At 67.9% G+C, this 57671-nt stretch carries 45 protein-coding genes, 3 tRNA genes and 1 other RNA gene (1 of these 49 running past the window's edge); 38 read left to right on the forward strand and 11 right to left on the reverse strand.

Translation table 11 applies throughout. The annotated features are described in order from the left end of the window. Positions 1 to 165: 165 nt before the first annotated feature. Complete coding sequence (locus HTY53_RS21190; RefSeq protein ID WP_174108533.1) at positions 166 to 1104, reverse strand: patatin-like phospholipase family protein; 939 nt, start codon at positions 1102 to 1104, stop codon at positions 166 to 168. Between the two features lie 295 nt (positions 1105 to 1399). On the opposite strand from HTY53_RS21190, the gene gltX reads away from it, so the two are divergent. The 4 genes from gltX (at position 1400) to HTY53_RS21210 (ending at position 3527) form a co-directional block, all read left to right on the forward strand. Beyond that, on the forward strand, positions 1400 to 2806 hold the full coding sequence (gene gltX / locus HTY53_RS21195; protein ID WP_174108534.1) for a glutamate--tRNA ligase: 1407 nt from the start codon (positions 1400 to 1402) through the stop codon (positions 2804 to 2806). A 313-nt stretch (positions 2807 to 3119) separates the two neighbouring features. Further along, positions 3120 to 3195, forward strand: a tRNA-Ala gene (locus tag HTY53_RS21200). 102 nt (positions 3196 to 3297) lie between these two features. After that, positions 3298 to 3373, forward strand: a tRNA-Glu gene (locus HTY53_RS21205). Between the two features lie 77 nt (positions 3374 to 3450). Next, positions 3451 to 3527: transfer RNA gene (locus tag HTY53_RS21210), tRNA-Asp, on the forward strand. A 119-nt stretch (positions 3528 to 3646) separates the two neighbouring features. Here the strand turns inward: HTY53_RS21210 and HTY53_RS21215 are convergent. From HTY53_RS21215 to trxA, 6 genes are all read right to left on the reverse strand, one after another. Further along, positions 3647 to 4996: an MATE family efflux transporter gene (locus HTY53_RS21215; protein ID WP_174108535.1), complete on the reverse strand. Its 1350-nt coding sequence runs from the start codon at positions 4994 to 4996 to the stop codon at positions 3647 to 3649. A gap of 91 nt (positions 4997 to 5087) precedes the next feature. Beyond that, on the reverse strand, positions 5088 to 6866 hold the full coding sequence (locus tag HTY53_RS21220) for an ArnT family glycosyltransferase (RefSeq protein WP_174108536.1): 1779 nt from the start codon (positions 6864 to 6866) through the stop codon (positions 5088 to 5090). Positions 6867 to 7112: 246 nt separating this feature from the next. Next, positions 7113 to 7379 (reverse strand): type B 50S ribosomal protein L31, encoded by a 267-nt coding sequence (locus HTY53_RS21225; protein WP_174108537.1) that lies wholly within the window; start codon positions 7377 to 7379, stop codon positions 7113 to 7115. 207 nt (positions 7380 to 7586) lie between these two features. Continuing rightward, positions 7587 to 8438, reverse strand: coding sequence for a M90 family metallopeptidase (locus HTY53_RS21230; protein WP_174108538.1), 852 nt, complete (start codon positions 8436 to 8438; stop codon positions 7587 to 7589). 107 nt (positions 8439 to 8545) lie between these two features. Then, entirely contained in the window at positions 8546 to 9808 is a 1263-nt protein-coding gene (gene rho / locus HTY53_RS21235) for a transcription termination factor Rho (protein ID WP_006578219.1), read from the reverse strand. Positions 9809 to 10009: 201 nt separating this feature from the next. Beyond that, positions 10010 to 10336: a thioredoxin TrxA gene (gene trxA / locus HTY53_RS21240; protein ID WP_006578220.1), complete on the reverse strand. Its 327-nt coding sequence runs from the start codon at positions 10334 to 10336 to the stop codon at positions 10010 to 10012. Positions 10337 to 10816: 480 nt separating this feature from the next. Between trxA and HTY53_RS21245 the strand changes: the two genes are divergently transcribed. The 3 genes from HTY53_RS21245 to HTY53_RS21255 all read left to right on the forward strand — a co-directional run bounded on the left by HTY53_RS21245 (position 10817) and on the right by HTY53_RS21255 (position 18156). Further along, positions 10817 to 11125 carry a hypothetical protein gene (locus tag HTY53_RS21245; RefSeq protein WP_254600060.1) on the forward strand — a complete coding sequence of 103 codons (309 nt, stop codon included), beginning with the start codon at positions 10817 to 10819 and terminating at the stop codon, positions 11123 to 11125. Positions 11126 to 11305: 180 nt separating this feature from the next. Further along, entirely contained in the window at positions 11306 to 14467 is a 3162-nt protein-coding gene (locus HTY53_RS21250; RefSeq protein ID WP_174108539.1) for a PD-(D/E)XK nuclease family protein, read from the forward strand. Next, positions 14464 to 18156 (forward strand): UvrD-helicase domain-containing protein, encoded by a 3693-nt coding sequence (locus HTY53_RS21255; RefSeq protein WP_174108540.1) that lies wholly within the window; start codon positions 14464 to 14466, stop codon positions 18154 to 18156. Before HTY53_RS21250 ends, HTY53_RS21255 begins: the two co-directional genes overlap by 4 nt. Before the next feature lie 303 nt (positions 18157 to 18459). Here the strand turns inward: HTY53_RS21255 and ffs are convergent. After that, an RNA gene (ffs, locus tag HTY53_RS21260) (signal recognition particle sRNA small type) lies at positions 18460 to 18558 on the reverse strand. A 57-nt stretch (positions 18559 to 18615) separates the two neighbouring features. On the opposite strand from ffs, the gene HTY53_RS21265 reads away from it, so the two are divergent. The 11 genes from HTY53_RS21265 to HTY53_RS21315 all read left to right on the forward strand — a co-directional run bounded on the left by HTY53_RS21265 (position 18616) and on the right by HTY53_RS21315 (position 32583). Continuing rightward, on the forward strand, positions 18616 to 21129 hold the full coding sequence (locus tag HTY53_RS21265) for an adenosylcobalamin-dependent ribonucleoside-diphosphate reductase (protein WP_174108541.1): 2514 nt from the start codon (positions 18616 to 18618) through the stop codon (positions 21127 to 21129). Between the two features lie 147 nt (positions 21130 to 21276). Further along, on the forward strand, positions 21277 to 23709 hold the full coding sequence (locus HTY53_RS21270) for a DNA polymerase III subunit gamma/tau (protein ID WP_174108542.1): 2433 nt from the start codon (positions 21277 to 21279) through the stop codon (positions 23707 to 23709). Between the two features lie 96 nt (positions 23710 to 23805). Continuing rightward, the gene (locus tag HTY53_RS21275) at positions 23806 to 24138 is read left to right on the forward strand and encodes a YbaB/EbfC family nucleoid-associated protein (protein WP_023263605.1); all 333 of its coding nucleotides are present in this window, start codon (positions 23806 to 23808) and stop codon (positions 24136 to 24138) included. Between the two features lie 28 nt (positions 24139 to 24166). Then, positions 24167 to 24781 carry a recombination mediator RecR gene (gene recR / locus HTY53_RS21280; RefSeq protein WP_149319859.1) on the forward strand — a complete coding sequence of 205 codons (615 nt, stop codon included), beginning with the start codon at positions 24167 to 24169 and terminating at the stop codon, positions 24779 to 24781. Positions 24782 to 24830: 49 nt separating this feature from the next. After that, on the forward strand, positions 24831 to 25736 hold the full coding sequence (locus tag HTY53_RS21285) for a LysR family transcriptional regulator (RefSeq protein ID WP_053822073.1): 906 nt from the start codon (positions 24831 to 24833) through the stop codon (positions 25734 to 25736). A gap of 327 nt (positions 25737 to 26063) precedes the next feature. Next, the gene (locus HTY53_RS21290) at positions 26064 to 27260 is read left to right on the forward strand and encodes a CaiB/BaiF CoA transferase family protein (protein WP_174108543.1); all 1197 of its coding nucleotides are present in this window, start codon (positions 26064 to 26066) and stop codon (positions 27258 to 27260) included. Continuing rightward, a complete protein-coding gene (locus tag HTY53_RS21295; RefSeq protein ID WP_174108544.1) occupies positions 27257 to 28243 on the forward strand; it encodes a hydroxymethylglutaryl-CoA lyase in 987 nt (328 codons plus the stop codon). The genes HTY53_RS21290 and HTY53_RS21295 overlap by 4 nt, the downstream gene beginning before the upstream one ends. A 182-nt stretch (positions 28244 to 28425) precedes the next feature. Further along, on the forward strand, positions 28426 to 29409 hold the full coding sequence (locus tag HTY53_RS21300) for a Bug family tripartite tricarboxylate transporter substrate binding protein (protein WP_174108577.1): 984 nt from the start codon (positions 28426 to 28428) through the stop codon (positions 29407 to 29409). Positions 29410 to 29654: 245 nt separating this feature from the next. After that, positions 29655 to 30701: an ABC transporter substrate-binding protein gene (locus HTY53_RS21305; RefSeq protein ID WP_174108545.1), complete on the forward strand. Its 1047-nt coding sequence runs from the start codon at positions 29655 to 29657 to the stop codon at positions 30699 to 30701. A 213-nt stretch (positions 30702 to 30914) separates the two neighbouring features. Continuing rightward, positions 30915 to 31727 (forward strand): ABC transporter ATP-binding protein, encoded by an 813-nt coding sequence (locus HTY53_RS21310; protein ID WP_174108546.1) that lies wholly within the window; start codon positions 30915 to 30917, stop codon positions 31725 to 31727. A 64-nt stretch (positions 31728 to 31791) separates the two neighbouring features. Then, on the forward strand, positions 31792 to 32583 hold the full coding sequence (locus tag HTY53_RS21315; RefSeq protein ID WP_174108547.1) for an ABC transporter permease: 792 nt from the start codon (positions 31792 to 31794) through the stop codon (positions 32581 to 32583). Between the two features lie 81 nt (positions 32584 to 32664). On the opposite strand, the gene HTY53_RS21320 is transcribed toward HTY53_RS21315, so the two are convergent. After that, positions 32665 to 33639: an NADPH:quinone oxidoreductase family protein gene (locus tag HTY53_RS21320; RefSeq protein WP_174108548.1), complete on the reverse strand. Its 975-nt coding sequence runs from the start codon at positions 33637 to 33639 to the stop codon at positions 32665 to 32667. Positions 33640 to 33847: 208 nt separating this feature from the next. Between HTY53_RS21320 and surE the strand changes: the two genes are divergently transcribed. Genes surE through HTY53_RS21345 form a run of 5 tightly spaced genes read left to right on the forward strand, consistent with a single transcriptional unit; the run spans position 33848 to position 38456 of the window. Next, positions 33848 to 34600, forward strand: coding sequence for a 5'/3'-nucleotidase SurE (surE, locus tag HTY53_RS21325; RefSeq protein WP_174108549.1), 753 nt, complete (start codon positions 33848 to 33850; stop codon positions 34598 to 34600). Positions 34601 to 34645: 45 nt separating this feature from the next. Beyond that, on the forward strand, positions 34646 to 35566 hold the full coding sequence (locus HTY53_RS21330) for a protein-L-isoaspartate(D-aspartate) O-methyltransferase (RefSeq protein ID WP_174108550.1): 921 nt from the start codon (positions 34646 to 34648) through the stop codon (positions 35564 to 35566). 8 nt (positions 35567 to 35574) lie between these two features. Continuing rightward, positions 35575 to 36441: a peptidoglycan DD-metalloendopeptidase family protein gene (locus HTY53_RS21335; protein WP_174108551.1), complete on the forward strand. Its 867-nt coding sequence runs from the start codon at positions 35575 to 35577 to the stop codon at positions 36439 to 36441. 6 nt (positions 36442 to 36447) lie between these two features. Continuing rightward, positions 36448 to 37617, forward strand: a complete 1170-nt coding sequence (gene rpoS, locus HTY53_RS21340) for an RNA polymerase sigma factor RpoS (RefSeq protein ID WP_174108552.1) — start codon at positions 36448 to 36450, stop codon at positions 37615 to 37617. After that, positions 37614 to 38456, forward strand: a complete 843-nt coding sequence (locus tag HTY53_RS21345) for a 3'-5' exonuclease (protein WP_174108553.1) — start codon at positions 37614 to 37616, stop codon at positions 38454 to 38456. The genes rpoS and HTY53_RS21345 overlap by 4 nt, the downstream gene beginning before the upstream one ends. Positions 38457 to 38576: 120 nt before the next feature. On the opposite strand, the gene HTY53_RS21350 is transcribed toward HTY53_RS21345, so the two are convergent. Further along, positions 38577 to 39437 (reverse strand): endonuclease/exonuclease/phosphatase family protein, encoded by an 861-nt coding sequence (locus HTY53_RS21350; RefSeq protein WP_174108554.1) that lies wholly within the window; start codon positions 39435 to 39437, stop codon positions 38577 to 38579. A gap of 118 nt (positions 39438 to 39555) precedes the next feature. Between HTY53_RS21350 and rlmD the strand changes: the two genes are divergently transcribed. Beyond that, positions 39556 to 41016, forward strand: coding sequence for a 23S rRNA (uracil(1939)-C(5))-methyltransferase RlmD (rlmD, locus tag HTY53_RS21355; RefSeq protein ID WP_174108555.1), 1461 nt, complete (start codon positions 39556 to 39558; stop codon positions 41014 to 41016). 91 nt (positions 41017 to 41107) lie between these two features. On the opposite strand, the gene HTY53_RS21360 is transcribed toward rlmD, so the two are convergent. Continuing rightward, positions 41108 to 41812, reverse strand: a complete 705-nt coding sequence (locus tag HTY53_RS21360) for a Bax inhibitor-1/YccA family protein (protein ID WP_174108556.1) — start codon at positions 41810 to 41812, stop codon at positions 41108 to 41110. Positions 41813 to 42147: 335 nt separating this feature from the next. Between HTY53_RS21360 and ndk the strand changes: the two genes are divergently transcribed. The 14 genes from ndk to HTY53_RS21430 all read left to right on the forward strand — a co-directional run. After that, positions 42148 to 42573, forward strand: a complete 426-nt coding sequence (gene ndk, locus HTY53_RS21365) for a nucleoside-diphosphate kinase (protein ID WP_174108557.1) — start codon at positions 42148 to 42150, stop codon at positions 42571 to 42573. 54 nt (positions 42574 to 42627) lie between these two features. Next, entirely contained in the window at positions 42628 to 43776 is a 1149-nt protein-coding gene (gene rlmN / locus HTY53_RS21370) for a 23S rRNA (adenine(2503)-C(2))-methyltransferase RlmN (protein ID WP_174108558.1), read from the forward strand. Beyond that, on the forward strand, positions 43773 to 44627 hold the full coding sequence (gene pilW, locus HTY53_RS21375; RefSeq protein ID WP_254600061.1) for a type IV pilus biogenesis/stability protein PilW: 855 nt from the start codon (positions 43773 to 43775) through the stop codon (positions 44625 to 44627). Before rlmN ends, pilW begins: the two co-directional genes overlap by 4 nt. Next, complete coding sequence (locus HTY53_RS21380) at positions 44620 to 45636, forward strand: RodZ domain-containing protein (RefSeq protein ID WP_174108559.1); 1017 nt, start codon at positions 44620 to 44622, stop codon at positions 45634 to 45636. Before pilW ends, HTY53_RS21380 begins: the two co-directional genes overlap by 8 nt. Positions 45637 to 45700: 64 nt before the next feature. Beyond that, positions 45701 to 46993, forward strand: coding sequence for a flavodoxin-dependent (E)-4-hydroxy-3-methylbut-2-enyl-diphosphate synthase (gene ispG, locus HTY53_RS21385; RefSeq protein ID WP_174108560.1), 1293 nt, complete (start codon positions 45701 to 45703; stop codon positions 46991 to 46993). A 58-nt stretch (positions 46994 to 47051) separates the two neighbouring features. Further along, on the forward strand, positions 47052 to 48443 hold the full coding sequence (gene hisS / locus HTY53_RS21390; RefSeq protein ID WP_174108561.1) for a histidine--tRNA ligase: 1392 nt from the start codon (positions 47052 to 47054) through the stop codon (positions 48441 to 48443). Between the two features lie 64 nt (positions 48444 to 48507). Beyond that, complete coding sequence (locus HTY53_RS21395; RefSeq protein WP_174108562.1) at positions 48508 to 49140, forward strand: YfgM family protein; 633 nt, start codon at positions 48508 to 48510, stop codon at positions 49138 to 49140. Between the two features lie 142 nt (positions 49141 to 49282). Next, the gene (bamB, locus tag HTY53_RS21400) at positions 49283 to 50452 is read left to right on the forward strand and encodes an outer membrane protein assembly factor BamB (RefSeq protein ID WP_371557392.1); all 1170 of its coding nucleotides are present in this window, start codon (positions 49283 to 49285) and stop codon (positions 50450 to 50452) included. A 273-nt stretch (positions 50453 to 50725) separates the two neighbouring features. Further along, complete coding sequence (der, locus tag HTY53_RS21405) at positions 50726 to 52069, forward strand: ribosome biogenesis GTPase Der (RefSeq protein ID WP_174108564.1); 1344 nt, start codon at positions 50726 to 50728, stop codon at positions 52067 to 52069. A 230-nt stretch (positions 52070 to 52299) separates the two neighbouring features. Continuing rightward, positions 52300 to 52539 (forward strand): RNA chaperone Hfq, encoded by a 240-nt coding sequence (gene hfq / locus HTY53_RS21410; RefSeq protein ID WP_006577126.1) that lies wholly within the window; start codon positions 52300 to 52302, stop codon positions 52537 to 52539. A gap of 245 nt (positions 52540 to 52784) precedes the next feature. Further along, the gene (gene hflX, locus HTY53_RS21415) at positions 52785 to 54215 is read left to right on the forward strand and encodes a GTPase HflX (protein ID WP_217435702.1); all 1431 of its coding nucleotides are present in this window, start codon (positions 52785 to 52787) and stop codon (positions 54213 to 54215) included. A gap of 102 nt (positions 54216 to 54317) precedes the next feature. Then, positions 54318 to 55679, forward strand: a complete 1362-nt coding sequence (gene hflK / locus HTY53_RS21420) for an FtsH protease activity modulator HflK (protein ID WP_174108565.1) — start codon at positions 54318 to 54320, stop codon at positions 55677 to 55679. 13 nt (positions 55680 to 55692) lie between these two features. Beyond that, positions 55693 to 56583: a protease modulator HflC gene (gene hflC / locus HTY53_RS21425; RefSeq protein WP_174108566.1), complete on the forward strand. Its 891-nt coding sequence runs from the start codon at positions 55693 to 55695 to the stop codon at positions 56581 to 56583. A 223-nt stretch (positions 56584 to 56806) separates the two neighbouring features. Next, a protein-coding gene (locus HTY53_RS21430) for an ATP phosphoribosyltransferase regulatory subunit (RefSeq protein ID WP_174108567.1) crosses the window boundary here: on the forward strand, positions 56807 to 57671 show its 5' portion. Its footprint extends 287 nt past the window's final position; the window shows 865 of its 1152 coding nt (coding positions 1–865); the start codon lies at positions 56807 to 56809; the stop codon falls past the right edge of the window.

Consider the following 57671-nt stretch of genomic DNA (forward strand, 5'->3'; position numbering starts at 1 on the left):
GTTCGCTTCCGTTCCCTCTCCACAGCACTCTCCCAATCTCGGCAGGAAAAGTGTCAACCGTATTCAGGACGGGTCACATGCAACAAAAAGGACTGCCTCGGCAGTCCTTTCTGTTTTTGCGGACGTCGTTGCCCTCGCTTGTACGTCTGCCATCCGGTCCGCCGTCTACTTCCCTGCGATCGGGACGGCCGGCTGCAGGCGCGCCTGCGCCAGCTTCTCCCGCAGCGCGGGCAGCGCAGCGACGGCGGCCTTCTCGCCGGCCAGGATCGCGCGATTGCGCGCGCCGAAGTCGCTGCCGCTCATGTCGGGCAGGTCAGGGCGGATCACCACGTCGGCGCGGGCCAGCGCCAGCCGGTTGATCGACTGTCCCATGATCGCCGTGGTCTGCAGCAGCACGCCGCTCTGGCCGACGTTGTTCTGGCTGGCCGGATCGGCCGAGATGTTGACCGCGATGACGAAGTCCGCGCCCATGCTGCGCGCCGAGTCGACCGGCACCGGCTCGACCAGGCCGCCGTCGACATAGTCGTGCCCCTGGATCGATACCGGCTGGAACACGCCGGGCACGCTGCTGGACGCGCGTACCGCCTGCCCGGTGTTGCCGCGCCGGAACAGGATGCCGCGCCCCGTCTTCAGGTCGGTGGCGACGATGCCCAGCGGGATCTTCATCGCCTCGATCGGCCGGTTGTCGACCAGCCGGTTGACGTAGTTCTGCAGCGCCTCGCCCTTGAGCCAGCCGCCGAAGCGCGTGCCGAAGGGCAGGGCCCAATCCGCGATGGTGGCCTCGTCCATCTTCAACGCGTGCTTGTTCAGCTCGAAGCCGTCCATGCCGGACGCGTACAGCGCCGCCACCACCGCGCCCGCGCTGGTGCCGGTGACCAGGTCCGGGCGGATGCCATGCGCCTCCAGCGTCTTGATCACGCCGATATGAGCGAAGCCGCGCGCGGCGCCGCCGCCCAGCGCCAGGCCGATGCGCACCGGACGCGGCGGCGGCGTGACCGCCGTGGGCTCGGCGGGAGTGTCGCGTTTTGGGCCCAGGCTGCAGGCGGCCAGCAGGGACGCCGCGGTGGCGCCCGCGGCCGCGCTGAGGAAGGTACGTCGTTGCATGCGGACAATGAAAGGGTCGGGCGGGAGGTCGGGGTGCCCGCCGGTTCGCCGGCGAGTCCAATGCGCTGCCGGGGCAGGCTCCCGCGGGGCAGCGGTTCAGACCGGGCGATAGCATAAACGATTCCGCCGCGCGGCCTGCGGAGCGGGCAGGGGTGACAGATTTACCCTGCCGGGGGTGACAGGGGCCTTTGCTACAATAACCCGCTCCGAATCGTCGGCCCCGCCCCTTGTTGCGCGGGCCTTTTTGTTTGCCGAGTTTCCGCTGTATTCCGCGGTATCCCCTGTCTTCCCGTCTATGACCACACGCGTCCGCACCCGCTTCGCCCCAAGCCCGACCGGCTTCATCCACCTGGGCAATATCCGTTCCGCGCTGTATCCGTGGGCCTTCGCCCGCCGCATGAAGGGCGACTTCATCCTGCGCATCGAGGACACCGACGTCGAGCGCTCCTCGCAGGAAGCGGTCGACGTGATCCTCGAAAGCATGGAATGGCTGGGCCTGGACATCGACGAGGGGCCGTTCTACCAGATGCAGCGGATGGACCGCTATCGCGAGGTGGTCAAGCAGATGCTGGACGCGGGCCTGGCGTACCGCTGCTATATGAGCACCGAGGAACTTGACGCGCTGCGCGAAGAGCAGCGCGCGCGCGGCGAGAAGCCGCGCTACAACGGCTTCTGGCGTCCCGAGCCGGGCAAGGACCTGCCGACGCCGCCGGCCGGCGTCGATCCGGTGATCCGCTTCAAGAATCCGATCGGCGGCAGCGTGGTGTGGGACGACGCGGTCAAGGGCCGCATCGAGATCTCGAACGACGAGCTCGACGACCTGGTGATCGCGCGGCCGGACGGCACGCCGACCTACAACTTCTGCGTGGTGATCGACGACCTCGACATGAAGATCACGCATGTGATCCGCGGCGATGACCACGTCAACAACACGCCCCGCCAGATCAACATCATCCGCGCGCTGGGCGGCACGCCGCCGGTCTACGCGCACCTGCCGACCGTGCTGAACGAGCACGGCGAGAAGATGAGCAAGCGCCATGGCGCGATGGCGGTGACGGCCTACCGCGACGAAGGGTATTTGCCGGAGGCGGTGCTCAACTATCTGGCGCGGCTGGGCTGGGCGCACGGCGACGCCGAGATTTTCTCGCGCGATCAGTTCGTCGAATGGTTCGATCTGGAGCATCTGGGCAAGTCGCCGGCGCAGTACAACCCCGAGAAGCTGGCCTGGCTGAACAACCACTACATCAAGGTCGGCGACAACGCACGCCTGGCCGAGCTGACCCGCCCCTTCATCGAGCAGCTGGGCGGCAAGGTCGAGGGCGCCGATCTGGTCGGCGTGGTGGCGCTGGTCAAGGACCGCGCCAATACGCTGAAGGAAGTCGCGCAGACCGCGCTGCTGTTCTATCGCGGCGAGCCGCAGCCCGATCCGGCGCTGAAGGTCGAACATCTGACCGACGAAATCGTGCCCGCCGTGCGGGCGCTGTCGCAGCGCCTGGCCGCGCTGACCGAATGGCGCCGCGAGGCGATCTCGGCCGAGTTCAAGGCGGTGCTGGCCGAATTCGGTCTGAAGATGCCGAAGCTCGCCATGCCGGTGCGCCTGCTGGTGGTCGGCCAGCTGCAGACGCCCAGCATCGATGCGGTGCTGGAGTTGATTGGCCGCGATGCGGTGCTGCGCCGTCTGCAGGCGGGTGTGGGCGGCTGAGGCCGCAAAAAAGTTGCGGCGGGGGCTTGCGCTTTTGCCGCGACTTGCGCATAATCTCTTTCTCCCTGCAGCGCGGTTCAACACCAAGCGGGCATCACGGCAGTACCGCAGCGGTTATCAGCGAATATCACAAGCGATATCGACGACAGCCGAAGCAGTAAAAAAGTGAAATAGGGGCTTGCAAAAAAGCAAGGCTGTTATATAATCTTGGCTTCGCTGGAAACGACAAGATAATCGCTTCGGTAAAACGAATCGATAATCAGGAAACGAAAGGCGAAACGCCGGTGGCAATAACGGCGACAGCAGTAATCATGGGGCTATAGCTCAGCTGGGAGAGCGCTTGCATGGCATGCAAGAGGTCAGCGGTTCGATCCCGCTTAGCTCCACCAAAATTCCAGCGATAACATCAGCAGTACGGTGTTGTCCGTTTCGGCAAGGCGGTTCGCCGCGGTGCTCGAAACAAGACGGAACGTGTTGAAAAACAAGTTTCTGTCCCCTTCGTCTAGAGGCCTAGGACATCACCCTTTCACGGTGAGTACAGGGGTTCGAATCCCCTAGGGGACGCCAGATAATGGGCGTAATCAAACGTCCAGATTATCGGTAAAGCCCGCACCTCGGTGCAGCAATATCGATAAGCCGACTAAGGAGTGGTAGTTCAGTCGGTTAGAATACCGGCCTGTCACGCCGGGGGTCGCGGGTTCGAGTCCCGTCCACTCCGCCAAAACTGAACCCGCATGGTTAGCGCCATGCGGGTTTTTCTTTTTGCTGCGCGCGGTTTTGTTCTGCGCCCGCCGCGGACACCAGCAGGCGCAGGCCAGGGCGCGCCAGGAATGCGATCCCTCAGCCGCGCTCCTCGCTGATTCGAATGAAATAGAACACCAGCAGCGCCCCGGCGATGGCCAGGCTCAAGCTGTTGGCCAGCCAGAAACCGGCCGCGCCCCGCGTGAACGCCGGCATCCCGTCGATCAGACCGAATCCCAGCAGATAGCCGCCGCCCAGGCCGATTCCCCACAGCGACAGCGCATAGATGATGGTCGGCACCAGCGCGATCTTGTAGGCGCGCAGCACGAAGGCCGTGGTCACCTGCACGGCATCGAAGGCCTGGTAGAGCGCGACAAACGTCACGAGCGGCAGCGCCGCCTGCACCACCGCGGCGTCGCTGGCATAGGCATGCAGCACCGGCGCGCGCAGCAGCCACAGCGTCGCCCCGACCGCCAGCGCCAGCGCGGCGGCCAGCCGGATCCCGCGCCAGCCGACACGACGCGCGCCGGCCCGGTCGCGGGCGCCGACCGCCTGCGCGACCAGCGTCGAGGTGGCGATGCCCAGCGACAGCGGCAGCATATAGGCGACCGCACCGAGGTTGGCGATGATCTGGTGCCCCGCCAGCGTGACCGTGCCCAACCGCGTGATGAAGACCGACATCAGCGTGAACGAGGTGATTTCGATCAGATAGGTCAGCCCCATCGGCACGCCAAGCCGCAGCAGCGCCCACAGATGCGAACGCATCGGCCAGCTCCACGCCGCGAAGATGGCCAGCGGCCGGTAGGCGCTGCCCTGGCGCAGGATCAGCACGCCGGACACACACCACATCCAGCTGATCAGCGTCGACGCCAGCGCGCAGCCCGGGCCGCCCATCGGCGCCAGGCCCAGTCCGCCATGGATGAACCACGCGTTGAGCGGCACCTTGACCGCGAGCCCCAGCAACTGCAGCAGCGTCACCATGATCGGACGCGACAGCGCATTGTTCAGCGCCGAATAGATCCGGAAGCCCAGCGCCGCCGGCAGGCCGAACGCCTGCAGATGCAGATAGGCGGTGGCCTTGTCGACCAGCTCGGGCGGCGCCTTGGCGAAAGCCAGCAGCGGGCCGGGGAAACTGAGCAGCAGCATGCCCGGCACCGCCAGCGCCAGGCCCAGCCATGCGGCCTGCCGCACCTCGACGCCGATCTCCGCATGGCGGCCGGCGCCATAGAGCTGCCCGGCGATCGGCGCCAGCGCCTGCAGCACGCCCATCAGGCTGATATAGACGGTCACATAGATCGACCCGCCCAGCCCCACGGCGGCCAGATCGGTGGCCGAGGCGCGGCCGGCCATGATCGTGTCGATCACGCTGAAGGCGATCACGGCCAGCTGGCCGATCAGCACGGGGCCGGCCAGCGCGGCGATGCGGCGAAGGTCCTGGGTCAGGGTCATGGTCGTTCGGAGGCGCGGCGCGGGCCCCGGCCGGGCGGCCGTGCGATGGTGCCGCGCGAAGGGTTGAGGCCCCGGCCGCGGGGCCCGGCGATCAAGGCTGGCGCGGCAGCCGGCGCGTGCTCTTGCGCGGCGGGGCCGCGGGCTTTTCGATCAGCTGGTACATGCGGAAGCGTTCGTCGCGGTCCGACGGGCGGCGGCCTTCCCAGATCAGCCGCCATTCGAAGCGCGAGATGCTCGACGGCGCACCGTAATCGACCGGATCGTGCCGCAGCAGCACGTCGCAGCCATCCTCGGGGCCGCCGAAGCGGAAATGCCCGAAGAAGGCGAACGAAGCCAGCTGCGCATCGCCCATGCGGATCGGCTGCACACATTCGTAGGTGGAAGGCAGCGCCATGGAGGCGGCCTCGGCGACGTCGCGGTAGGTCTTGCCGTAGTTGATCGACGGCAGCCACAGCGTCATCGCCATCACCCACATCAGCGTCGTGCCGGCGGCCGAGATCACCACCGGGCGCCAGATCTGCTTGGGCGCCCGCGACAGCCGCCAGCGCACTACCAGCACCCAGGCCGCGGTCGCGGCGATCGCGAACAGCACCGCGCTGACCGAGAACACATGCTGATAGCCGGGCAGCTGCTTGAAGATGTTGTTGGCGATCCGCGGCGGCCAGCCGGTGGTCTTGGCCAGCCACATGAACCAGACGAAGCCGCCGAAGATCGTGAAGAACAGCAGCGCGAACCAGTCGATCGCGTTGATGGTGGCCCGCGTCAGCGTCGGCAGGCCGAACGCCGCCAGCACCGCCATCGGCGGCAGCAGCAGGATGAACTGCACGTCGCCGGGCTGGCGCAGCATCAGCAGCAGCACGAACAGCGGCAGCAGCAGCGCCAGCGGCAGCGCAACATGGGGCCCGCGCCGCATGCCGGCCCAGCTGAGCCAGGACCAGATCGCGATCGGCCACACCGGCCACGAGAACAGGAAGAAATTGCGCGCGACGAAGCCGATCGCAAACCCGTTCGGCCAGCTGTAGGTGCGGCGGTCGTAGCGCGACCATTCGCGGATGAAGGCGACCGCCTCATCGCGATGCGCGGCGCCGAAGTAGGTCGCCGCCATCCATGCCGCGACCATCGCCAGCGCGATCGGCAACGCGATCGTCAGCACGCGCCGCAACGGCAGCGGCTTGCAGACCAGCGCGCCGATCAGGATTGCGGCAAACAGCACCAGCGGCAGGATCGGGCCGCTGGCCAGCGTCAGCGCGCCCAGCCCGGCGCCCAGCCACAGCGCGCCCTGCGTCGGCATGTCGAGGCTGCGCACCAGGCCATAGAGGCTCATCGCGACGAAACAGACCTGGCCGACCTGCGGCGTGGTCTCGTGGCCGCGCATCGCCAGGCCGACGCAGGCCAGGAAGATCAGCAGCGCGCCATCGGCCAGCGTGCGCCCGTAGTCCCGCGCATTGGGCTGGCCGCCGAAGGCGAAGGCGAAGGGCTGCACCTCGGCGCGGCGTCCCAGCAGATAGGTCGCGTACCAGATGAAGGCGCAGGTCGCGAAATAGAACAGCGCGGTGGCCAGCCGCGCGGCATCGGGCGCGCCCAGCCAGCCGCTGGCCAGCCGGATCATCGTGGCGCCGACCCAGAACACCAGCGGGCCATCCTGCCCGTATGGCCGGCCGGCGATGTTCGGCATCAGCCAGTCGTGCAGGCCGCCGATGGCCAGCTGCCACATCACGCCGAAGCCGGCGGCGTCCTCGTTCTTCCACGGGTCGCGGCCGAACAGGCCGACGGCGCCGTAGATGATGCAGATCGCCAGCAGCAGGGCGCGGGGCAGGGCCCCGGTGGCGGCGGCGGTCAGGTGGACGCGGGAGGCTTTGACGGGGCTCATCGATCGGTCAGCGGGCTGGGCGGCGGATTTGGCGCAGGGCTTGGCACCGGACTTGGCGGGCGCGGTGGATTGTTTGCAACAGAAAGAAGACCGCGCTGCGCCAGACGCGTTGCAAAAGCAAAGAGGCAGCCTGGGCTGCCTCTTTTAACACAATGTGCACCGGTTCCTGCAGGAAGGCGCGCATCGGACGGCGGCAGAAGGCATGCGGGATGCGCTGCCGGCGCCGTCTCTGGGTCCAGCGCCGGATTACTTCGCGGCGGACTTGCCCAGCTTGCTGCCGAACTTCTGGCGGAACTTCTCGACGCGGCCGGCGGTGTCCATGATCTTCTGGGTGCCGGTGTAGAACGGGTGCGATTCCGACGACACTTCGATCTTGGCCAGCGGATATTCCTTGCCATCCTTCCAGGTAATCGTTTCCTTGGTCTGGATGGTCGAGCGGGTCACGAAGCTGAAGTCGCACGACACGTCGACGAACACGACTTCGCGGTAATTCGGGTGAATGCCTTCTTTCATGGTGTTTCCTTGCAGGTTGGGTAGCCAGTCCGCGGCCGCCAGTGCCTGGCCATAGTTATCTGGCCATTCGTTGTTGCGCTGGCTGGCGGCGAGCGAACCACTTGCCGGTGACGGACAAACGCGGATTATGGCAGAGAAACAAGGACTTGGGCAAGGTGCAACACGCATCGCGTCGTGACGATGCAGTGCGGCATTGCGCCTCTCGAGTCACATAGATGCGGGATCCTGCCGGTAGAAGGCCTTCAGCAAGCCGTAGAGCGCCGGCCAATGCCGCGACAGTCCGGCCGGTTCGACGAAGAACGCCTCCGAGGCGACCGCGAAAAATTCGCCGGGCGCTTCCGCGCCATAGGGATCGATCACGCGCATCGGCGCTGGCAGGCGGTCAGGGTCGTCCCAGGCGGCGTCGGGCACTGCGTCGCAGGCGTCGGCAAAGCGCTGGTATTCGGCATCGAACGTCTGCGCCCACTGGCTGCGCTGCACGCCGGCATGCAGCGTGCGCGAGAAGGGCGGCACGCCGTCGGCCTCGCCGTCCAGCATGTCCAGCTTGTGGGCGAACTCGTGGATCACCACGTTGTAGGTGTCGTCCGGTTGATCCGCGGCGGCGTCCAGGCCCGCGCCCGGCAGACTGGCGTCCGGCCAGGACAGAATCACCGGCCCGCGTTCCCAGGCCTCGCCGCTGGCCTCCTCGACCACGCCATGCACCAGACCGATCTCGTCCTCGACGGTTCGCCGGATGATGAATTCGCCGGGGTACAGCACGATGCCATGCCAGCCGCGATACCACTCCAGTCCGAGCCGCAGGATCGGCACGCAGGCCTGAACGGCGACGCTGACCACCATCTCGTCGGTCAGCGCGAGTTCGTGCGCCGTCGAATATTCCTTGTCGGCGATGAACAGCGTGGCCAGCTCGCGCAGCGTCGCGAGATCCTCGGCGCCATAGCGCTGCAGGAAGGGCAGCGAGGCGACGGTCTGCTGCCACAGCGCGTCGTCGATCGCGTAGCGGCGCAGCTTGCGCTGGCGCGAGCGGGCATGCAGCAGTCGGGCGAGGCGGGCGAGCATGGCGGCAGTCGGCTCAGTCGGTGAATTCGGGCAGCGTGGCGCGGACGGAAAAAAGGCGCGCCGTGGCGCGCCTTGACTCCAGGCAATCGGAGCGATGGCGGGCGGCTTCAGCCGCCGCGGCGCATCATGTCGAAGAATTCGGCGTTGTTCTTGGTCGCCTTCATCTTGTCGAGGATGAATTCCATCGCCTGCACTTCGTCCATGTCCGAGATGAACTTGCGCAGCACCCAGATCTTTTGCAGGATCTCGGGCTTGATCAGCAGTTCCTCACGGCGCGTGCCGGACTTGTTCAGGTTGATCGACGGGTAGACGCGCTTCTCGGCCAGCCGGCGTTCGAGGTGCACTTCCATGTTGCCGGTGCCCTTGAACTCTTCGTAGATCACGTCGTCCATGCGGCTGCCGGTTTCGATCAGCGCGGTGGCGATGATCGTCAGCGAACCGCCTTCCTCGAGATTGCGCGCGGCACCGAAGAAACGCTTCGGACGCTGCAGCGCGTTGGCGTCGACACCGCCGGTCAGCACCTTGCCCGAGGCCGGCACCACCGTGTTGTAGGCGCGCGCCAGACGCGTGATCGAGTCCAGCAGGATCACCACGTCGCGCTTCAGTTCGACCAGGCGCTTGGCCTTCTCGATCACCATCTCGGCGACCTGCACGTGGCGGATCGCCGGTTCGTCGAAGGTCGACGCCACCACCTCGCCGCGCACCGAGCGCTGCATCTCGGTCACTTCCTCGGGACGCTCGTCGATCAGCAGCACGAACAGGTCGGCTTCGGGATGGTTGTTGGCGATCGCGTGGGCGACATGCTGCAGCATCACGGTCTTGCCCGACTTCGGCGAGGCCACCAGCAGCGCGCGCTGGCCGCGGCCGATCGGCGCGATCATGTCGATGATGCGGCCGGTGATGTTTTCCTCGGCCTTGATATCGCGTTCGAGCGTCAACGGCCGGTTCGGATGCAGCGGCGTCAGGTTCTCGAACATGATGCGGTTCTTGACCGCTTCGGGCGGCTGCCCGTTGACCTTGTCGACCTTGACCAGCGCGAAATAGCGCTCGCCGTCCTTGGGCGTCCGCACCTCGCCCTCGATCGAATCGCCGGTATGCAGATTGAAGCGGCGGATTTGCGAGGGGGAAATATAGATATCGTCCGTGCTGGCCAGATACGACGTTTCGGGCGAGCGCAGAAAGCCGAAGCCGTCGGGCAACACTTCCAGCGTGCCGTCTCCGTAGATGGTTTCGCCCATCTTGGCGCGCTTCTTCAGGATCGCAAACATCAGTTCCTGTTTGCGCATCCGTTGTGCGTTGTCGATCTCGAGGGTCGCGGCCATTTCGAGAAGGGCAGACACGTGAAGCGATTTGAGTTCTGTCAGGTGCATAGACGAGGGGTACAGATGGGGCCCGGACGGGCGGAAGCAAAGGAAGGGGAAAGAAATGAGCGAACGCTCGGGGAAGTTGTAGGGGGCATCTTAGCACAATCCGACTGGCGCACCAGAGCCCGGGGCGCCAGCCGGATCGTGGCCGCCCGGGAGGGCGGCGATGCCTGTCGCGGCGCGCGTTGCGCGCCCCGCGCGGGGCAATTACAGGTTGCCGTCGAGGAAGGCGGTCAGCTGCGACTTGGACAGCGCGCCGACCTTCTGCGCGGCGACCTGGCCATTCTTGAACAGGATCAGCGTGGGGATGCCGCGGATGCCGAATTTGGCCGGCACCTGCTGGTTCTCGTCGACGTTGATCTTGGCCACTTGCAGCTTGTCGCTGTAGTCCTTGGCGACTTCGTCCAGGATCGGCGCGATCATCTTGCAGGGGCCGCACCATTCGGCCCAGAAGTCGAGCAGGACGGGCTTGTCGGACTGGAGGACGTCGGCGTCGAAGGAGGCGTCGCTCACATACTTGATTTGTTCGCTCATGGCGGAAAACCTCAGGTTTCGCTCGGGGATTTCAAAAGGCTGGATTATGCCGAACCGCTACATTACACGACTTTCTCGCGGCTCGTCGGGGCCGGCCATGCTGCGCCGGGGTTGGCCGCCCGGGTTTGCAATACGGAAGATGGCGGCGGCGGACTCGAATTCAACCGTCCCCGCCTTCGCCCGTGCAGCCTGCGAACCGTGCGGTCCCGGCGCCGGCGGCATCGGCCTCGTACCAGGGATGGCGCCATTTTGCCGCGCTCGGCGCCGCGAGGCCAATGATGCCTTTCAATCGGCGTCAAAGATTTTGTCAATCTCGCATTTTGTTGCATCGGGTTTTCCCGATGCACGCTGGCGACCGCAGTGGCCGAGCGGTCGCCCGCAGTCGTCCGCGGTTACCGTGCGCCGGCACGTCGCGCGTAGAATGAACGCGTGCCGGACAAGTCCCGGCGCAGCCCCTCCCAAATCGATCAGGCCACGACCATGACGCCCGAACATGATCCGATGCGCGATCCGACGCGCGATCCCGAGCCCTTGCCCGAGGCCGACACGCAAACGCGCGCCGATCCCGCCGGCGCGGAGCACCTTGGCGACGCGCTGGCCCATCTGAGCAGCGCCGTCGACGAGAACAGCATCGCGGTGGGCGCGGCCAAGGGCCTCGTCTACAGCATCATCGAGACGCTCGGTACGCTGGTCGGCGACCCGGACCTGCCCGAGCATGCGCGCTCCGGCTACGAAGGGCTGCTGGAAACCGCGCGCGAGATCCGCGCCCGTATTGAAGGCGACCGCTGAAGGCCACCGCTGAAGGCGATCGCTCCATCCAAAGTCCGGCTGCGCTCGCCCGACGCCGGCACATGAACGCGCGGCGCCGATGCACCGCGCCTCTCGCATGGCTCGCACCGGGCGCTTTTCCATGTCCGTACGAATTCCGTCTCCTCCGCCAGCCTCGCCCCTGCCATTCAGTCCCGCTCCATGACGACGCTGCGTTTTCGACCCGGCCGCGACTTTCTTGATCATGCCGCGGCCGCGGCCTGGTATTTCCTCGACCGCTGCGAGCAGCACGGCCACAGCGCGTCTGCCGCCCATCTGGTGGTGCCGACCGCGGCACAGATCCCGGGCGTGCGCCAGGCGCTGGATCGCGCCGCGCGCGCGTCCGGTGCGCCGCGCCTGCTGCCGCGCATCCTGACACTCGGCCATTGGCTGCTCGATTTCCCGCCGGCGATGCTGCATGGCGACAAGGTACGCAGCCACGCCGCGCGGCTGCTCGCGGTGCAGCAGGCGATCCGCGGCCAGGACTGGCTGCGGCGGGCGTTCGGCGCGCAGACCGAACCGGCGGCCTGGGGGCTGGCGCAGACCGTGCTGACCGTTTGCGACGAGCTGTCGGCGCGATGGCTCGAGGATGCCGCCATCCGCGACGACGACGCGGTGCTGGCCGACGACCGCGCCAGCCTGCTGCAGGAAGCGCTGCAGCGCACCTATGCGCATCTGTCCGAACGATTCCTCGGCGAGGAGGCGCGCATCGTGTTGGCGTTCTGGCAGGCGCTGTCCGGGCCCGACGATCCGCTGCCGGCGCGGCGACGTGCGCTGCAGGCGCTGGCCCAGCAGCTGACCGGGCCGGTGGTGTGGCTGGGTCCGACCCCGCCGACGCCGATCGAGGCCGCCTTCCTGCGCGCCGCCGCGGAGATGGTGCCGGTGCTGGAGATCGGCTACGACTGGAGCGGCGAGGCGGCCGCGGGCGAGGCCGAGCACGACGGAGCCGATGAAGAGGGCCGCGCCGCCGGCCGAGCGGCGAGCGGTCTTGACCCGGATGGTGCCGACCACCCGGATGGCGAACATGGCAGCTGGTATCGCACCTTGCTGACGCTCTGGCCCGAATGCCGTCTGCCTGCCGCTACGACCGCGGTGCCGTCGCTGATGGCGCCGCGGCTGCCCGCCGACCGCCCGCGCGTGCGGCTGATCGGCAGCGCGCGCTTCGAGGACGAGGCCGCCGCCGCGGCGGACCAGCTGGTGCGCTGGCTCAACGAGGGCCGCAAGCAACTGGCGCTGGTCGCGCATGATCGCGTGGTGGCGCGCCGCGCGCGCGCGTTGCTGGCGCGCGCCGGTGCGCCGGTGCGCGACGAGACCGGCTGGAAGCTGTCGACCACGCGGGCCGCGGCCGCGCTGATGCGCTGGTTCGATCTGGTGGTCGGCGACGGCGATACGGCGGCGCTGCTCGATCTGCTCAAGAGCCCGTTCTGCCTGCCTCGGCTGGCGCAGCGGGGCGCCGCGATCGCGCTGCTCGAGCGCCAGGTGCGCCGCCACGGCATCACGGGCGGATGGCGCCGGCTGCAGCAGCGCTTCCCGGCGACGCTGCAGACCGAGTGGGCCGCCGATAACGGCCCGCACGACGACGAGGAAGCGGCGGCGTTGGCCGCAGCCCAGGCCGCCACTGCCGCGCTGCTGCGCCAGCTCGCCGGCGAGGCGCAGGCCTGGCCGCGCGGCAACGATGCGCGCCCGGTCGGTTTCTGGCTGCAGCGCCTGCAGGCCACGCTCGACGCGCTCGACATGCGCTCCGCGCTCACCGCGGACGATGCCGGCGCGCAACTGCTCGACGCGCTGGCGCGGCTCGACGAGCTGCCCGACGACGAGGCCGGCGCCACCGCCACGCTGACGCTGGCCGAATTCCGCGCGATGCTGGCCGCGCTGCTCGAAGCGGTGGCCTACAAGGAGCCGAGCGAGCCGTCCGCCGCGCGCATCACGATCCTGCCGCTGAATGGCGCGCGCATGCGCCGCTTCGACGGCGTGGTGATCGTCGGCTGCGACGACGCGCAGTTGCCGTCCACCGCCGCCGAACTGATGTTCTTCTCCAATCAGATGCGGCGCGAGCTCGGCCTCGAGGATCGCGAGGCCCGCTTCGCGCAACAGGCGCGCGATCTGGCCGAGGTGTTGCTGTACAACGACGACGTGGTGATGACCTGGCAGCGTTTCGGCGGCCGCGGCGAGCCGAAGCATGTGTCGGGCTGGCTGGAGCGGCTGGCGGTGCATTGCGAAGCGGCCGGCGCGCCGATCGGCGCGAGCGTTGCGCCCGCGTTGTACGAGGCCAGCGCAGAAGTGGGCGGCATGCCGGCGCCCAGCGCGCCGGAACTGGCGCCGGCGCGCTGGACCGCGCAGTCGTACAACATGCTGCGCCGCTGCCCCTACCAGTTCTTCGCCGGCCGCATGCTGGGCCTGGCGGGACTGGAAGCGGTCAGCGACGACCTCGAGAAGCGCGATATCGGCGAGTTGCTGCACCAGATCCTGCTGCGCTATCACCGCGACGTGCAGGCGCAGGACGTGCGCGACGATGCGGCGCGCATCGCGCATCTGCAGGCGGTCTCGCGCGAAGTCTTCGACGGCGTGATGGCAGAGGACGGCAATGCGATCGGTTACTACCGCCGCTGGCTCGCGGTGCTGCCCTCGTACGTCGCCTGGCAGGCCGCGCGCGAGCGCGAAGGCTGGTACTGGCACGCCGGCGAGCTCGATGCCGGCGCCGATCTGCCGATGCGCGACGGTCAGCCGATTCGCCTGCATGGCCGCATCGACCGGCTCGACCGTCATCGCGACGGCCGCCATGCCGTGCTCGACTACAAGACGCAAAGCGCGGCGCGGCTCAAGCGCAAGGCGCGCGATGCGCAGGAGGATTGCCAGTTGCCGTTCTACGGCCTGTTGCGTGCCGACGCGCGCGCGGGCAGCTGGATTGCGCTCGAGGACGGCCGCAACGAGCCGCGCAGTGCATCGCCGGCCAGCCGCCGCGAGGTCTCGCTGCCGGACTTCGACGAGGCGGTGGCGTGGCTGCACGAACAGCTGACGCACGACGCGCTGCGGCTGCGCGAAGGCGCGCCGCTGCCGGCCTTCGGCGATGCCGCGGCCTGCACCTGGTGCAATGCGCGCGGCTTGTGCCGCAAGGGGTATTGGCAATCGACCGCGCTGCCCCACTCGGTGGCCGCGGCGCCCAAATACACGCATGAGCGCGCGTCAACGCCGCCATCGGAATCACCAGAAGATCGCGCGATGAGAGAGCAGCCGGACGAGCAAGCGAACGAACTAGCGGACGAGCAAGCGAACGAGCAAGCGAACGATCAAACCGACGACAGGACAGGAGGACCGCTGGCATGACCGTGCACGCCTATCTGCGCGACGGCCAGGACGTCAGCGAAGCCGAATTCACGCGCGCCGCGTGCGACCCCGCGCGCTCGGTCGTGGTCGAGGCCTGCGCCGGCAGCGGCAAGACCTGGCTGCTGGTGGCGCGGCTGCTGCGCCTGCTGCTGGCCGGCGCGGAGCCGAGCCAGATTCTTGCCATCACCTTCACCCGCAAGGCCGCCGAGGAAATGCGCGAGCGCCTGCTCGACGTGCTGGCGCAATTGGCCAGCGGCACCGAGGCGCAGGTGCTCGCCGCGCTGGAACAGCGTGGACTGTCGCCCGACGCTGCGCGCGCCGCGCTGCCGCGCGCCCGCACGCTGCATGCGCGCGTGCTGGCGAGCCCCGGCCGCATCGCCATCGACACCTTCCACGGCTGGTTCGGCACCTTGCTGCGCGGCGCGCCGCTGGCGTCGGGGATCGTGCCGGGCGCGGCGCTGCGCGAGGATGCGCTGCGCATGAAGCGCGAGGCATGGGCGCCGTTCTGGCGCGGCCTGTCGGCGCCCGAAGCGGCGCCGTACCGCGAAGCCTACGAGCGACTGGTCGATGCGATCGGCGAGTTCTCGGCGCGCGCGCTGCTCGACGCGATGTTCCATGCGCGCAGCGAATGGTGGGCGATGCGCGAGGACGCGCCCGACGACGATCCCGCCGAGCGGCTCGCGGCCGATCTGGGCGAGGACGCCCGCATCGACGTGCTGGCGCAGGCCATGGGCGACACGGCACTGCGCGCCGAATGCGAGGCGCTGGCGGCGAGCCTGTCGCAGGGCGGCAAGACCGAGCAGGGCCATGCCGACCGCATCGGCGCGGCGCTGGCGGCGATGCGGGCCTGGACCGAGGCCGGCGCACACACCGGACAGCCGGCGCAGGACGCGTTCGGCTGCTGCTGGGAGGCCTTCTTCACCGGCAAGGGCGAGCCTCGCGCGCTGCGGCGTACCGCGGCGCTGGTCAAGGCTGCGGGCGGCGAGGCAGAAGCCGACGCGCTGCTGGCCCGGCACGCGAGCCTGTGCGACACCTTGCGACGGGTGGCCGCGCGCCGCTGCGAGGCCGCGGTGCACGCGCTCAATCGCGATCTCTATCTGCTGGGCGACGCACTGCTGTCGCGCTATCAGGAGCACAAGGGCCAGCAGCGGGCGATGGACTTCGCCGATCTCGAATGGCTGGCCGCGCGGCTGATGCGCGACGAGCAGACCGCGACTTATCTGCAGGTCCGGCTGGACGCGCGCTATCGCCATTTGCTGCTCGACGAATTCCAGGACACCAACCCGCTGCAATGGCGCATCCTGCAGGGCTGGCTCGCCGGCTATCAGGATCTCGCGGAGCGGCCGACGGTCTTCCTGGTCGGCGATCCCAAGCAGTCGATCTATCGCTTCCGCCGTGCCGACGCGCGGCTGTTCGACGTGGCGCGGCAGATGCTGCAGCAGGAGTTCGGCGCCACGGTGCTGCGCACCAACCGTACCCGCCGCAACAGCGGCAGCGTGCTGCGCTGGGTCAACGCGGTGTTCGACCAGGCGCGGGCGGAAGGGCGCTATCCGCTGTACGAAACGCAGACCACCGCGCTGGCGCAGCAGGGTGGGCCGGTATGGCTGCTGCCGCTGGTGCCGGCAAATGGCAATGGCGACAGCGACAGCAACGGCGACAGCAACGGCGGCAACGGCGGCAATGGCGGCGATGGCGGCAATCGCGAGGAGGGCAACGGCAATGGCAATCACGCCAATGGCGAATCCAGCATCGCCCCCGAATCCCGCGACACGCTGACCCAGCCGCGCACGGCCCTGGGCGATTCGCCGCGCTTCGAGGAAGGCCGCCGCGTCGCCGCCTGGCTGCGCCATCTGCGCGCCACCGTGGCGGTCGACGAGGGCGATGGCCAGCGCCCGGCCTGCTGGCGCGACATCACGCTGCTGGTTCGGCGCAAGACCTATCTGGCCGACTACGAACGCGCGTTCCGCGAGGCCGGCATTCCGTGCCTGAGCCCGCGCCGCGGCGGTCTGCTGGCCACGCTGGAGGCGCTGGACCTGTCGGCGCTGCTGGCGTTCCTGATGACGCCCGAGTCGGACCTGGACCTGGCGCACGTGCTCAAGAGCCCGCTGGTCGGCGCATGCGACGACGATCTGATCGCCATCGCGCAGCTGGCAGGCAGCCGTCGCTGGTGGCCGACGCTGTCGGCTGGCGAGTGCCCGGAGCACGCTTCGCCCGCCTTGCGCGAAGGACTGGCGCGGCTGCGTGGCTGGCTCGAGATCGCGCCGCATCGGCCGGTGCACGACCTGATCGACCACATCTATCACACCGGCGAGGTGCGCCGCCGCTATGCGCAGGCCGCGCCCGCGGAAATTCGCGAGCAGGTGCTGGCCAATCTCGACGCGTTCCTGAAGCTGTCGCTGGATCTCGATGGCGGGCGCTATCCCAGCCTGCCGAAGTTCATCGACGAGCTCCAGGCGATCCGTCGCGGCGATGAGGACGAGAGCCCCGACGAAGGGGGCATGGGCGACCCGTCCGAAGCCGAGGCCGACGAGCCCGAGGGCGCGGAGGACAGCAATGGGACGCTGGACGCGGTGCGCATCCTGACCGTGCACGCGGCCAAGGGGCTGGAGGCGCCGTTCGTGGTGCTGCTTGACGCCAATCACAGCGAGCCGGCCGCCGATCGCGCCGGCATCCTGATCGACTGGCCGCCGTCGGCCCCGGCACCGGTGCATTTCTCCGCGTACGGCAAGCGGTCGGAGCGCGGGCTGGCGCGCGCGGCGCGCTTTGACGAGCAGGCCGCGCTGGCCGAACGCGAGAACTGGAACCTGCTCTATGTCGCGATGACGCGCGCACGGCAGGGCCTGATCGTCAGCGGCATCCAGCGCAACGGCAAGGGCGGCAGTGACGGCGGCAAGGAGGCGGGCAGCGAGATCGCCGGCAGCTGGTATGTGCGATTGCAGGCGGCGAATGTCGGCGAGCCGGTGCCGGCGTTGCCGGCCGGTGACGTCGGCGTGCGTGGTGTTGCGTCCGGCGGCGTGGAAGGGACGATCCGTTTTACCGACTTCCGCGTGCGTTATCGCGATGCGCTATCCGTCGAGCCGGTCGATTCCCCGCGCGTGGAGGACATGGATGGCGAACAGGATGGCGAGCACGACGGCGGACACGACGAGATCGTCTTCGATGCCGCCGCCGCCCGTCATGGCGAACTGGTGCATGCGCTGCTGGAGCGGATCACGCGCTATCCCGGTGCCTACGACGGCGTGCCGGATGCCGATGCCGTGATGCGATGGTTTCCGCTGGCCGGCGCGGGCAGCCCGCAGGCGCGCACCGAATGGCGCGCGCAGGCCGAGGCCGCCGTGCAGGCGGTCCGCACGATGCTGAACGCGCCGGCGCTGCGGCCGCTGCTGCTGGCCGAGGGCGCGCACAGCGCCCGCAACGAGGTCGAGCTGTACGACGCGCAGGGGCGCCTGCTGCGGATCGACCGGCTGGTCGAATATGCCGATCGTGTGGTGGTGGTCGATTACAAGCTGCGCCTGCTGCCGCAGGAACACGCCGCCTACGCGGCCCAGCTGCGGCGCTACGAGGCCGCGCTGCGGCCGATGTTCCCGGGCCGGCGCATCGAGTCGGGCATCGCGACGGCCGACGGCGAATGGATCGCGCTGGCGCAACTGTCGGCGCCCGCGCAGCCGCGCCAGGCGTCGCTGTTCTGAGGGCTCGGCGCCGGGCGGCGAACGGGAATAAGATGCGAACGGTGCGGGTTTGTCGAGCGCCGTCGCCGTCTGCCCGGACCCCTCTTCCGCAAGCGGGAGAGGGGAGCCGGTATCCAGCACCGTCGGCGCTATCCATGCCGATGTCGCGCGGGGGGCTGGGGAGAGGACAAGGGCGCTGACCAGGCCGCCAACGCAGGCCGGCCGGAACGAAGGCGAACAGGATCCTTCGGCCGATGCGGCACGCCGGAAGCGAACAGCAAGCAGGGGAAAAAGCGGGGGGGAAAGCAGGGGGAGAAAAGGAAGGGGGACGAGCCTGACCCTCGGCACTGGCGGAAAACGGCTGTGGCTGCTTCGTTCCCGACCTGACCAGGTTGACCGCGCCGCCATGCGAGGAGGCCCGTCCGACCGGCATTGTAACCCAGAGCGCGAGTCCCGCGCCAAAACCTGATGATCTGACCGATGAATGCCAACGAACAGATGATGCAGGCCGTGCTGCCGCCGCAGGAAATTTCGGTCGAGGTGCTGCGCGAGAAGTACGCCAAGGGCGAGGAACGCACCGCGGCCGATGTGCGTGCCCGCGTGGCGCGCGCACTTGCCGAGGCCGAGCCCGCGGACCAGCGCGAACGCTGGACGCATCGATTCCTCGCCGCGCTCGAAGGCGGCTTCGTGCCGGCAGGGCGCATCCATTCGGCGGCCGGCACGCGCATCGAGGCTACGCTGATCAACTGCTTCGTGCAGCCGGTCGGCGATGCCGTGTCCGAGACGGTGGACGGCAAGCCCGGCATCTATGCCGCGGTGGCGCAGGCCGCGGAGACCATGCGCCGGGGCGGCGGGGTCGGCTACGACTTCTCGGCCATCCGTCCTTCAGGCGCACTGGTGCGCGGCACGCATTCGCGGGCGTCTGGTCCGGTCTCGTTCATGAAGGTGTTCGACGCCTCGTGCGCCACCGTCGAATCGGCCGGCGCGCGGCGCGGCGCGCAGATGGGCGTGCTGCGCGCCGATCATCCCGATATCGAGGCCTTCATCCATGCCAAGGATCGCGGCGAGCTGACCAACTTCAACCTGTCGATCGGCGTCGACGATGCCTTCATGCAGGCGGTCGAGGCCGATGCCGAGATCGACCTGGTCCACGTCGCCGAGCCCGCGCCCGAGACCATCGCCGCCGGCGCCTGGCGCCGCGACGACGGCATGTGGGTGTACCGGCGCGTGCCGGCGCGCCAGCTGTGGGACCAGGTCATGCAGGCGACCTACGATCACGCCGAGCCGGGCATCCTGTTCCTGTCGCACATCAACGACGACAACAACCTGTACTACTGCGAGCGCATCGAGGCCACCAACCCGTGCGCCGAGCAGCCGCTGCCGGCCTACGGCTGCTGCGACCTCGGGTCGATCGATCTGACGCGCTTCGTGCGCGGGCCGTTCAGCGAGGCGGCATCCTTCGATTTCGACGGCTTCCGCGCGCTGATCGCGGTGGCGGTGCGGATGCTGGACAACGTGCTCGACGTCACCTACTGGCCCCTGCCCGAACAGCAGGCCGAGGCGATGGCCAAGCGCCGCGTCGGCCTCGGTTTTCTCGGCCTGGGCAGCGCGCTGGTGATGCTGGGCGTGCGCTACGACAGCGAAGCGGGCCGCGCGCTGGCATCGCGTATCGCGCAGACGCTGCGCGATGCCGCGTATCTGGCCTCGACGGCGCTGGCGCGCGAAAAGGGCGCCTTCCCGCTGTTCGATGCCGACGCCTATCTGCAAAGCGGCTTCGCGCGCCGGCTGCCCGAGCCGGTGCGGGCAGCGATCCGCGCGCATGGCATCCGCAATTCGCATCTGCTCTCGATTGCGCCGACCGGCACCATCACGCTGGCGTTCGCCGACAACGCCTCGAACGGCATCGAACCGGCCTTCTCGTGGACCTACCAGCGGCGCAAGCGGATGGGCGACGACAGCTACAAGGTCTACGAGGTCGCCGATCATGCCTGGCGCCTGTACCGCCATCTGGGCGGCGATGTCGAGCAGCTGCCGGACAGCTTCGTCACCGCGCTGCAGATGTCCGCGCTCGACCATATGAAGATGCTGCAGGCCGTGCAGCCCTATATCGACACCAGCATCAGCAAGACCGTCAACGTGCCGGAGGACTATCCGTACGAGGCCTTCCGCAATCTGTATCTGGAGGCGTGGAAGGCGGGGCTGAAGGGGCTGGCCACCTATCGCCCCAATCGCGTGCTGGGTGCGGTGCTGTCGGTCGCGGAGGCGGGGCAGGGCACGGCCGGCGCAGGGGCAGCAGCGGCGGCGGCCAATGACGACGATCCGCTGCGCAAGCCGTTCGCCAGCCGGCCGGTGGGCGACCTCGAGGGCGTCACGTCCAAGGTGGAGTACCTGACCTACGAGGGCCACAAGACCGTCTATCTGACGGTCAATTTCATGCGCGTCAGCGGCGTGGTCGACGGTCAGCCGGTGACCATCGAGCGCCCGGTCGAATTCTTCATGCCGGCCGGCCAGCGCAGCGAGGGCCAGCAATGGATTACCTCGACGATGCGGCTGCTGTCGATGGTGGCGCGCTCGGGCGGCTCGATCGCCAAGGCGCTGGCCGATATGCGCAACGTGGTGTGGGACAAGGGCACGGTGCGCTACGGCACGCTGACGCGGCAGGACGGCACCGAGGTGCCGCGCTTTCACGACTCCGAGGTCGCGGCGCTCGGCTACGCGCTGCAGCGCATCCTGATCAAGCGCGGCTTTCTCGATGCCGACGGGCAGCAGGTCCCGGTCGCCGTGCTGGCCGAGCGGCTGGCGCAGCGCGAGGCCGGCCTCGCAATGGACGCCGCGCCGGCGCGGGGACCCTCGGCGCCCGGCGCCGGCCTGCCGGTCGGCGCGCCGGGAGTCGGCACCGGCAAGCCATGCCCGGATTGCGGTGCGCATGCGCTGCACAAGGTCGACGGCTGCGCCAAGTGTGCCAATTGCGGCTACGTCGGCGAGTGTGGCTGATCGCCCGCTGAAGGCCCGCCTGAATGCCCGGCTCAATGCCCGGCTCAATGCCCGGCTCAATGCCCGGCTGACCGCGCGCCCGCTCGCCTTGCCGAGCCCCGCGACAGGCCGCCGGCCGGCGGGTCGCCATTTGCTACAATCGCCGCCATGAGTTACCAAGTTCTAGCGCGCAAATGGCGCCCCAGGGATTTCACCACGCTGGTCGGCCAGGAGCACGTGGTGCGCGCGCTCACGCATGCGCTGGAACAGCAGAGGCTGCATCATGCCTATCTGTTTACCGGTACGCGCGGCGTCGGCAAGACCACGCTGTCGCGCATCCTGGCCAAGGCCCTGAATTGCACCGGGCCTGACGGCAACGGCGGCATCACCGCGCAGCCCTGCGGCGTCTGCAAGGCCTGCACCGAGATCGATGCGGGCCGCTTCGTCGACTACATCGAGATGGATGCGGCGTCGAACCGCGGCGTCGACGAGATGGCCCAGCTGCTCGACAAGGCGGTCTACGCGCCGACGGTCGGACGCTTCAAGGTCTACATGATCGACGAAGTGCATATGCTGACCAACCACGCCTTCAACGCGATGTTGAAGACGCTGGAAGAGCCGCCCGGGCACGTCAAGTTCATTCTCGCCACCACCGATCCGCAGAAGATCCCCGTCACGGTGCTGTCGCGCTGCCTGCAGTTCAATCTGAAGCAGATGCCGCCCGGCCATATCGTCAACCACCTCGACCGCATCCTGGCCGAGGAGGGCATCGCGCACGACGGCAATGCGCTGCGGCTGCTCGCGCAAGCCGCGCACGGCTCGATGCGCGACGCGCTGTCGCTGACAGACCAGGCGATCGCCTACAGCGCGGGCGAGGTGTCCGAGGCTTCGGTGCGCGGCATGCTGGGCGCGATCGACCAGAGCTATCTCGTGCAGCTGCTCGATGCGCTGGCCGCCGAAGACGGCGCCGCGATGCTGGCGGTGGCCGACAGCATGGCCGACCGCAGCCTGTCGTTCGCCGGCGCGCTGCAGGACCTTGGTTCGCTGCTGCACAAGATCGCGCTGGCGCAGGCCGTGCCCGCATCGGTGCAGGAGGAATGGCCCGAGGCCGGCGAAGTGCGCCGCCTGGCCGACGCCTTCGACCCGCAGGAAGTCCAGCTGTTCTATCAGATCGCCAATCTCGGCCGCAGCGAGCTGGCGCTCGCCCCGGACGAGTACGCGGGCTTCACGATGACGCTGCTGCGGATGCTGGCGTTCCGGCCGTCGGCCATGCCGTCGGCGCCGACGCCTGCAGGGCCCGCGACGGCCGGTGCGCGCCGGGCGCCGGCTCCCGCGGCGGCCAGTGTGGCCGGCGCCGCGGCGGCTTCCGCGCCGGCGGCAACGGTTGCCTTCGCTTCGCCGGTGTCGACGCCGAGCCCGGTGTCGACGCCGAGCCCGGCGACAGCGCCGGGACGGGCCGCTTCAAACGCCGCCGCCAACAGCGCTGCAACGCCTGCGACGAGCCTGGCAGCCGCGCCGGCCGCCCCCGCCACGACAGCGGGCCCGCGCCCGGCCGCGCCCAGCCCGATGGGCGGCAGCGCAGCGTCGCCCGCATCGGCCCCCGCGCCGGCACCGTCGGCGGCACCTTCCGCGGCACCGTCCGCGGCACCTTCGGCGCCAGCCGCTTCGCCGGCCCTGGCCGCCAGGCCTGCCGCCGACGGCAAGCCGCTGTCGCCGGCCCGCGCCGCGCTGCAGGCCGCCCGTCAGGCTTCGGCCGGGAAGGGCGGCGGTTCGGCGCGGCCCGTTGCCGCCGCTCCCGCGCCGGCACCCGTGCCGACCGTACCTGCCGCACCGACGCAATCGCTGCGCCCGGCCGCACCGCAACGCCGGCCCGAGCCGCCGCGTCCGTCAACTCCGGCTTCGGCGCCGACGCAGACCACAATGTCCGCCGCAACGTCCGCCGCAACGTCTGCCGCACCGGCCGCCGAACCCGCGCCATGGGAACTGGCCGGCGGCAGCGACGTGCCGCCGTGGGAAGAGCTGCCGCCCGATCTGCCGCTGATCGGCCCGTACGACAGCGAACCCGAGCCGCAGCGTGCCGCGCCGCTGCGCCGCCCCGAACCGCCGCGCGCCGCCATGCCGGTGCCGGCCACTGCCGCCGCGGACGAAGCCTTCGCGGCGAGCCCGAACAAGACATCGCCGCCGGTTGCCGCGCCGCTGCCGCCGGACGACGGTACGCCGGCGATCTTCAACGGCGACTGGCCGGCGCTGGCCGCCAGCCTGCCGCTGAAGGGCCTGGCCCAGCAACTGGCCTACCAGAGCGAACTGGCGCGCGTGCAGGGCCGTACCTTCGTGCTGCGCGCGCCGGTCGCGGCCATCGCCGAAGGCAATGCGGTCGAGCGTCTGGCGCAGGCGCTGTCGGACCATTTCGGCGAAGCGGTGCGCGTGCACTGCGAGGTCGGCGCGGTCAGCGAGACCGCCGCGGCCGCCGATGCGCAGGCGCGCGCCGAGCGTCAGCGCGCGGCCGAGGCGGCGATCGAGAACGATCCCTTCGTGCAGGGCCTGTTGCGCGAATTTGGCGGCCAGATCGTGCCGGGCTCGATCCAGCCGCGCGCGCTCTGACACCGGCGCGCTGTCCATCCATACGCCCCTATCGAAGCCGCGCAGCGCGCCCCGACCCACGAACCCACCGAATCCATCGATATCAGGAGAAGCATCATGATGAAGGGCCAACTCGCCGGGCTGATGAAGCAAGCCCAGCAGATGCAGGAAAACATGAAGAAGATGCAGGAGCAGCTCGCCCTGATCGAGGTCGAGGGCCAGTCTGGCGCCGGCCTGGTCAAGGTGGTGATGACCTGCAAGAACGACGTCAAGCGCGTGACCATCGATCCGAGCCTGCTCGCCGAGGGCGAGGACAAGGAGCTGCTGGAAGACCTGGTCGCGGCCGCCTTCAACGATGCGGTGCGCAAGGCCGAAGCCACCACGCAGGAGAAAATGGGCTCGATGACCTCGGGCCTGCCGCTGCCGCCGGGCTTCAAGCTGCCGTTCTGAGCGCGGACTTGCCGATCTCGCACATCCAATGAAGGCATCCACTCCCACCTCGCTGCAGGCGCTGGTCGAGGCACTGAAGGTGCTGCCCGGCGTCGGCCCGAAGTCGGCGCAGCGGATCGCCTATCACCTGCTGCAGCATGACCGCGAGGGCGCGCGCCGGCTCGGCGACGCGCTGCGCGGTGCGGCCGACGGCGTGCGTCACTGCGCGCGCTGCAATACCTTCACCGAGGCCGAGGTCTGCGAGACCTGCCTGGATCCGCGTCGCGATGCCTCGCTGCTGTGCGTGGTCGAGACGCCCGCCGACCAGGTGATGATCGAGCAGACGCTGACCTATCGCGGCCAGTATTTCGTGCTGATGGGCCGGTTGTCGCCGCTGGACGGCGTCGGCCCGCGCGAGATCCATCTGGACCGGCTGCTGGCGCGCGCCACCGATCCCGCGCTGGGCGGCCCGGTGGCCGAGGTGATCGTCGCCACCAACTTCACCAGCGAGGGCGAGGCCACCGCGCACTACATCGGCGAGATGCTGAAGGCCCGCGGGCTCAAGGTCTCGCGGCTGGCGCGCGGCGTGCCGGTCGGCGGCGAGCTCGAATACGTCGATGCCGGCACCATCGCGCGCGCGGTGATGGACCGCCGCACGCTGTGAGCCGCGGTGCCGCATTGCTTCGCATCGGCTCGCATGGTCTGATCGCCCGATGAACCTGGCCCGCTTCGATCTGGTCACGCTGGGACTGTTCGTCGCCGTCGCGCGGCAGGGCAGTATTTCGGCCGGCGCGCGTCAGTCGCATCTGGCCGTTGCCGCGGCCAGCAAACGAATTTCCGACCTCGAGGCCGCGGTCGGCGCGCCGCTGTTCTTCCGCCATGCGGCCGGGGTGCAGCTGACCGAGGCAGGGCAGGCGTGCTTCCATCATGCGTTGACCGTGCTGCAGGACGTCGAGCGCATGGCGGGCGTGATGTCCGACTATGCGTCCGGTGTGCGCGGACAGGTGCGCGTCTGCGCCAACACCTCTGCGATCACGCAATTTCTGCCCGACGATCTGGCCGGCTTCATGCGGCTGCATCCGACCATTCGCATCGAGCTCGAGGAGCAGAACAGCGGCGATATCGTCGCGGCGCTGGTCGAGAACCGCGCCGACGTCGGCATCTTCGCCGACCGCACGCCAAGCGCCGGCCTCGTTACCGTCGAATACCGCCAGGACGAACTGGTGCTGGTGACCCCGCCGGGCCACCCGCTGTCGCAGCGCGGTCCGGTACGCTATGCCGATACCCTCGAATACGATTTCGTCAGCCTGCCGCAGGTGACCTCGCTGGCCGCGCGCCTGCTCGAGGAGAGCAGCCGGCTCGAGCGGCCGTTCCGGCTGCGCATCCAGGTGCGCAGCTTCGATGCGATGTGCCGCATGGTGATGGCGGGCCTGGGCGTCGGCGTGCTGCCGCGCATTGCCGCGGAGCCGCACGTCAAGTCGATGGGCCTGTCGCTGGTCAAGCTGCAGGACGCGTGGGCGCAGCGCTCGCTGCTGATCGGCATGCGCGATCCGGCCGCGCTGACGGTGTCGGCACGGCTCTTGATCACCCATCTCTGCGGCGACCGCGCGCCGTTCTGATTTCCTGCGTTGGGGATTGCCCTCTCCCCACCCTCTCCCGCAAGCGGGAGAGGGAGCCTGCTGCTGGCACTCGATGGTTTTCCCGTCTCCGGCAAGCGGGAGAGGGAGCCCGCTGGCCTCACGGTTTTCCCCTCTCCCGCTTGCGGGAGAGGGGTAGGGGAGAGGGCAGCAGCCTTTCGCGTTCGGTGAAGGCCCGCTTCACCGATTGACGCCTTCCGCCCCCGCCGGGGCTGCGGCACACTGCGGCCAAATTCGATCGCAGGGCCAGGCCCCAACCCTCCCGGCGATCGCCAGACACACACACACCGATCCCCGGAGACATTCCGCATGCCGCGACAGATTCTGGATGGCATCCGCGTGCTCGAACTCGGGCAGCTGATCGCCGGTCCCTTCGCCGCCAAGACGCTCGCCGATTTCGGCGCCCACGTGATCAAGGTCGAACCGCCCGGGCAGGGCGATCCGCTGCGCAAATGGCGCATGCTGTATCAGGACACCTCGGTCTGGTGGGAGGCGCAGTCGCGCAACAAGGAATCGATCTGCATCGACCTGCGCAGCCCCGACGGGCAGGCGCTGGTGCGCAAGCTGGCCGCCGAGGCCGATGTGCTGATCGAGAACTTCCGTCCGGGCACGATGGAGAAGTGGGGCCTGGGCTGGGACGTGCTGCACGCCGCCAATCCGAAGCTGATCATGCTGCGCGTGTCCGGCTACGGCCAGACCGGCCCGAAGCGCGACGAGCCCGGCTTTGCCGCGGTCGCCGAGGCGATGAGCGGGCTGCGCCATCTGACCGGCGAACCGGGCCGGCCGCCGGTGCGCGCCGGGCTGTCGCTGGGCGACACCATCGCCGGCCTGCATGGCGCGCTGGGCGTGCTGCTGGCGCTGTACGAGCGCGATGCGCGCGGCGGCACCGGCCAGGTCATCGACGTCGCGCTGTACGAGGCGCTGTTCAATCTGAGCGAGAGCCTGCTGCCCGAGTATTCGGCCTTCGGCGCGGTGCGACAGCCGGCCGGCGGCGCGCTGCCCGGCATTGCGCCGTCCAACGCCTATCCGTGCGCCAGCGGCGAATACGTGCTGGTCGCCGCCAACGGCGATGCCATCTTCAAGCGGCTGATGCAGGCGATCGGCCGCGCCGATCTTGCCGACGATCCGGCGCTGGCGCGCAACGACGGCCGCGTGGCCCGGGTGGAAGAACTCGACGCCGCGATCGCCGCGTGGACGCGCACGCAGGACATCGACAGCGCGCTGGCCGTGCTGCGCGAGGCCCAGGTGCCGTCCGGCCGCATCTATACGGTCAAGGACATCGCCGAGGATCCGCACTATCGCGCCCGCGGCGTGATCGAGCAGGTCACCGCGGCCAGCGGCCTGACCGTCGAGGTGCCGGGCATCGTGCCGAAGTTGTCGGGCAGCCCCGGCGCGATCCACGATCGCGCGCCGACGCTGGGCGAGCATACCGACGCGGTGCTGGCGCAGGCCGGCTTCGATGCCGCGACCATCGCCGACCTGCGCGCACGCGGGGTGGTGGCATGAACGCTTCCACGATCGGCGCATCGACGCCTTTCCCGCTGCGCGGCCCGGCCCGCATCGAGATCAACGAGGTTGGGCCGCGCGACGGCCTGCAGATCGAACCGGTGGTCGTGCCGACCGATGCCAAGGTGGCGCTGCTGGAGGCGCTGTCGGACTGCGGCTTTGCCCGCATCGAGGCGACTTCGTTCACGTCTGCCAAGGCGATTCCCGCGCTGGCCGACGCAGAAGCGGTGATGCACCGCATGCGCCGTGCCGAGGGCGTGCGCTACACGGTGCTGGTGCCGAATCTGCGCGGACTCGAGCGCGCGCTGTCGTGCCGGCCCGATGAAGTCAATCTGGTGATGTCGGCCAGCGAGACGCACAACCGCGCCAATCTGCGCATGACGCGCGCGCAATCGCAGGCGCAGCTGCTGGCGATGATCGAGGTGGCGCGCGCGGCCGGCGTGCCGGTCAATATCTCGTTGTCGACGGTGTTCGGCTGCCCGTTCGAGGGCGAGGTCGCGATCGACGCGGTGATGGCGCTGGCGCGCAGCTTTGCGCAGGCCGGCGCGGATGGCATCACGCTGTGCGACACCACCGGCATGGCCTATCCGAACCAGGTGCGCGCGGTGTGCGAGACCTTCCAGCGGGAACTGCCGGCGACCGGCCTGACCATCCATCTGCACAACACGCGCGGCATGGGGCTGGCCAATGCGCTCGCCGCGTGGGAAACCGGCGTATCGCGCTTTGACGCGGCGGCCGGCGGGCTGGGCGGCTGTCCCTATGCGCCTGGTGCCAGCGGAAACGTCGCCACCGAGGAGCTCGTGCATATGTTCGCGTCGATGGGCGTGGACACCGGCGTCGACCTGCAGCGCCTGCTCGGCATCATCGGCGAGCTGCCCACCGTGGTCGAGCGCGAGGTCTGCAGCCAGCTGCTGCGCGCCGGTCCACGGCTGCGTACGCATCAGCCGCCGGCCTGGATGGCCGAGCATTTCGCCGGGCAATGAGGGCCGCCGAGCCGGCACCGAAATTACCGAAGCACCGAAGCACCGAAGCACCGAAGAACAACAGCCATCAGCAAGCACGCGGACGAAGGTCCGCAACCCCAACCCCAAAAACAACATCGATTCCTGGAGGAGACAGCATGTCGATCCGTTCGTCCCAACCGTTCCTTTCCGTCGATGCGGCCATGCCCGGCCGCCGCCGTCTGCTTGCCGCCGCCGTTTGCGCGGCCGCGGCCTGTCTGAGCGCCGGTGCGCACGCGCAGGACGGCGCCTATCCGAATCGCCCGGTCACGCTGATCGTGTCGGCGGCGCCTGGCGGCACCACCGACCTGGCCGCGCGCATGATCTCCGAGCCGCTGGCCAAGGCGCTCGGCCAGCCGGTGGTGGTCGAGAACCGTCCTGGCGGCAATGGCGGCATCGCCGCGCAACTGGTGGCCCGCGCCAAGCCGGACGGCTACACGCTGCTGGTGCAGTACTCGGGCTTTCACGTGATCACGCCGCTGCTGGTGAAGGGCCTGTCGTGGGATCCGGTCAAGGACTTCGCGCCGGTGGCCAATCTGCTGTCGGCGCCGCAGGTGCTGGTGGTGCGCCCGAGCCTGCCGGTCAAATCGCTGTCCGAGCTCGTCGCCTACGCCAAGGCCAATCCGAACAAGCTGAACTACGCCTCGTCGGGCAACGGCTCGCTGCAGCATGTGTCGACCGAGCTGCTGAACCTGATGGCCGGCATCCACATCACGCACGTGCCGTACAAGGGCACCGGTCCGGCGATGACCGATCTGCTGGGCGGCTCGGTCGATCTGACCATCACCACGCCGCCGCCGCTGATTCCGCATATCCAGGCCGGCAAGCTGCGCCCGCTGGTGGTGACCAGCAAGAACCGCCTGCCCAGCCTGAAGGACGTGCCGTCCGCGCCCGAGGCCGGTTACGCTGATCTCGACGTGTCGTCGTGGTTCGCGATGTATGCCCCGGCCGGCACGCCCAAGCCCGTGATCGACAAGCTGACCGGAGAGATCGACAAGATCATGAAAACCGACACCTTCCGCAAGAAGGCCGAGGATCTGGGCGCTGAAGCGAAGTACATGAACCCGTCGCAGCTGGGCCAGTACCAGCGTGCCGAACTGACGCGCTGGGGCAAGGTCATCCAGTCGGCCAATATCCAGGCGGAATAAGCCTGGGGCAGCGTTCCCGCTAGGTAGTGTTCCCGATTGGGGCGACCCGCGCCGCTCGGATAGCATCGCACGAAGCCGCGCGGCGGCGCTGCATGCCACCCGGCGGGTCGCTCGCGCGGCGTCCGCCGCGCGGGAACACCGCGTGGCAACACCGCGTGGCAACACCGCGCGAGCACACCGCGCGAGAACACGCGCGAGAACACGCGCGAGAACACGCGCGAGAACACAATAGGCAGGAGACACAGATGTACAACCGCAAATTCTGGAAACAGGTGCTGATCGCGCTGGTGCTGTTCCTGGCCGGCTGGTTCACCTTCGGCGGCTTTGCGCAGGCGCAGGGCAAGCCCGAGAAGGCCAAGGTCACGATCGCCGTCGGCGGCAAGAACCTGTTCTACTATCTGCCGCTGACGATCGCCGAGCGCCAGGGCTACTTCAAGGACGAAGGGCTCGACGTCGAGATCGTCGACTTCGCCGGCGGCGCCAAGGCGCTGCAGGCCGTGGTCGGCGGCAGCGCGGACGTGGTCTCCGGCGCCTACGAGCACACCATCAATCTGCAGGCCAAAGGCCAGAACTACCGCGAGTTCGTGCTGCAGGGCCGCGCGCCGCAGATCGTGCTGGTAACGTCCAACAAGACCATGCCGGACTTCAAGTCGGTCGCCGACCTGAAGGGCAAGAAGATCGGCGTCACCGCGCCCGGTTCGTCGACCAACATGATGGCGAACTTCGTGCTGGCCAAGGCCGGGCTCAAGCCGTCGGACGTGTCGTTCATCGGCGTGGGCGCCAGCAATGGCGCCGTTGCGGCGATGCGCTCGGGCCAGATCGACGCGATGGCAAACCTGGACCCGGTGATCTCGATGCTGACGCAGAAGAACGAGGTGCGCGTCGTTGCCGATACCCGCACGCTGAAGGACACGCAAGCGGTGTTCGGCGGCAATATGCCGTCGGGCTGCCTCTATGCCTCGGCCTCGTTCATCGAGCAAAACCCGAACACCACGCAGGCGCTGACCAATGCGATGGTGCGCGCGCTGAAGTGGCTGCAGAAGGCGGGCCCGTCGGACATCGTCAAGACAGTGCCGGAGAGCTATCTGCTGGGCGACCGCGCGCTGTATCTGTCGGCGTGGGACAAGGTCAAGGAAGCGATCTCGCCGGACGGCATGATGCCGGCCGACGGTCCGCGCACCGCACTGGCGACGCTGCAGCAGTTCGATCCGGCCCTCAAGGGCAAGGCGATCAAGCTGGACCAGACCTTCACCAACAGCTTCGTGCAGAAGGCCAACGCGAAGTACAAGTAAGCCATACCGCGGCGCGCATCGGCAGCTGCGGGAAGCCGGGCCCGCTGCGTGCAGCGGGCCTTTGCTTTCGGGGCCGCGGCTTTGTATCAGACAAAGGCCGCGCACCGCATCGCCGAGGCGCCACTGACACGCGATGGACGCCCCATCGCTGCGTCATCGAACTCCCGCCGCCTTCGGTCCGCACCGATGCGCGGCGCACGCATAGCGAAACGCATGAGTACTCCGGCCCTTTCCCTCGACAACGTCACCTGTACCTTCATTTCCCGCGAAGATCGCAATCAGCGCTATACCGCCGTCAAGGACGTCTCGCTGGCGATCGCGCCAGGCGAATTCGTTTCGGTGGTCGGACCCACCGGCTGCGGCAAGTCGACGCTGCTCAATGTCGGCGCGGGCCTGCTGGCGCCATCGTCCGGCCAGGTGCGCGTGTTCGGCGAGCCGCTGGCGGGCATCAATGCGCGTGCCGGCTACATGTTCCAGACCGAGGCGCTGATGCCCTGGCGCAGCGCGCTCGACAACGTGATCGCCGGCCTCGAGTTTCGCGGCGTGCCGCGTGCGCAGGCGGTCGCGGACGGCGAGGAATGGCTGCGCCGCGTGGGCCTGGGCGGCTTCGGCGACCGCTATCCGCACCAACTGTCGGGCGGCATGCGCAAGCGTGTCGCGCTGGCGCAGACGCTGATCCTGGACCCGGACATCATCCTGATGGACGAGCCATTCTCCGCGCTCGATGTGCAGACCCGCCAGCTGATGGAAAACGAGGTGCTGGAGCTGTGGGCCGCCAGGCGCAAGGCGGTGCTGTTCATCACGCACGATCTGGACGAGGCCATCGCGATGAGCGATCGCGTGGTGGTGCTGTCGGCCGGTCCGGCCACGCATCCGATCGGCGAATTCGACATCGATCTGCCGCGTCCGCGCGACGTGGCGGAGATCCGCAACCATCCGCGCTTCGTCGAACTGCACGCGGCGATCTGGGACGTGCTGCGCGAGGAAGTGCTCAAGGGCTATGCGCAGCAGCGCAAGGTCGCCTGAGGGGGCGACGCTGCCGACCAGCCCATCAGCCCACGGTCCAACGAATCAGAACCAATAACGATCCATGGCATTTCGTACCGATTCCAAAGTCATGCTGCGCGTCTGGCAGCTGCTCGTCCTCGTGATCATTCTCGGCGTCTGGCATCTGGCCACGCGCTCGCAGCAGGTGGCGTTCTTCTTCGGCGAGCCGTGGCTGGTGGCGCAGCGCGTCTGGAGCTGGTTCTTCGTCGAGCGCGATATCTACCTGCATCTGGGCGTGACGCTGCTGGAGACGGTGCTGGCTTTCGGCATCGGCACCATCGCGGGCCTCGGCGTGGGGCTGTGGCTGGCGCTGAGCCCGGTCACCTCGGCGATCCTCGATCCGTATATCAAGGCGATGAACTCGATGCCGCGCGTGATTCTCGCGCCCATCTTCGCGGTGTGGTTCGGCCTGGGGATCTGGTCCAAGGTCGCGCTGGCGGTGACGCTGGTGTTCTTCATCGTGTTCTTCAATGTCTACCAGGGCGTCAAGGAAGTCAGCCCCGTGGTGCTGGCCAACGCGCGCATGCTGGGCGCCAACCAGCAGCAGCTGCTGCGCCATGTCTATCTGCCCAGCGCGACCAGCTGGGTGTTCTCGTCGCTGCATACCTCGGTGGGCCTCGCCTTCGTCGGCGCGGTGGTCGGCGAGTATCTGGGCTCGGCGCGCGGCGTCGGCTATCTGATCCTGCAGGCCGAAGGCACCTTCGACATCAATACCGTGTTCGCGGGCATCGTGGTGCTGACCGCGTTTGCGCTGGTGCTGGACTGGATGGTGGGGGTGGTGGAACGCCGGCTGATGAAGTGGCAGCCGAAGAGCGGCGAGACGGAGAAGCTGTAGGGCGGTGGTCTAATGTTTTCTCTCCTCTCCCGCGGGTGGTGTACCGGCGGGAGAGGGGTGTCCCGGCGATTTGGAGCAGCTTCAGGGCACGATCACGATCTTGCCGGTGACCTTGCGCGCTTCCATGTCCTTCAGCGCCTGCGCCGCCTGTTCCAGCGGATAGCGCGCCGAGATGTGCGGGCGGATCTTGCCTTCCTTCATCCAGCCGAGCATCTGCACCATGTTGGCCTGGTTGGCGCGCGGCTCGCGGCGCGTGAATTCGCCCCAGAACACGCCGACCAGCGACGCGCCCTTGAGCAGCGCCAGGTTCAGCGGCATCTTCGGAATCTCGCCGTTGGCAAAGCCCACCACCAGATAGCGGCCGCGCCAGCCGATCGAGCGGAATGCGGGTTCCGCATAGATGCCGCCCACCGGGTCATAGATGACGTCCGGACCCTTGCCGTCGGTCAGCGCCTTGATGCGCTCGCGCAGGTCCTCGGTGCTGTAGTTGATCAGCGCGTCGGCGCCATGCTCCTTGCAGACGGCCAGCTTCTCGTCGGTCGAGGCGGCCGCGATCACGCGCGCGCCGATCGCCTTGCCGATCTCGATCGCGGCCAGGCCCACGCCGCCTGCCGCGCCCAGCACCAGCATGGTCTCGCCGGCCTTCAGCTCGCCCCGATCGACCACCGCGTGGTGCGACGTGCCATAGGTCAGCGTGAACGCCGCGGCGGTCTCGAAATCGATGCCCGGCGGCATCGGCACGACTGCGGCGGCGGGCGCCTTGGCCTGCGTCGCGAAGGCGCCGTTGCCCAGATACGCGATCACCTTGTCGCCGGGTTTGACGTGGCTGACGCCTTCGCCGACCGCGTTGACGATGCCGGCCAGTTCGGAGCCGGGCGAGAAGGGCAATTGCGGCTTGGCCTGGTACTTGTTCTGGATGATCAGCACGTCGGGGAAATTGACGCCGGCGGCCTTGACGTCGATCACCACTTCACCGGGACCAGCGACCAGGTCGGGCAGGGTTTCGAGCACCAGCGAATCGGGCGGGCCCCAGGCTTTGCACAGTACGGCTTTCATCGTGTCTCCATTGAATGTCTTGATGCCTCGATGTGGACCGCGCGGCCACGCGGGTCCGGGCTAGTGTAGCGCAGAAATAGTACGATCGTTCAGTTTGGCGGAAGGCAGGATGGCGGCGGCGGCCCGGGGCGCTGCGAGGGGCGCGGCGGGCCATTCTCGGGCACCTTGTCACGACGCCATCGCATTTGCCTCGGGTACAATCGCGGCCATGCACATCCTTCTCGCCAACGACGACGGTTACCTCGCGCCGGGACTTGCCATGCTGCATGCCGCGCTGGCGCCGCTGGGCCGTATCACCGTGATTGCCCCCGAGCAGAATCATAGCGGTGCATCGAATTCGCTGACGCTGCAGCGGCCGCTGACCGTGTTCGAGGCGCGCGAAGGGGTGCAAAAGGGATTTCGCTTCGTCAATGGCACGCCGACCGACTGCGTCCATATCGCGCTGACCGGCCTGCTGGACGAAAAGCCGGACCTGGTGGTATCGGGCATCAACCAGGGCCAGAACATGGGCGAGGACGTGCTGTACTCCGGCACCGTCGCCGCCGCGATCGAGGGCTTTCTGCTCGGCATTCCGTCGATCGCCTTCTCGCAGGTCGACAAGGGCTGGGAACATCTGGACGCCGCCGCCCGCATCGCGCGCGGCATCGTCGAGCGCGCCATCGCGACGCCGCCGCGCGAACCGTTCCTGCTCAACGTCAATATCCCCAACCTGCCGTTCGAACATATCCGCGGGCTGCGCGCCACGCGGCTGGGCAAGCGCCATCCTTCGCAGCCGGTGATCTCCCAGGTCAATCCGCGCGGCGAGACCAATTACTGGATCGGACCGGCCGGCGATGCGCTCGATGCCAGCGAAGGCACCGACTTCCACGCGACCGCGGAGGGCTTCGTTTCGCTGACCCCGCTGCAACTGGATCTGACCAACCGCGCCCAGCTCGATACGCTGCGGCAATGGCTCGAATGAGCCGAGCCGCGTGCCGGCGGCCGGGCCCATGGAGGCGATGAGGTCATGAGTTCGAGCCCGCGCCGTCCGAAGTTTCCGCTGACGCTCGACTCCGTGGTCGAGCGCAAGCCCGCGCCCGCGCGAACCGCCGGCCTGCCCGCGATCGTCGGCAAGCGTGCGGCCACGCCGGCTCCCGCGCCGACACCTGTGCGCCGTGTGCCGCCGGCCGCCGCACCGGTGCCCGCACCCGCGCCGCCGGGCAGCGCGGTGCAGGCCCGCACCATCGCGGCCAGCGTCGGCGGCGGCGGCATGGCGTCGGACCGCGCGCGCGCCGCGCTGGCCGCGCGCCTGCGCAGCGGCGGCATTCGCGACGAGCGCGTGCTGCAGGCGATCGCCACCGTGCCGCGCCATTTGTTCCTCGAGCCGGGACTTGCCTCGCAGGCCTACGAGGACGCGGCGCTGCCGATCGGCCATCAGCAGACCATCTCCAAGCCGTCGGTGGTGGCCCGCATGATCGAACTGCTGCGCCATGGCCTGGCGCCGGCGCAGCCGCTCGAGCGCGTGCTGGAGATCGGCACCGGCTGCGGCTATCAGGCCGCGGTGCTGAGCCTGGTCGCGCGCGACGTGTTCTCGATCGAGCGGATCCGGCCGCTGCACGAACAGGCCAAGGCCAATCTGCGCGCGCTGCGGCTGCCCAATCTGCGCCTGCACTATGGCGACGGCATGCTCGGACTGCCGCAGGCCGCGCCGTTCTCCGCGATCATCCTGGCCGCGGCCGGCATGGAAGTGCCGGAGGCGCTGCTGGAACAGCTCGAGATCGGCGGCAGGCTGATCGCGCCGGTCGCGGTGGCGGCCGCGGACGGGCACAAGCAGGGCCAGGCCGCGGCGCAGCAACTGCTGCTGATCGAGCGCCGGGGCCGGCATCGTTATCACCGCACCGCGCTTGAAGCCGTTTTCTTTGTGCCATTAAAATCGGGCACCACCTGAGTCGAACTATGCACAACACCGTGACTTCGCAACGTCTTATCCGCGCGGGCCAGCTCGCCACCGCCTCGCTGCTGGCTGCACTGCTGGCCGCCTGCGCTTCCTCGCCGATGCCCGCGCCCGTGATCGACCGCACCGCCGGCGGCATGGGTACCGCGGCAGCGCCGATCGAGCCCGCGCCGCCCGGCTACTATCGGGTCAAGCGTGGCGATACGCTGTATCGCATCGCCCTCGAGAACGGCCAGTCGTATCGCGATGTCGCGGCCTGGAACAATATCGTCAACGCCAATCAGATCGAGGTCGGCCAACTGCTGCGCATCGTGCCGCCGGGCGCGGACGTCAATGCCGCGACCGGCGTTGCGACCATGCCGGTCGCGCCCGCCGCGGTGCAAGGCCAGCCGCTCGATCAGGCTGCGTTGCCGCCGGCCACCACGCCGGGCGCAAACGGCGCCGCGCCCGCCGGTGCTTCCGCTCCGGCCGCTGCCGGCACGAGCCCCGCAGCGGCGGCCAACGGCGAGGTCCAGCTGGCCTGGCCCGCGCGCGGTGCGCTGCTCGGACGCTTCGACGAAAAGGGCAACAAGGGCATCGATATCAGCGGTCAGCGCGGCGATGCGGTGCTCGCCGCGGATGACGGTCGGGTGATTCACGTAGGCCCCTTGCGCGGCTACGGGAATCTTGTCATCATCAAACACAACGAGACTTTTCTTACTGCCTACGGTCACAACGACAAGGTCGTCGTGACAGAGCAGGCAACGGTCCGCCGGGGTCAGAAGATTGCAGAGATGGGCAATACCGATGCCGATCGCGTGAAGCTGCATTTCGAGGTTCGCAGGAACGGGAAACCGGTCGATCCGATGCGGTACTTGCCGCCACAGTGAGGGTTCATGCCACGCCAGAAAACAGTCTCCTCCGGAACCGCCAGCCGCACCCGTCGTGCCAAGCAACCGGAAGCACGTTCTGGTGTGGCACATCGTGACGGCCAGGCCGATGGCTACGATCACGATCTGGCGGCCGAGCTGATTCCCCTGACCGACGAACCGATCGCGCCCGGCGCTGGCTCCGTGGGTTTGCGCGAGGCCGATCTGATGGCCGACGACGGCGATGCGGTCGCGCGCGACGACGACGAGTCCGAGCGCGAGACCGACGAGGAAGAGGGCGCGACCGAAGCCGCGGTCGCGACCGAGCAGGACGAATTCCGCAGCGCCCTGCATACCGAACTCGCCGCCGATACCGTTCAGCACTATCTGAATCGCATCAGCATCAAGCCGCTGCTGTCGGCTCCCGAAGAACTCCATTTCTCGACGCTGGCCAAGGACGGCGATTTCTCCGCGCGTCAGGTCATGATCGAGCGCAACCTGCGCCTGGTGGTCAGCATCGCCAAGGGCTATCTGAATCGCGGCGTGCCGCTGCTCGATCTGATCGAAGAGGGCAACCTCGGCCTGATGCATGCCATCGAGAAATTCGATCCGTCGCGCGGCTTCCGTTTCTCGACCTATGCCACCTGGTGGATCCGCCAGAGCATCGAGCGCGCGATCATGAATCAGGCGCGCACGGTCCGCTTGCCGGTGCACGTGATCCGCGAACTCAATCAGGTGCTGCGCGCCAAGCGCCATCTGGAGAAGGGCGGCACCGATGGGCGCGATGCCAGCCTCGAGGACATCGCGCACCTGCTCGGCAAGACCCCCGACGAAGTGCAGGACGTCCTCGCACTGAACGAACACACGACTTCGCTCGATACGCCGTTCGATCTCGATCCGGGATCGAGCCTGCTCGACTTCCTGTCGGACGAGCACAATGCCGCGCCGGATCAGGAGGTCGCGCACCGCGAGCTCGAGAACCTGATGAAGCTGTGGCTGGCGCGGCTGTCCGAGAAGCACCGCTATGTGGTCGAGCGCCGTTTCGGCCTGAACCATATCGAGCCGGCGACCCTGGAAGAACTGGCCGAGGAGATGGGCCTGACGCGCGAGCGCGTGCGCCAGATCCAGCAGGAGGCGCTGGTCAAGCTCAAGCGGCATTTCGCTTCGCAAGGAGTGCGCAAGGACGCGGTTCTATGACGCCTGTGCTGGTATTCGACATCGAGACGGTTCCCGATGTCGCCGGCCTGCGCCGTCTGCACGATCATCCGCCGACCCTCAGCGATGCCGAGGTCGCGGAGCTGGCCTTCGCGGCGCGCCGCGAAAAGACCGGCAGCGATTTTCTCCCGCTGCATTTGCAACGCGTGGTGGCGATCTCCTGCGTGCTGCGTCGAACCCAGCGCGACGGCACGGCGTTGTTCCATGTCGGTTCGCTCGGCAGCGAAGACGATGGCGAAGCGACGCTGATCCAGCGCTTCTACGAACTGATCGCACGCTACAGTCCGCAACTGGTGTCATGGAACGGCGGCGGCTTCGATCTGCCGGTGCTGCACTATCGCGGGCTGGTCCACGGCGTTACCGCGCCCCGCTACTGGGAAATGGGCGAGGGCCGCGACGACGACAGCCGCGACTTCAAGTGGAACAACTACATCAGCCGCTACCACATGCGGCATCTGGACCTGATGGATTTGCTGGCGATGTACCAGCCGCGTGCCAGCGCGCCGCTCGACGATCTCGCCAGGCTGTGCGGATTTCCAGGCAAGATGGGGATGGACGGCAGCAAGGTGTGGGAAGCGTTCCAGCAGGGGCAGATCGGTGCGATCCGTGCCTACTGCGAGACCGACGTCGTCAATACCTATCTGATGTACTGCCGCTTCCAGATGATGCGCGGCGGCCTGACGCCGCGCGAGTTCGATGCCGAGGTCGAACTGGTGCAGGAATCGCTGGCGGAACTGCCCGGACCGCAATGGATGGAATATCTGCGGGCCTTCCAGCTGCAGCCGTCGAGCCGCGTGGCCGACGACGAAGAGATCGACTGAACGGTCCGGCGTCGCCGGTCTCTCGCTTCTCGCTTCTCGCTTCTCGCTTCTCGCTTCTCGCTTCTCGCCTTTCGTCTCTTGCTTCGTTTCGCCTCCGCTTGACTCCCCGTTGTACCTTCCTTATTCGAAGTCCCGCAGCGACAGGTGCACTGGCTGATGGTCCGACGCCTGCGTGCTGCCGTCGACCTCGCAGCGAACCAGCTGTCCCAGCAGATCCTCGGTCACCAGCATGAAATCGCAGGCGAAGGGCGGTTCGTTCCATTGCGCCTTGTCGTAAAGCGCGCAGGTCGGAGCGTGCGGCTGTCCGGGATGCAGATGCAGCCAGGCATCGCGCCACGCCGGCGTGCCGTCGTCGAACGGCGCGGTCAGGCGCCGGTAGGCCGTGTCGTCGGGCTTGCTGTTGAAGTCGCCGCAGAGGATGGCGCTGGCCGGGCGTGCCTCGGGCGTGAACGGACCGAAGCGCCGCTCCGCCGGACCTGGCCGCGCCGCATGCTGGCACGCCTCGACATGCCAGGCGCGTAGCGCTTCGGCCTGCGCATTGCGCTGCAGGGCCGAGTAGTACTCCAGATGCGTGCAGATGACGCGCAGCCGCCCGGTGCCGACGACGACCGTGGCTTCCAGCGCGACGCGCGGCATCGAGGCGACGGCAGGATCGGAGGGCCAGGGCAACGCATGGCGAAACACCTCGCACACCGGCAGGCGGGTTGCAATCAGATTGCCGAACTGGCGCGGCGTGCCATCCGCCGCGAAGCGGTCGACGCCAGGCGCGTACAGCAGGTGGTAGCCGGGCAGCAGCGCGGCCAGCTCGGCGACCTGGTCCGCGCCCGGATTGCCCGGCATCTCGCCGAAGCCGCGTGTCACCTCCTGCAGGCACAGCACGTCGAAGTCGGCCAGCGCCCGCAGCGTCGACACGGTGCGGGCGAGGTCGACCTCGCCATCGCAGCCTCGCCCCCACTGGATATTCCAGTTGATCAGTTCCATCGCTTGCCTCTCCCGGCACGGTTCGCTGCGCGCGGACCGCACCGCCGTCGTGTCCGTTCGGGTCGCGGCGACTGGTCTACAATCGCGCTTTCGCAAAACAATACGTCAGGTCCCGCTGGTGTCTCAAGCCGTGTCTTCCCCGCAATCCACCCCCGAGCCGGTGCAGCAGCCGGTCGCCTCGCCCGCTCCCGCTCGCAAGCGGGGCGCCGCCGCCGCACCTGCCGCCGGCGCCGAGGCCCAGGCCCACCCGACCGTGAAGATCGACAGCCTCGACATGGAGGCGCGCGGTGTCGGACGTTTGGTGAACGAGGACGGGACGCCTGGCAAGGTCGTGTTTGTCGAGGGCGCGCTGCCGGGCGAGACGGTGGCCTACCAAAGCTATCGCCGCAAGCCGAGCTTCGAACAGGCGCATCTGGTCGAGGTCCGTGAGCCGTCGGTGATGCGGGTGCAGCCGGGATGCGCGAATTTTGGCGTCTGCGGCGGCTGTTCGATGCAGCACCTGGACGCGCGGGCCCAGCTGGCGATCAAGCAGCGCGTGCTGGAAGACAATCTGTGGCATCTCGCCAAGGTGCGGCCCGAGATGGTATTCCGGCCGATTGCCGGGCCCGACTGGGGCTATCGCTACCGCGCCCGCCTCACGGTGCGTCACGTGGCGAAGAAGGGCGGGGTGCTGGTGGGCTTCCACGAGCGCAAGAGCAGCTATGTGGCCGACATGACCACTTGCGAGGTGCTGCCGCCGCACGTGTCCGCGCTGCTGGTGCCGCTGCGCGAGCTGGTGGCCGGACTGTCGATTCGCGACCGGATGCCGCAGATCGAGCTCGCGGTCGGGCAGGATGTGACCGCGCTGGTCCTGCGGATCCTCGAGCCGCTCAACGATGCCGACCGCGATCTGCTGCGCGCCTTCGCCGACCGCCACGACGTGCAGTTCTGGCTGCAGCCCAAAGGCCCGGACACGGTGGTGCCGTTCTATCCGCTCGATCGGGAACTGGCCTACACGCTGCCGGAATTCGGCATCCGCATGCCGTTCAAGCCGACCGACTTCACCCAGGTCAACCATCAGATCAATCGCGTGCTGATCAAGCGCGCGCTGCGCCTGCTCGACGCGCAGCCGGGCGACCGGTTGCTGGACCTGTTCTGCGGCATCGGCAACTTCACGCTGCCGCTGGCGACGCAAGGGCGCGAGGTGATGGGCATCGAGGGCAGCGAGGCGCTGACGGCGCGGGCGCTGGCCAATGCACAGTACAACGGCCTGGCCCACAAGGTTGGCTTTGCCTGCCGCAATCTGTTCGAGGTGAGCGCCGACGATATCGCGGCGCTCGGCCGCTTCGACCGCTGGCTGGTCGATCCGCCGCGCGAAGGCGCGCTGGCGGTCAGCAAGGCGCTGGCCGAGCTGGCGCAGGCCGGCAGCGACGTGCTGCCGGGGCGCATCGTCTATGTGTCGTGCAATCCGGCCACGCTGGCGCGCGATGCCGGCCTGCTGGTGCACGAGGCCGGCTACCGGCTGCGCGGCGCGGGCGTGGTCAACATGTTCCCGCACACCTCGCACGTCGAGTCGATCGCGGTGTTCGAGCGGGGTTGACGGGCAGGGGCCGGCGACGTGCGAGTCGCCCGCCAGGCAATAAAAAAGGGCCGGCATTGCCGGCCCTTCGCCATCGTGGTGAAGCGATCGCTTATTCGCGGTTGCCGCCGAAGATGCCCAGCAGCGCCAGCAGGTTGGCGAACACGTTGTAGACGTCCAGGTAGATCGCCAGCGTCGCGGTGATGTAGTTGGTCTCGCCGCCGTTCACCACACGCTGCACGTCGTACAGCATGTAGGCCGAGAAGATGCCGATCGCGATCACCGAAACGGTGATCATCAGCGAGGGCAGCTGCAGCCAGATGTTGGCCACCGAGGCAAGGATCAGCAGGATCACGCCCACGAACAGGAATTTGCCCAGGTTCGAGAAATCGCGCTTGCTGACCGTGGCGATGGTGGCCATCGCGGCGAAGATCGTGGCGGTGCCGCCGAACGCATACATGATCAGCGCCGGGCCGTTGGAGAACTGCAATACCGCGCCGATCAGCCGCGACAGCATCAGGCCCATGAAGAATGTGAAGGCCAGCAGCAGCACGACGCCCATGGCGCTGTTCTTGGTCTTTTCGATCGCGAAGAAGAAGCCGAAGGCGATCGCGAGGAACAGGATCAGCGACAGGCCCGGGCTCGCGGCCATGAAGCTGAAGCCGGTGGCTACGCCGATCCAGGCGCCGAGCACGGTCGGCACCATCGACAGCGCCAGCAGCCAGTAGGTATTGCGCAGGACCCGATTGCGGACGCTGACGGCTCCCGCCGTCGCGCCGGCATTGCCGAAACCATAGGTGTTCAGCTTGTCGTTCATGATGACTCCTATTTGAAGGGCGGTGCCGGAAGCGCCGGCGGACACCTCGCCAATGTGGCATCGTCCTTGCACGATTGCAAGTGCTGAGTGCTGTACTCGGCACTAAAAAATCGCGAAACCGTCGAGGAACAGATGAGGCGCTTACGATGCCTTGGATCGGCAGGATGGACCGGTGTTCCCGTCCCTTTGTCCCATATCGGAGCGATGGTGCGCCGCGATAATCTACGGAATGCCGTTCCTTTCGTTTCCCGGCGCCAGTTCTCGAAACGATCGGGGTCTCGTGCTAGAATCTTGCGTTTCCCAATCTGGTAACCCCTTCATTTTTCGGAGTTTTTATGGCGATCGAACGCACTCTGTCGATTATCAAGCCGGATGCCGTGGCCAAGAACGTCATCGGTCAGATCTACGCCCGTTTCGAAGGCGCTGGCCTGAAGATCGTGGCTGCCAAGATGGCACACCTGTCGCGCGGCGAAGCCGAGCAGTTCTATGCAGTGCACAAGGAGCGTCCGTTCTTCAAGGATCTGGTCGACTTCATGATCTCCGGCCCGGTGATGATCCAGGTGCTGGAAGGCGAGAACGCGATCGCCAAGAACCGTGAGCTGATGGGCGCCACCGACCCGAAGAAGGCCGAGAAGGGCACCATCCGCGCCGATTTCGCCGACAGCATCGACGCCAACGCCGTGCACGGCTCGGACGCTCCCGAGACCGCGGCCGCGGAAGTGGCGTTCTTCTTCCCCGGCATGAACGTTTACTCGCGCTGATTGTCTGGCCTGAACCCGGACACTAGACTGCTACCCGAAGCCCCCGCTGCCGTCATGAACGCTCTCGTCAACCTGCTCGATCTGGATGCGGACGGGCTCGCCACCTATTGCGGCGAGCTCGGCGAGAAGCCGTTTCGCGCGCGGCAGCTGCAGCGCTGGATCCACCAGTTCGGCGCCAGCCAGTTCGACCAGATGTCGGACCTGGCCAAATCGCTGCGCCAGAAGCTGGCCACGCGCGCCGAAATCCGCGCGCCGTCCGTGATCACCGACCATCTGTCGGCGGACGGCACGCGCAAGTGGCTGCTGGACGTGGGCAACGGCAATGCGGTCGAAACGGTGTACATCCCCGAGGAAACGCGCGGCACGCTGTGCGTTTCCTCGCAGGCCGGCTGCGCGGTCAATTGCCGCTTCTGTTCCACCGGCAAGCAGGGCTTCTCGCGCAATCTGACCACCGGCGAGATCATTGGCCAGCTGTGGATGGCCGAATTTGCGATGCGCACCCAGCTGGGGCGTGGTCCGAAGGACGATCGCGTGATCTCGAACGTGGTGATGATGGGCATGGGCGAGCCGCTGCTGAACTACGACCAGGTCGTGCCGGCGATGCGCTTGATGCTTGACGACAACGCCTACGGGCTGTCGCGCCGCCGTGTCACGCTGTCCACCTCCGGCGTGGTGCCGATGATGGACCGCCTGGCGAAGGACCTGCCGGTCGCGCTGGCGGTGTCGCTGCATGCGTCCAACGATGCGCTGCGCGACGGGCTGGTGCCGCTGAACCGCAAGTACCCGCTGGCCGAACTGATGGCGGCCTGCCGCCGCTATCTGGAGTTCGCCCCGCGCGACTTCATCACCTTCGAATACTGCATGCTGGACGGCGTCAACGACGGGGTCGAGCATGCGCGGGAATTGTTGAAGCTGGTGGCCGACGTGCCATGCAAGTTCAACCTGATCCCGTTCAATCCCTTCCCCGAGTCGGGGCTCAAGCGCTCGAACAACGAGCAGATCCGGCGTTTCGCCCAGGTGCTGATGGACGCCGGCATCGTGACGACGATCCGCAAGACCCGTGGCGACGATATCGACGCCGCCTGCGGCCAGCTCGCCGCCGAGGGTCGCGTGCAGGATCGCACCCGGCTTGCCGAGCGCGGCCGCTTCGGCAAGATTCCGCCGGTGGTGGCGGCGCCGGGCGGGGAGGCGCGATCTGCATGAGGCGTCTGCCTGCCGGTCTGCCCGCCGTGGTTCTGGCCGGGCTGGCACTGCTGACTGCGTGCCAGTCGACCGGCACGCCCGCCACCCGAGGCACGCCGGGACAACAGGCGCCGCAGTCGAGGGACGCCAGCCCCGCACCGGCCGATGCGCATCAGCGTGCGGCGCTGCGGCTGCAGCTGGCCTCCGGCTACCTGCAGGCCGGGCAGAGCGCGATCGCGCTCGATGAGGCCCGGCAGGCGATTGCGCTCGATCCCGCCCTGACCGACGCCTATCACGTGCAGGCGCTGGCGCAGATGGCGCTGCGGCGGCCCGCCGAGGCCGAGCAGAGCTTTCGGGCCGCGCTGTCGCGCCGCCAGGACGACGGCGATCTGCTGAACAACTATGGCTGGCTGCTGTGCGAGCAGGGACGCTATGCCGAGGCGCTGACTCAGCTGCAACGCGCGGTGGCGGCGCCTTCGACCGGCGGCGCAGCCAGGATGCTGACGAGCCTGGGTGCCTGCCAGTTGCGCCAGGGCGATCTGGAGGCGGCACACCGCAGCCTGACCAGCGCACTCGCGCAGCCGGGCCCGACGGCGAGCGCCGAAACGGCCGACGCGGCGACGCGCGCCGCCGCGCAGACCCAGCTCGGTCTGCTGTATTGGAAGCAGGGCGATCTGCCGCGGGCTCGCGCCGAGGTGGCGCAAGTCAACGCAGGACGCTTCGCCAGTCCGGCCTCGCTGTGGCTGGGCGCCCGCATTGCGCACCGCGAGGGAGACGCGGCCGCACAACAGGCATTGCTGGCGCAATTACATAAGCGCTTCCCGGACTCACGGGAGTCGAGCGCATACCAACAAGGAGCACGGGATGAATGAGCACGAGCGCGCCGAGGGCCAGGCCGTCTCGACCAATGCGAGCGGCAGCGCCAACGCGGTCGCGCAGGAGATCGGCGCGAGCCTGGCGAAGGCACGCGCGGCCCAGGGACTGTCGATACACGACGTCGGTGCGCGGCTGAAGGTGCCGGCGCAGAAGGTCGATGCGATCGAGTCCGGCAATGTCGGCGCCTTGCCCGATCTGACGTTCGCCAAGGGTCTGATGCGTGCCTACGCGCGCCTGCTGCAGGTCGACATCGATTCCTTGCTGGCGCGCTTTCATGCCCAGGCCGCGCCCCCGGCACCCGAGGTCGCGATTCGCCGCCAGGGCAGCCTGAACGCGAGCTTTGACGATCGCCGGCGCTTTCGCAGCAGTGGCACGTCAGGTTCCGGCGGACGCTGGGTCTGGCTCGCGCTGGTCGCGGCCGTGGTCTGCGCCGGCGCCCTGTTCGGCGTCGATCATGTCAAGCAATGGCTCGATGCGCGCGAGCAGCAGTTCACGCAGTCGGGCACGGAAGCGGCCCCCGAGGCGGAGTCGGGCACCGTCACCGCGGTGCTGCCGCATGTGATGGGCGGCGCCGCCAGCGAGGCACCGGGCGCCATGACCGGCACGGAAGGCGCCGCGGCCGGTGCCGCCACCGGCACCGCCAATGCGTCCGCCACGCTGGCGACGCCGCTGGCCCCAGTGACGGGTCCGTCCGCTGCGGCGAACGAGTCCGCTGTCACGGCCGGGCCGGCAGCAGCAGGGCCCGCTGCGACGGCAGCATCGGCCGCCGGCGAACTGCAGCTGCGCTTCAGCGCCCCGACCTGGTATGAGGTCCGCGACGCCAGCGGCAAGGTCGTGCTGGGCGGTACCGCCAAGGCCGGCGACGAAGTCGTCGGCGGCGGCACGGCGCCGTACAAGGTCGTGATCGGCAACGTCAAGGGCGTCGCCGCGATGACCCGCAACGGCGAGCCGGTCGATCTGCAGGCGGCCAACCGAAACAACGTGGCGCGTCTGACGCTGCCCTGATTTTTCCGCTAGTTCCCGATCGTTCCCGTTCGTCAACCGCACGCCAATGCAACGAGGTAACACCATGAACGCACAGGCCTGTCTGCCCGTACTGCCCGGATCGCTGCCGCGTCGCCGCACTCGGCAGGCGCGCGTGGTCTGGGGCGACAACGTGGTGACCATCGGCGGCGATGCGCCGGTGCGCGTGCAGTCGATGACGAATACCGACACCGTCGATGCGGTCGGCACTGCGATCCAGATCAAGGAACTGGCGCGCGCCGGCTCCGAGATCGTCCGCGTGACCGTCAATACGCCGGAGGCGGCTGCCGCGGTGCCGGCGATCCGCGATCAGCTCGACCGGATGGGCGTCGACGTGCCGCTGGTCGGCGACTTTCACTACAACGGCCACAAGCTGCTGCAGGACCATCCGGCCTGCGCGCAGGCGCTGTCGAAGTACCGCATCAACCCCGGCAATGTCGGCCAGGGCGCCAAGCGCGACACGCAGTTCGCGCAGATGATCGAGATGGCCTGCCGCCACGGCAAGCCGGTGCGCATCGGCGTCAACTGGGGCAGCCTCGATCAGGATCTGCTGGCGCGCATCATGGACGAGAACGGCCGGCGCGCCGAACCGTGGCCCGCGCAGAGCGTGATGATCGAGGCGCTGATCACGTCGGCGATCGAGTCCGCGCAGCGCGCCGAGGAAATCGGCCTGCCGGGCGAGCAGATCATCCTGTCATGCAAGGTATCGCAGGTGCAGGAGCTGATCGCGGTCTACCGCGAACTGGCGCGCCGCTGCGACTATGCGCTGCATCTCGGGCTGACCGAGGCAGGCATGGGGAGCAAGGGGATCGTCGCCTCGACGGCCGCGCTGTCGGTGCTGCTGCAGGAAGGCATCGGCGACACGATCCGCATCTCGCTGACGCCGGAGCCGGGCGCGTCGCGCGACAAGGAAGTCCATGTCGCGCAGGAGATCCTGCAGACCATGGGACTGCGCAATTTCACGCCGATGGTGATCGCGTGCCCGGGCTGCGGCCGCACCACCAGCACGGTGTTCCAGGAACTGGCCGCCAGCATCCAGTCGTATCTGCGCGCCCAGATGCCGGTATGGAAGACCGAATATCCCGGCGTCGAGGAAATGGATGTGGCCGTGATGGGCTGCATCGTCAACGGCCCGGGCGAGAGCAAGCATGCCAATATCGGCATCTCGCTGCCGGGCTCCGGCGAATCGCCGGCAGCGCCGGTGTTCGTCGACGGCGTCAAGGTGAAGACGCTGCGCGGCGAGCGGATCGCCGAGGAATTCCAGGCCATGGTCGACGAATACGTGCGCACGCACTACGGCAAGGGGAAGGCCGCGGCCAGCGCCGGCGCGCCCAATTGAGGCGCTCCCCGGGATAGCGCAAGCAACGCAGCCGCGACCGAGCAACAGAATGACAACCATGAACGCATCCGAGAATCCGGCGCCGGCCAACGGCGGCGCCCAGAACCCAGGCAAGGCCCGCGCGCTGCAGGGCGTCAAGGGCATGAACGACATGCTGCCCGCCGACGCCCCGCTGTGGGAGCAGTTCGAGCAGGCGGCCCGCGCGATGCTGCGTGCCTATGGCTACCAGCAGATCCGCACGCCGATCGTCGAGCCGACCCAGCTGTTCGTGCGCGGCATCGGCGAGGTCACCGACATCGTCGAGAAGGAAATGTATTCCTTCACCGATTCGCTGAACGGCGAGCAACTGACGCTGCGCCCCGAGGGCACGGCGGCAGTGGTGCGCGCGACCATCGAGCACAACCTGCTGTACGACGGCCCCAAGCGCCTGTGGTACACCGGCCCGATGTTCCGCCACGAGCGTCCGCAGCGCGGCCGCTATCGGCAGTTCCATCAGCTCGGCGCCGAGGCGCTCGGTTTCGCCGGCCCCGATGTCGACGCCGAGATCATCCTGATGTGCCAGCGCCTGTGGGACGACCTGGGCCTGGTCGGCGTGCGCCTGGAGATCAATTCGCTGGGCCAGGCCGACGAGCGTGCGGCCCATCGGCAGGAACTGATCAAGTATCTGGAAGGTTTCCAGGACATCCTCGACGAGGACGGCAAGCGCCGCCTGTACACCAATCCGCTGCGCGTGCTGGACACCAAGAATCCAGCGCTGCAGGAAATGGCGGCGAACGCGCCGAAGCTGATCGACTTTCTCGGCGAGGCCTCGCTGGCCCACTTCGAGGGCGTGCAGCGCTTGCTGAAGGCCAACAATATTCCGTTCACGATCAATCCGCGTCTGGTGCGCGGGCTGGATTACTACAACCTGACCGTGTTCGAGTGGATCACCGACAAGCTGGGCGCGCAGGGCACCATTGCCGGCGGCGGCCGCTACGATCCGCTGATCGCGCAAATGGGCGGCAAGTCGGCACCGGCCTGCGGCTGGGCCATGGGCATCGAGCGGATCATCGAACTGATGCGCGAGGAAGGGCTGGCGCGTCAGGCCGATGCCTGCGACGTCTATGTCGTCCACCAGGGCGAGGCCGCCGTGCAGCAGGCGATGATCGCAGCGGAACGGCTGCGCGATGCCGGTTTCGACGTGGTCGTGCATGCCACCGCGGACGGCAGGAGCGGCAGCTTCAAGTCGCAGATGAAGCGCGCCGATGCGAGCGGGGCTTCCCATGCCGTTATCATTGGCGAGGATGAGCTCGCCGCCGGCGTGGTGCAGGTCAAGGCCTTGCGCGCCGCGGACGGGCAGACCGACAACAACGGCCAGCAGGCCACGGTGCCCGCCGAGGACCTGGTCGACTATCTGGTCGAATCGATGGTCGCCGGCATGGGCGGCGAGACCGGCGAAGACCTTCAATGACGCAGGCGCGGCGCTTGCTGCGCGCGCTTGCCTGACGACAAACCAACGCGGTTGAAACGACTAGATGGCTTACGATCTGGAAGAGCAGGAACAGCTTGAAAACATCAAGGCATGGTGGCGCCAGTACGGCAACTTCCTGACCTGGCTGCTGATCGCCTGCCTGCTGGCCTTTGCGGCCTGGAATGGCTGGAACTGGTGGCAGCGCAAGCAGGCCGGCGAAGCCGCGGTGCTGTACGAGCAGGTGCTGAAGGCCGCCGAGGCGCGCGATGTCGAGCGCATCAAGCGCGCCGCCGGCGACCTCGAGGACAAGTACGGCAAGACCGCTTACGGCCAGATGACGGCGCTGGTCGCCGCCAAGGTGTTGTACGAGGCAGGCGATCTGGCCGGCGCCAAGAGCCAGCTGCAATGGGCGGTCGATCACGGCGACGGTGAGTATCAGCACCTTGCGCGAGTCCGGCTGGCCGGCGTGCTGCTCGACGAAAAGGCCTACGACCAGGGCCTGGCGCTGCTCAAGACCGAGCCGCCGGGCCCGTTTGTCGCGCTGTATGCGGACCGCCGCGGCGATCTGCTGGCGGCGCAGGACAAGCGCGACGAGGCGCGCGCGGCCTACCGTCAGGCGCTCGACAAGCTCGGCGTCGACGAAGCCGGCATGCGCCAGATCATCCAGTTCAAGCTGGACGCCCTGGGTACGGCGTAAGCGGAGCCACCGCCATCGATGCTCGGCCTTGCCGGTGCATCGATGGCGGCTCCGCATCGCTTGGCGATCGGAATTGGCTGAATCGCTGCCCACTTCGCTACCTACTTCGCTTCCCACCTTTTTTCAGGAACGCAACCAGATGATGTCGATGCCTAACGGCGCTGCCCGGATCTCTCGCCCTGTTCGCTTGACCCAGGCGCTCGTCGTTGCCTGTGCCACCGCCCTGGCTGGCTGCTCGCTGTTCGGCAAGGCCGACAAGAATCCGCCGGCCCAGCTGCAGCCGGTCACGCAGACGCTGACGGTCAAGGAAGCCTGGCGCGCCAGCGTCGGCAAGAGCGGCCCGTATTCGCTGCAGCCCGTCGCGGTCGGCGACAAGGTCTATGTGTCGTCGCACGGCGGCGACGTGATGGCGCTCGACGGCACCTCCGGCCGCACGCTGTGGAAGGTCGACACCGATGTCGACCTGACGACCGGCCCCGGCAGCGACGGCAACGTGACGGCGGTGGCGGGCGAGAAGGGCGTGGTGTTCGCCTTCGACGCCAGCGGCAAGCAACTGTGGAAGAAACAGATCAATGGCGAGATCCTGTCCTCGCCGCTGGTTGGCCATGACCTGGTGGTCGTGCGCACGACCGATACCCGCGTGCTCGGCCTCGATGCGCAGACCGGCGAGCGCCGCTGGATCTATCAGCGTGCGCAGACGCCGCTGAACCTGCGCGCCGCCATGGGCATGGTGTTCGCCGGCGACGGCATCGTGATGGGCTTCCCCGGCGGCAAGCTGGGCGTGCTGGCGCCGTCCAACGGCGTGCTGCGCTGGGAGAGCACGATCTCGTATCCGAAGGGCGTGTCCGAGATCGAGCGGCTCAACGACGTGACGGGCCTGCCGATGATCAACGGCCGCCAGGTTTGCGCGACCACTTTCCAGGGTCGCATCGCCTGCCTGGAACTGGCCAATGGCCAACCGCAGTGGGGCAAGGACTTTTCGTCGCCGGGCGGCCCGGCCCAGGACGACGTCTCGCTGTTCGCCGCCAACGAGCATTCGGTGGTGTATGCCTTCGATCGCCAGAACGGCAACGAGCGCTGGCGCAACGAGCAGTTGCGCAACCGGCCGCTGGGCATGCCGCTGGCGCTGGGCCGCTCGGTGGTGATCGGCGACTTCGAAGGCTACCTGCACTTCCTGTCGCGCGAGGACGGCAAGTTCGTCGCGCGCGTGCGGGCCGGCAGCAGCCCGATCACCGCCGCGCCGGTGGTGGCCGGCCAGACCCTGGTGGTGCAGACCCGAGGGGGCGACGTCTACGGCTATATTCCGGACTGAAGCCCTGACAAAAACAGGGGCGGCCGCCACGGCGGGCGTCCCACCGGCGAGCGCGCGCTCACCTGTCGGTGCGCGGGATCGCCGGATCCGACTGCATGGCCGACCCGTCGCGATGACGGTGTCGGCCGCATGCGTCATGCGGGCCAAGGCCCGCGCAATGATTTCACCCGACAGGATTGCCGGCCCGGCGCGTTGCGCCAGGCTGTCGGACCAACCTGATTCTTCGGAGGCATGCCGGGCGCACCGCGCGCGGCGTGGCCCTCCACGATTTGCATGAAACCAGTGATCGCACTCGTCGGCCGCCCCAATGTGGGCAAGTCGACGTTATTCAACCGCCTGACCCGCTCGCGCGACGCGCTTGTCGCCGACCTGCCGGGCCTGACCCGCGACCGTCACTATGGCGAGGGGCGCGGTGCCGACCGGCCGTATATCGTCATCGATACCGGCGGCTTCGAACCGGTGGCCAAGGAAGGCATCGTCGCCGAGATGGCCAAGCAGACGCGCCAGGCCGTGGTCGAGGCCGACGTCGTCATCTTCATCGTCGACGGCCGTCTGGGCCTGGCGCCGCAAGACCTGGTGATCGCCGACTATCTGCGCAAGACCGGCCGTCGCGTGATGCTGGCGGTCAACAAGGCCGAGGGCATGAAGTACACGGCGGTCGCGGCCGACTTCTATGAGCTCGGCATGGGCGACCCCTATGCGATCTCGGCCACGCATGGCGACGGCGTGCGCGAGCTGATCGAGGAAGCGCTGGATGCCGCTGTCCAGCAACGCCCGGAGCTGGCCGAACCGGAGGACCAGAACACGCGCGGCACCAAGATCGCGATCGTCGGTCGTCCGAATGTGGGCAAGTCCACGCTGGTCAATACGCTGATCGGCGAGGAGCGCGTGATCGCGTTCGACATGCCGGGCACCACACGCGATGCGATCTATGTCGAGTTCGAGCGGGGCGGCAAGCCGTATACGCTGATCGACACCGCGGGCCTGCGCAAGCGTGGCAAGGTGTTCGAGGCGATCGAGAAGTTCTCGGTGGTCAAGACGCTGCAGTCGATCGCCGATGCCAACGTGGTGGTGCTGCTGCTCGACGCGCAGCAGGACGTGTCGGAGCAGGACGCCCATATTGCCGGCTTCATCGTCGAATCGGGGCGGGCGCTGGTGGTCGGCGTCAATAAATGGGATGGTCTGGACGGGCATAGCCGGGACCGGATCAAGCACGATCTGCAGCGCAAGCTGCAGTTCCTCGATTTCGCCAACTTCCACTTCATTTCGGCGCGCGAACGGACCGGCATCGGCCCGCTGCTGCGCTCGGTGGACGAGGCCTATGCCGCGGCGATGATCAAGATGCCGACGCCGAAGCTCACGCGCGTGCTGCATGACGCCGTGGAATTCCAGCAGCCGCGCCGCGTCGGTGCGACCCGCCCCAAGATGCGCTACGCGCACCAGGGTGGTTCCAATCCTCCGATCATCGTCGTGCATGGCAACTCGCTGAACGCGGTGCCGGAAACCTATCGGCGCTTTCTGGAAGGGCGTTTTCGCGCGGCGTTCAATCTGAAGGGCACACCGCTTCGAATCGAATTTCGTACGAACAAAAATCCGTACGCGCAATCGAAGGATTGAGTCGGAAAAGGCGGCCTGATGGGGGCGCCGCAGCCCCGTCTGTGGCGCCGAAGTTTCGTTTGCGTTCGTTTGGAACTGCGGCTAAATTCACACTAGCGGGAGCCCCCGCTGGTTGATGCCGGCCTGGTACCGTTTTGACTTTTTTTGACGCGATCTTGCGTCGTCCGACTTGAAACCGGGGATATCGATCCCCATCATTGATCACTAAATCTATAAATTTGGAGTGTGCCATGAGCAACAAAGGGCAATTGCTACAAGACCCGTTCCTGAACGCGCTGCGCAAGGAGCACGTGCCGGTTTCCATCTACCTCGTCAATGGCATCAAGCTGCAAGGTAATATCGAATCCTTCGACCAATATGTTGTCCTGCTGCGTAACACGGTGACGCAGATGGTCTACAAGCATGCGATCTCCACTGTCGTTCCCGCGCGCGCGGTCAATTTCCGCGTCGACGACTCCGCGGAAGGCTGATTTCGACGCCGCTCGCCATTCACGCCGCGCCGACGCGCGGCAATCACGCTCCGACGCCGCGCCAGCGCCTTCCGGTGCTGGCGCGGCATCGTTCTTTGTATCGTTGCGCTTTTTGCCGCGTCGTTGGCTGCGTTTCTGGCGGCGTTTCTTGCCGCGCTTTTCGCCGCGTTTTTTGCCACCAGTCGCCGAGCGCGCCTCCCTGTTTCTGATCCCCGATTTTTTCCGCGCCGCTGTGCGCCCCGAGCTTGCAACCTAGAGCCACTGCCCCCTCCGAACCTACCCGCGCCATTCTCGTTGGCGTCGATTTCGGCAAGCACGATTTCGAAGAGAGCCTGAGCGAACTGGCGTTGCTGACGTCCACCGCCGGCTCGACGCCCGTGCATACCCTGACCGGCAAACGTTCGCGTCCGGACCCGGCGCTGTTCATCGGCTCGGGCAAGGCCGAGGAACTGAAGGAAGCGGCCGACGCGCTCGATGCCGATGTGGTGGTGTTCAACCATGCGCTCAGTCCTGCGCAGCAGCGCAATCTCGAACGCTTTCTGAACCGGCACGTGATCGACCGCACCGGCCTGATTCTCGATATCTTCGGCCAGCGCGCACAGAGTCATGTGGGCAAGGTGCAGGTGGAACTTGCCCAGGTGCAATACCGCGCGTCGCGGCTGGTCCGCGCCTGGAGCCACCTGGAGCGGCAGAAGGGCGGTATCGGCATGCGCGGCGGCCCCGGCGAGCGCCAGCTCGAACTGGACCGCCGCATGCTGGATGACCGGGCCAAACGGCTCAAGTCGGATCTGTCGCGGCTGCAGCGTCAGCACAGCACGCAGCGCCGTGCTCGCGCCCGCAACGAGACGCTGAGCATTTCGCTGGTCGGCTATACCAACGCGGGCAAGTCGACGCTGTTCAACGCGCTGACCAAGGCGCGCGCCTATGCGGCCAACCAGCTGTTTGCGACGCTCGATACGACCTCGCGCCGGCTCTATCTGGACGGGCTGGGCAATGTGGTGCTGTCCGATACGGTCGGCTTCATCCGTGACCTGCCGACCCAGCTGGTGGCGGCCTTCCGCGCCACGCTCGAAGAGACCGTGCATGCCGATCTGTTGCTGCATGTAGTCGATGCCGCCAGTCCGGTGCGCCATGAGCAGATCGAACAGGTCAATCGCGTGCTCGCCGAGATCGATGCGGCGGACATTCCGCAGATCGTCGTGATGAACAAGATCGACGCCGCACCCGAGCTGCTGGAGCACGGTCCGCGCGTCGAGCGCAACGAGGACGGCGTGCCGGTGCGCGTGTTCATCAGCGCGCGCGACGGCATCGGGCTGGACGAACTGCGCGATGCGATCGTCGAGGCCGCACGCTGGCTGGCCGAGCGGCCCGCCGCCCCCGAAGCTGCCGATCCGCGATTGCAGGACCTGCAGGAGCGGCGGCCGTGGGAGGGCGATGGCGCGGACGGCGTCGAGTTTGCCGATCGCGGCGCCGATGCCGATGCCGATGCCGATGCCCAGGACTCCGGACACGATGTCGGATCCGACGCCCGTTCCCGCTCGGATCGCGTCATCGGCGCGGAGCTGGATCCCCCTTCGGACTCGTCTCCGGACGCGTCTTCGGGCCGGGATCTGGACCCGGATTCCGACCCCCAACCGCCGGCCCCTCGCCGCCTTCCCGATCGCGACGCCAACTGATGCGGGCGGCGCTATGCGCCGCCTCCGGCATCAAATGAGCAAAAGTGGCGTCGATGGCTGCTAGAATCCCCTCGTTACAACTTTCCCGGAACCGTGCCCTACATGCCCCAGTTCTCCCGGACCTCTGATACAAGCCTTGCCCGAGGCGCCCGTCGGCCGAGCAGCTGGCAGCGTCTGCGCGCGATCCTGTCGCTGAACGATCCCCGTTGGGGCCGTGGCGACAAGGACGACGAGGACAAGGATGGGCGCGACGGCGGCCGCGACAACGGCCGTCAGAACCAGCGCCCGCAGGACGGTCCGCCGGACCTGGACGAGCTGTGGCGCGATTTCAATCGCCGTCTGAACAGCCTGCTTGGCCGCAAGGACAACGGCGGGGGCAACAACAACCAGAACTTCGGCGGTGGCACCCGCACCCCGGGCAAGGGATCGGGCATCGGCGCCGGCGTGATCGCGGTCGCGGTCATCGCGATCTGGCTGGCCAGCGGCTTCTTCATGGTGCAGGAAGGCCAGACCGCGGTGGTGCTGCAGTTCGGCAAGTTCAAGTACACCACCGGGCCCGGTATCAACTGGCGCATGCCCTGGCCGATCCAGTCGGCCGAGATCGTCAACCTGTCGGCGGTGCGTTCGGTCGAAGTGGGCCGTTCGACCTCGATCAAGGACAGCAATCTGAAGGACTCGTCGATGCTGACGCAGGACGAGAACATCATCGACGTCCGCTTCACGGTGCAGTACGACATCCAGGACGCGACCGAATTCCTGTTCTTCAACCGCACCGATCGCGGCGGCGACGAGGAACTGGTGACGCAGGCCGCCGAGACCTCGGTGCGCGAGATCGTCGGCCGCAACAAGATGGATTCGGTGCTGTACGAAAACCGCGAGCAGATCGCGCAGGGCCTGGCCAAGTCGATCCAGGCGATCCTGTCGGCCTACAAGACCGGCATTCGCGTGATCTCGGTCAACGTGCAGAGCGTGCAGCCGCCCGAGCAGGTGCAGGCGGCCTTCGACGACGTCAACAAGGCCAGCCAGGACCGCGAACGCGCCATCAGCGAAGGCCAGGCCTACGCCAACGACGTGATTCCGCGGGCCCAGGGTACCGCCGCGCGCCTGGCCGAGGAGGCGCAGGCCTACAAGGCCCGCGTGATCGCGCAGGCTGAAGGCGATGCGTCGCGCTTCCGCCAGGTGCAGACCGAGTACGCCAAGGCGCCGCAGGTCACGCGCGACCGCATCTATCTGGAAACGATGCAGCAGATCTACGCCAACACCAGCAAGGTGCTGGTCGATACGAAACAGGGCAACAATCTCCTCTACCTGCCGCTCGACAAGCTGATGTCGCAGTCGCAGGGCGACCCCCGCGGGATGGCGGGCGCGGTGCCGCCGCCGGCCACGCCGACGCCGGCGCCCGATGCCAGCGCCGACACGCGTTCGCGCGAAGCGCTGCGCAATCGCGATCGCGATTCCCGTTGAGGAGAGTAAACAGATGAACCGACTGATTTCCTATGCCATCGGCCTCTTCATCGTGCTGGCGATTGCCTCCTCGATGGTTTTTGTGGTCGACCAGCGCCAGTACGCCGTGGTGTTTGCCTTCGGCGAGATCAAGCAGGTGGTGCGCGACCCCGGCCTGCATTTCAAGCTGCCGCCGCCGCTGCAGAACGTGGTCTTTATGGACCGCCGCCTGCAGACCATCGACGTGGCCGCCGGCGAGCGCTTTCTGACCGCCGAGAAGAAAAGCATGATGGTGGACTGGTTCGTCAAATGGCGAATCACCGATCCGCGCAAGTTCTTCGTCGCCTTCGGCGGCAATCTGCGCGGCGCCCAGGACCGCATGACGCAGCGGATCGATGCCGCGGCGCGCGAGGAGTTCGGCCGCCGCACCGTGGCCGAGGTCGTCGCAGGCGAGCGCGACAAGGTCATGCAGAACATTCGCAACAGCATGACCGAGTACGGCCAGTCGGTCGGCGTCGAGATACTCGACGTGCGCCTCAAGCGCGTCGATCTGTTGCCGGCGATCAGCGAATCGGTCTACCGCCGGATGGAAGCCGAGCGCAAGCGCGTGGCCAACGAGCTGCGTTCGACCGGCGCGGCCGAGGGCGAGAAGATCCGCGCCGATGCCGACCGCCAGCGCGAGGTGGTGCTGGCCGAGGCCTATCGCGAGGCGCAGAAGATCAAGGGCGAGGGCGATGCCCGCGCCTCGCAGATCTACGCCGACGCGTTCGGTCGCGATCCGCAGTTCGCACAGTTCTGGCGCAGCATGGAAGCCTATCGCAACACCTTCCGCGACAAGCGCGACGTGCTGGTGCTCGAGCCGGATTCCGAGTTCTTCCGCTACATGCGCTCGTCGGGCGGCGCGCAGACCGCACCGCGGCGCTAGCCAGCACGCCGGCCGTCGCAGTGCGATCGTCCGATAGTGCCTAGGCCTGGTGCCTAGTGCCTTGTGCGATCGCGCGATAATTCCGCTGTGCCCGAACCCCGGCTTGCCGGGGTTTTGTTCGCCCGGCAGGGCGGCCGCCAGCGCGGCCGCGCAACTACCGAAGACCCCATTCGCGCGAGCCGCCTGCGCCCGGCCCGCGACCCACACGAATCAGAGAAGCTCCATGTCGAACCACTGGCTCCTGCCCGAGAACATTGCCGACGTCCTGCCGTCGGAGGCCCGCAAGATCGAGGAGCTGCGCCGCCGCATGCTCGATCTGTTCCGCACCTACGGCTACGAGCTGGTGATGCCGCCGCTGCTGGAATACATCGAGTCGCTGCTGACCGGCACCGGCCACGACCTGGACCTGCGCACCTTCAAGCTGGTCGACCAGCTGTCGGGCCGCACGATGGGCCTGCGCGCCGATATCACGCCGCAGGTCGCCCGCATTGACGCGCACCTGCTGAACCGCCCGGGCGTGACCCGGCTGTGCTACGCCGGCAACGTGCTGCACGCACGCCCGGCGGGCTTTCATGCCACGCGCGAACCGATCCAGGTCGGCGCCGAAATCTACGGCCATGCCGGCCTCGAGGCCGACGTCGAGATCCAGAACCTGATGCTGGCCGCCCTGCAGTCGGCGGGGCTGGGCGAAGTGCGGCTGGATCTGTGCCATGCCGGCATCGTCGCGGCGCTGCTCGACGGCCTGCCGCCGGCGCGCAGCAACGAGCAGGCCCTGTTCGATGCGCTGGAGAACAAGGATGTGCCGGCGCTGCGCGAACTGACGGCCGGCTTCCCCGAGGTCGAGCGCGACGCGCTGCTGGCGCTGCCGACGCTGTACGGCGGCCCCGAGGTGATCGAGCGGGCCCGCGCGGTGCTGCCATCCAGCCCGGCGATCGCTCGCGCGCTGGACGAGCTGGCTTTCCTCGCCGCCGAGGTGCGCGGCGCCACGGTCAATATCGACCTTGCCGATCTGCGCGGTTACCACTATCACAGTGGAGTCATGTTCGCCGCGTACGTGGCGGGCCTGCCGAACCACGTCGCCCGCGGCG

The sequence above is a fragment of the Cupriavidus gilardii genome, from assembly GCF_013314895.1.
In the GTDB taxonomy this organism is placed as follows: Bacteria; Pseudomonadota; Gammaproteobacteria; order Burkholderiales; family Burkholderiaceae; genus Cupriavidus; species Cupriavidus gilardii_C.

Bases quoted from the DNA above. Each gene is read 5' to 3' on its own strand.
- hisS (WP_174108561.1), top strand. From the start codon at position 47,052: ATGAACGCATCCGAGAATCCGGCGCCGGCCAACGGCGGCGCCCAGAAC.
- trxA (WP_006578220.1), bottom strand. From the start codon at position 10,336: ATGAGCGAACAAATCAAGTATGTGAGCGACGCCTCCTTCGACGCCGAC.
- HTY53_RS21315 (WP_174108547.1), top strand. From the start codon at position 31,792: ATGGCATTTCGTACCGATTCCAAAGTCATGCTGCGCGTCTGGCAGCTG.
- HTY53_RS21320 (WP_174108548.1), bottom strand. From the start codon at position 33,639: ATGAAAGCCGTACTGTGCAAAGCCTGGGGCCCGCCCGATTCGCTGGTG.
- HTY53_RS21220 (WP_174108536.1), bottom strand. From the start codon at position 6,866: ATGAGCCCCGTCAAAGCCTCCCGCGTCCACCTGACCGCCGCCGCCACC.
- gltX (WP_174108534.1), top strand. From the start codon at position 1,400: ATGACCACACGCGTCCGCACCCGCTTCGCCCCAAGCCCGACCGGCTTC.
- HTY53_RS21250 (WP_174108539.1), top strand. From the start codon at position 11,306: ATGACGACGCTGCGTTTTCGACCCGGCCGCGACTTTCTTGATCATGCC.
- HTY53_RS21225 (WP_174108537.1), bottom strand. From the start codon at position 7,379: ATGAAAGAAGGCATTCACCCGAATTACCGCGAAGTCGTGTTCGTCGAC.
- bamB (WP_371557392.1), top strand. From the start codon at position 49,283: ATGTCGATGCCTAACGGCGCTGCCCGGATCTCTCGCCCTGTTCGCTTG.
- HTY53_RS21345 (WP_174108553.1), top strand. From the start codon at position 37,614: ATGACGCCTGTGCTGGTATTCGACATCGAGACGGTTCCCGATGTCGCC.
- HTY53_RS21310 (WP_174108546.1), top strand. From the start codon at position 30,915: ATGAGTACTCCGGCCCTTTCCCTCGACAACGTCACCTGTACCTTCATT.
- HTY53_RS21290 (WP_174108543.1), top strand. From the start codon at position 26,064: ATGCCGCGACAGATTCTGGATGGCATCCGCGTGCTCGAACTCGGGCAG.
- hflC (WP_174108566.1), top strand. From the start codon at position 55,693: ATGAACCGACTGATTTCCTATGCCATCGGCCTCTTCATCGTGCTGGCG.
- rpoS (WP_174108552.1), top strand. From the start codon at position 36,448: ATGCCACGCCAGAAAACAGTCTCCTCCGGAACCGCCAGCCGCACCCGT.
- ndk (WP_174108557.1), top strand. From the start codon at position 42,148: ATGGCGATCGAACGCACTCTGTCGATTATCAAGCCGGATGCCGTGGCC.
- surE (WP_174108549.1), top strand. From the start codon at position 33,848: ATGCACATCCTTCTCGCCAACGACGACGGTTACCTCGCGCCGGGACTT.
- HTY53_RS21230 (WP_174108538.1), bottom strand. From the start codon at position 8,438: ATGCTCGCCCGCCTCGCCCGACTGCTGCATGCCCGCTCGCGCCAGCGC.
- recR (WP_149319859.1), top strand. From the start codon at position 24,167: ATGAAGGCATCCACTCCCACCTCGCTGCAGGCGCTGGTCGAGGCACTG.
- HTY53_RS21380 (WP_174108559.1), top strand. From the start codon at position 44,620: ATGAATGAGCACGAGCGCGCCGAGGGCCAGGCCGTCTCGACCAATGCG.
- HTY53_RS21275 (WP_023263605.1), top strand. From the start codon at position 23,806: ATGATGAAGGGCCAACTCGCCGGGCTGATGAAGCAAGCCCAGCAGATG.
- HTY53_RS21255 (WP_174108540.1), top strand. From the start codon at position 14,464: ATGACCGTGCACGCCTATCTGCGCGACGGCCAGGACGTCAGCGAAGCC.
- HTY53_RS21190 (WP_174108533.1), bottom strand. From the start codon at position 1,104: ATGCAACGACGTACCTTCCTCAGCGCGGCCGCGGGCGCCACCGCGGCG.
- hflK (WP_174108565.1), top strand. From the start codon at position 54,318: ATGCCCCAGTTCTCCCGGACCTCTGATACAAGCCTTGCCCGAGGCGCC.
- HTY53_RS21335 (WP_174108551.1), top strand. From the start codon at position 35,575: ATGCACAACACCGTGACTTCGCAACGTCTTATCCGCGCGGGCCAGCTC.
- pilW (WP_254600061.1), top strand. From the start codon at position 43,773: ATGAGGCGTCTGCCTGCCGGTCTGCCCGCCGTGGTTCTGGCCGGGCTG.
- HTY53_RS21295 (WP_174108544.1), top strand. From the start codon at position 27,257: ATGAACGCTTCCACGATCGGCGCATCGACGCCTTTCCCGCTGCGCGGC.
- HTY53_RS21350 (WP_174108554.1), bottom strand. From the start codon at position 39,437: ATGGAACTGATCAACTGGAATATCCAGTGGGGGCGAGGCTGCGATGGC.
- hfq (WP_006577126.1), top strand. From the start codon at position 52,300: ATGAGCAACAAAGGGCAATTGCTACAAGACCCGTTCCTGAACGCGCTG.
- HTY53_RS21270 (WP_174108542.1), top strand. From the start codon at position 21,277: ATGAGTTACCAAGTTCTAGCGCGCAAATGGCGCCCCAGGGATTTCACC.
- HTY53_RS21305 (WP_174108545.1), top strand. From the start codon at position 29,655: ATGTACAACCGCAAATTCTGGAAACAGGTGCTGATCGCGCTGGTGCTG.
- HTY53_RS21215 (WP_174108535.1), bottom strand. From the start codon at position 4,996: ATGACCCTGACCCAGGACCTTCGCCGCATCGCCGCGCTGGCCGGCCCC.
- HTY53_RS21300 (WP_174108577.1), top strand. From the start codon at position 28,426: ATGCCCGGCCGCCGCCGTCTGCTTGCCGCCGCCGTTTGCGCGGCCGCG.
- HTY53_RS21245 (WP_254600060.1), top strand. From the start codon at position 10,817: ATGACGCCCGAACATGATCCGATGCGCGATCCGACGCGCGATCCCGAG.
- HTY53_RS21395 (WP_174108562.1), top strand. From the start codon at position 48,508: ATGGCTTACGATCTGGAAGAGCAGGAACAGCTTGAAAACATCAAGGCA.
- HTY53_RS21360 (WP_174108556.1), bottom strand. From the start codon at position 41,812: ATGAACGACAAGCTGAACACCTATGGTTTCGGCAATGCCGGCGCGACG.
- ispG (WP_174108560.1), top strand. From the start codon at position 45,701: ATGAACGCACAGGCCTGTCTGCCCGTACTGCCCGGATCGCTGCCGCGT.
- rho (WP_006578219.1), bottom strand. From the start codon at position 9,808: ATGCACCTGACAGAACTCAAATCGCTTCACGTGTCTGCCCTTCTCGAA.
- HTY53_RS21265 (WP_174108541.1), top strand. From the start codon at position 18,616: ATGAATGCCAACGAACAGATGATGCAGGCCGTGCTGCCGCCGCAGGAA.
- HTY53_RS21285 (WP_053822073.1), top strand. From the start codon at position 24,831: ATGAACCTGGCCCGCTTCGATCTGGTCACGCTGGGACTGTTCGTCGCC.
- der (WP_174108564.1), top strand. From the start codon at position 50,726: ATGAAACCAGTGATCGCACTCGTCGGCCGCCCCAATGTGGGCAAGTCG.
- HTY53_RS21330 (WP_174108550.1), top strand. From the start codon at position 34,646: ATGAGTTCGAGCCCGCGCCGTCCGAAGTTTCCGCTGACGCTCGACTCC.
- rlmN (WP_174108558.1), top strand. From the start codon at position 42,628: ATGAACGCTCTCGTCAACCTGCTCGATCTGGATGCGGACGGGCTCGCC.